The sequence below is a fragment of the Helicobacter marmotae genome, assembly GCF_003364255.1.
GTDB classification, from domain to species: Bacteria; Campylobacterota; Campylobacteria; order Campylobacterales; family Helicobacteraceae; genus Helicobacter_C; species Helicobacter_C marmotae.
Genome location: NZ_NXLR01000001.1, coordinates 1 through 57671, shown reverse-complemented (window position 1 = coordinate 57671; position 57671 = coordinate 1). Strand labels below are relative to the sequence as shown.

Below are 57671 nucleotides of genomic sequence, written 5' to 3'. Positions count from 1 at the left end.
GAATTTAGATCCTTTTACAAAATCGCACGAAACTATCAAACTCGCACATTAAATATCGATAGCACGAGTTGTTTTTGGTTTGGCATTCAAAAAAGAGGCAAAATATGCAAGAAATCATAAATGAGTTTTTTGATAGCCATAATTATGATGTTAGAATAAGTCAAAATGCAAGATGGATAGACCAAAAATGCACTTGTGATGTCTTATCCATTATTGCTGATTGTATTTTGGAGCATACAAATTATGATGTAAATGTGGAATTTTCAATTAAGGATATTTGGGAAAGCAAATATGCTAAGCAAAATGTTGTATCTATCTTTTCTAAACCTCACACAGATTCTCAATTGGCAAAAAATGAGTATGATAAATTTTTTTCTCAGCCCATCAATCTTTTTGCATATAGTAGGATTTTAGAATTTTTAGGGAAAAGGCGTACAAATAATATTTTTAAAATCAACAATTTAGAAATTTTAGAATTTATTGCCACAAGAGATACAAATGCCTTAAAATTTTTGATTTTATATATTAAAAAAGTTTTGCAGGATAGTGATTTACTTTATTTGTTTGATGATTTTTTGCAGTGTCAAGATAAGGACACTTTCAAAAATCTCAAAGATGCTTTTATTGAATTTACAATTTCAAATACTCCAATTAATCAAAGTATAGAATGTGGTAGAATCTTTACAAAAATCCTTAACCCACTTGCTTTTAATTCACATAAAAAAGGGACGATAAGAGGGTGTTTGTCAAAAACAAGTATTACGCTTGATGAGCTTAAATATAATAGAATAAATTGGCGTGATAAATTAAGTGGAAAGGATAAGCACAATCAAGGACTATCAGAGGTTAAGCAGGCAAACGAAGTAGTTTTAGCTACGCAGATTCATCACATATTTCCAGCAGCAGACTTTCCGAGCATTAGTGATTATATAGAAAATCTTATTGCATTAACTCCAAATCAACATTTTTCTTATGCTCACCCAGACAATCAGACATCTTATATAAATAAAGATTTTCAGTATGTTTGCTTACTTGCTAAGGCAAGTACAATAATGAATGATTTAACGCAAACTTATGATTTTAATGCCTTTAAGTTTGTTTTAAACACGGGATTAAACACAGATGAATTTCAAATGATTTGCGATTTTTCTTCTTTAATCACAAAACTTGATTGTTTCTACTCTGATTTTAGTGGGCATTTCTAAACTGCTATGAGGCTAGAAGTGCAACAATAAAGGTGTATCAGTACGCTTGCATATATAAGCACATTTCTTTTATATAAAAAGAATCTAAAAGAACTTCTAGTAATTTGGATGGAGATTCTTCGGGGAGGCAAGCTCCCCTCTAGATATGACAATAGGGGTAAAATTTCTAGTCATTCTAAATAAGCAAAGTCCTTAAAAGCGCATAAAAGCTATATGGCTTCTATATGCTTTAATATCTTAAAAATCAAGTGAGATTTGTGCCCAATATCTCCTGCCTTCTTGTATGACAGGACCATACCAATTGACATTTCCACTCGAATTATTATAAGAGTAGCTTCTAAAGTCTGCAAAGTTTGTATCAAGTAAGTTATATACCCCTCCATGTAAGCGGATATTTTGCGTGAGTTTGTAAGAAAGCCCAAGATTCAAAAGCAGAGATGGTTTATAGTAAATCCCCCCAAACAAATTATATAGAGCTTGGGCTTGTGCGGTATTGCCTATTGCACTTGTATTGACTATACCTTGCTTGTATTGGGCTTGTAAATATGTGCCAAAGTCTTTGTAGTTATAGCCAAGCTTGCCTATGACTTGATGTTTTGCTGTGGTGGATAGCGGATTGCCCTTATTGGTGCCAGAAGTGATTTCAGAGTTTATAAAAGTATAGCTTGTATCAAAGCTAAAACCCCATATATCCCTTAGTCCAAAGGTTGCTTCTATACCTTGAGAAAAGGCACTATCGGCATTATAGGCAAGCCTGCAGCTATTATTACTCCCTCCATATGTCGCACAAGTAGCACTATAATTGGCTTGAGTTGAGGTTTTGGTAACACTCATAGATTCTATTTTATCTTTAAATTGTGAGTGAAAAAGCATAAGTGAAGAGGTAATATGCTCTTTTTCTAAGATAGCTCCAAATTCATAGCTTATAGAGCTTTCAGCCTTAAGGTCTGGATTACCCAAAAATGCGAGTGTCCCTTGACTTCCATAGCCATAAACCGCATCGATAAGCTGATTGGCATATGGGGCTTTGTAGCCTGTAGCTACTCCGCCCTTAAGCGCAAAGCCATCGATTATTTCATATACAAGATACGCCCTTGGGCTAAGATTTGAGCCGAATTTATCATTATAGTTATATCTTGTGCCAAGTGTGAAAGTTAAGTTATCTATGATATTCCACTCATCTTCGGCAAAGAGCGCAAAAGTATTGCGATTATGATTTGCTGGAGTGGCTGCTAAGTCGTGGTAATTCTCATAGCGATATTCTAAGCCAAGATTGAGATTGTTGTGTTCGCCTAAATACACAAGCAAACGAGAATCTACAATCACATCATTTGAGGTAATGTCGCGATTTTTGCCTAAATTTGGAGAGCTTGTATTGCCCGCGACGAGCCTACCTGTATTTTCTGTTTTAATATATTGCACAGAGCTTTTCCAAGTTCCAAAGCTATAATCCCCTCTATGAGAGAGCGCACCCATAAGCTTGTTTATGCCAACCCAAGGCGTATAGCCTCCTCTGCCTTGTTGATTTACATAGAGTGTGCCAATTTGTCCTATTTGATTATCATAAGTGGATTGTGTGTAATCAATATCCGCATAAAGCAAATGTTTTTCATTGGGCAAAAAGCTTAGTCTTCCTCCAAGATTATAGGCGACATATTGAGAGCCAAAAAAGCTATTGACAGCCTCTCCTTTATCATTTCTAGGTTGGGCACTTGCCTCGCGCGTGATTTGTCGCCCTCTTATGAGTAGTCCTATATTATCTTTTAATGGTCCGCTTATATAGAGTGAGTTTTGATAACTATTTCCAAAAGTGGAAGATTCCGGAGAGATAAATTGGGATTGCATACTCCCGGTCCATTCTCTTGTTATGGGCTTTGTGATGATATTTACCACTCCCCCTAAAGCGTCGCTTCCATAGAGTGTGCTCATAGGACCTCGTATGACTTCTATACGTTCAATGGCACTTAGTGGTGGTAAGAATGAATTATATACGCCCACGCCGAGATTTGCTGTAGCGACATCACCGCTGGGGTTTTGCCTCAAGCCATCTATGAGGAATAATGTATAGCCTGCAGGCATACCGCGTATAGATATGGCACTTTGTCCTAGTTTATTACTTGTACCCTCTAAACTCACGCCCGGAACTTCTTTGAGGGCTTCACCTAAGTCACGATAGGGCTTAGATTCTAATTCTTCTTTGGTTATAATGCTTACAGACGCAGGAGCATCAACTACATTTTTTTCACTTCCTGAGGCGGCACTCACAACTGATTTTTGTAGTTTCACCTCACGTGAGCCAAGTTGTGGAGAGTTGGTATTTAAAGATTGTGAATCTCGGGTATCAAGTGGAGTTTGAGCAAGGAGATGAGAGCTAAAAATAGCAACTATCCCCCCCCCCGTTAAAAAATTGGTCATTATTTTCATAACGCGATCCTTTAAAGTGTGAAATATTTGTGAAGTGTGAATTTTAATGGAGCGAAACTTAAAACAAAATTTATTATAAGAATAGTTACTAAATAATAAAATATTTTATCTCTTAATATAGACAAGGTATGAGGGGCTTTAGGTTTGTGAGCTGCATATAAAACAAGATTAAATATTAAGGGCAAAGAAAAGGCAAAGCTATGATTGGGAGTGGGTTTATGATGTTTAGCTTAAAGGCTTCAAGCAAAAGTAGGGTTGCAAGTGTGGATAATATGCGTAAGCACAAAAGAGGAGTTTAGATTCACATACTGCGGATTTTAGCTATCTCATCGCGGAGTCTTGCTGCTTCTTCAAACTCTAACGCCTTAGCTGCTTGGTGCATTTTTTGATTTAATTCTTTAATAATAGCCTCTCTCTCGCTTTTTGGTATCTTCTTTTTACCTTTTTCATAGAGTTTGCTTAAAGCACTTGATTCTATCTTTAGCTCTTCTTCTAGGTTTCTTTGCACTGATGTAGGCGTGATATTATGGAGGGCATTAAAGGCTTCTTGCTTAGCTCTACGATAGTCTGTAATCTCAAAGGCTTTTTGCATAGATTGAGTGATACGTTCTGCATAGAGTATCACTTTACCCTCTACATTACGTGCAGCGCGTCCCATAGTTTGGATTAGACTTGTCTCAGAGCGCAAAAACCCTTCTTTATCCGCATCCATAATGGCTATAAGGCTCACCTCTGGCAAATCAAGCCCTTCGCGTAAGAGATTAATCCCAATGAGCACATCAAATTCACCTAAACGAAGAGAGCGGATTAAGTGATTGCGCTCAATGGCATCAATCTCGCTGTGCATATAGCGCACCTTTAGCCCAAGCTCAGCATAATATTTACTGAGCTCTTCTGCCATTTTTTTGGTGAGTGTTGTAATAAGCACGCGCTGGTTTTTTGCCACTCTTTGCTTAATTTCATCATACAAATCTAGCACTTGGTTTGTAGAGAGGCGCACTTCATAAAGCGGGTCAAGTAGTCCTGTAGGGCGGATAATTTGCTCTGCTAGATTCTCTTTACTTAATTCAAGCTCCTTGTTGGCAGGGGTAGCAGAGACAAAGAGATAATGCGGGGCTTTATGGATAAACTCATCAAATCTCAAAGGGCGGTTATCTAGCGCACTAGGCAGGCGAAAGCCATATTCTACAAGCACTTCCTTACGACTTCTATCCCCCGCATACATACCGCCAAATTGCGGGAGGCTCACATGGGATTCATCAATGATAATCAAATAGGGCTTTTTCTTTTGCTCAAAGTAATCTAAAAGTGAGTAGGGCGTTTCCCCCGGGGCTTTACCCGTGAGATGTCTTGCATAGTTTTCAATCCCCTTACAAATACCAGATTCTCTTATCATCTCCAAATCAAACTCTGTGCGTCCTTTAAGTCGTTGGTATTCTACTTGTTTATCCGCCCTCTGAAACTCCTCTAAACGCATTTGCAATTCAGATTCTATATTATAAAGGGCTTCTTGTAATCTCTGCGCGCTTACGATGAATTGGTTTGCAGAGTAGAGTACATATGAGGGAAGATAGGTGAGATTCACTCTATTAAGTGCGTCAAACACGCCAATTTGCTCAATCTCATCGCCAAAAAACTCAATACGGATAAACTCACTCTCATTATACGCGGGGAAAATATCCACCACTTCTCCATTCACGCGGAAGTTCCCCCGCTCAAATATGCTGTCATTGCGTGTATAGCCCATATCTACGAGTTTTAAAAGTAATGCCTTTTGATTATAAGTCATACCAATTTCTAGCTTTTCTATCATGGTGAGATATTCTGCAGGGTTTCCTAAGCCATAATTTGCCGATACACTTGCTACGACTATGACATCATCATAGGCTAAAAGTGAAGTCGTGGCAGAGAGACGCAAGCGCTCTAAATCTTCATTAATGCTTGAATCTTTTTCGATAAATAAATCTCTACGCGGGATATAGGCTTCAGGTTGGTAATAATCAAAATGTGAGATGAAATATTCCACATGATTATGAGGGAAAAACCCGCGAAACTCACTATAAAGCTGGGCAGCAAGGGTTTTGTTATGCGTCATAATCAACGTGGGGATATTGAGTTTGGCGATAATATTTGCCATAGTGTAGGTTTTACCACTACCTGTAACGCCTACAAGCGTGCTGTATTGAGCGCCACTAAGGATAAAGTTGGTGATTTTCTCAATAGCTTGAGGTTGGTCGCCTGCTGGAGGATACTTTGCATTTAAGATGAAATCGGGCATTTTAGCGTGCTCCTTGTGGCGATGTTTGTGTTATTTGTGTTAAAATTATACTTTATTTTCACCAAAGGATTGCAAGATGAATAATGTAATGGAGCGGCTTTCTCAAAAAATCGAAGAAATGCTTACAAAAATCTCATATCAAAAAGATGAAATAGAATCCTTGCGAAGTGAAATTGCCACTCTTAAGGCACAAAATGAAGCAAAAGATGTGCAAATCTCTAATCTTTATGAAGAAATTGCCTCAAAAGATAAAGGTTTTGAAAGCTTATTTGCCAGAATTGATGAAGGGCTAAATAATGACAGATGAGAGGCTAGAGATTGCCCTAAATGGAAAACGTTATGTGATTTCTTGCAAAACTTTGCATAATGATGTGAAATCTGAGCTTCAAGCAGTTTTTACCCAAGAGCTTGAGCCATTAGCTTTGCTTAAACTCTATATCGCAAAAGCACAAGAATACGCCCTGATTTGTCAATCACTCGAGCATTTGTATAAAAGCCTTGAGGGACTTGATAGTGCTTTAGGGGATAGCAATGTGCAAATTTCCCCACTTTAGGTTGTGATTGTATTACTATCTCATTGCCCCACTTGCATTAAAAACCCCGCCCCTAGTCTATATGTGCGAGCAAGTATGTGCTATATGGGATATTTGTGATATTACTCTTAAAAATAAGGCGTGTAAGGGCGTTGTTTTAAGCGCTTTGCAAAAGCCTCATTTTGAATGCAAGATGGCATATAAGAGTAGCGATTATTTCCTGCCCTATCAGCAAACCCTTGCTTCATTTATCACACATTATTATTGTGTGAGTTTTGGCGAGAGCTATGGGCTTTTTACCCCCCAGAGTGCAAATATTCCTCCATTAGAGCCTATTTGTGTAGATTTGCCGCTTGCATTGAGTAAGCCCCAAGCAGAGGCATTTGATTTTTGCACTCATCACAACAACGCCCTGCTTTTTGGCGATACAGGCAGCGGTAAGACAGAAATTTATATTCATCTTATTGCTAAAGCCCTCTCTTGCCATCAAAGTGCGCTGTTCCTTATGCCCGAGATAGCCCTCACCCCACAGATAGAATCTCGCCTTAGGGCGGTGTTTGGAGATATGGTAGGTATTTGGCATTCTAAAATCAGCCCCAAGCAAAAACAGCAGCTTTTAAGCAAAATACAAGCAGGAGAGATTCGTATTTTAGCGGGGGCGCGAAGTGCCTTGTTTTTGCCTTTATTCAATCTTGGATTGGTGATTATTGATGAAGAGCATGATGATGCCTATAAATCTCAGCAAGCCCCTCGCTATAATGCCCGCGATCTTGCGCTATATTTAGGGAAGAAAACGCATATCAAGGTGATTTTAGGCTCAGCTACCCCTAGTCTTACCACTTATTATCACGCCAAAGCACAAAATAGCCTCTATCGCCTTAAAGGAGGGTATTTTAGCACTAAAAAGCATATTGAGATTTTGCCTCTACAATCCCAGCAAGATAGCCTAGAAAATGAGCTAAATCACACATTGATGACAAAAATTGCCAACACACTCTCAAACAAGCAGCAAGCTATCGTGTTTCTCCCTACGCGCGCGCATTATAAAATGCTTGTATGCAGTGCGTGCGGGAGTGGCTGTGAGTGCGATTTTTGCTCGGTGAATATGTCTTTACATTTTGATAGAAATGCGCTTGTGTGCCATTATTGCAACTTTTGCAAGCCTATACCCAAGCTCTGCCCCCAATGTCAAAAAGACACTTTGCGCTCTTATCGTATGGGGACAGCACAAGTGGGGGAGATTCTATCAAGCGCCTTTAGCGAAGCCAAAATCGCGCTTTTTGATAGAGATCATATCACTACTTACAAGAAGCTTACAGGCACATTAAAGGCATTTAATGATGGCGATATTGATGTGCTTGTGGGCACGCAGATGTTAAGTAAGGGGCATGATTATCACGGGGTGAATCTTGCCATTATTTTAGGGATTGATTATATTTTAAAAAGTAGCGACTTTCGTGCTAATGAGAGGGCTATAAGCTTATTGCACCAGATTGCGGGGAGGAGTGGGCGTAAATATAATGGTGAAGTGTATATAGAGAGTGCCAATGGCGCATTTTTGGAACGTTTTTTGCAGGATTATGAAGATTTTTTAATCTATGAATTAGCCAATAGACCGAGAATCTACCCTCCATATCAGCGATTAGCTATGCTTACATTTAGCCATAAAAAGGAGCATATAGCTATGGATTATTTGCTGCAAACGCGCGATTTTTTAGCACAACTTCCGCATAAAGATGTGGAGATTATAGGGGAGAGCAGGGCGTTAATTGGACGTCTTTATGATAAATATCGCTTTATGATTTTATTACGCTCACCCTCTGTGAATGCGCTTTTATCTATGCTACAAGCTTTGAGGGCAAATGAGGCATTGCAAGGGAAATATGAAATTGATATAGACCCGCTTAATATTATATAGCTAGGCTATAATATACACAAGGAGAAAGAATGAAAATTGCCATATCTTGCTTATCGCCACTCGTGCAAAGCTCTCTTATGTATTATCTTAAAGATTATTTGGTAGAAGAGGAGGATTGTGAGTTTCTTATCACAGATGATGAGAATAGAGTGAGCCCAAAGCCCTTATGTCTTGTGGTTGAGGGGGAGCATTCACATATTCATAAGCCCTTTAGTGCGCAGAGTTTGCACGCAGACATAGAGGCTTTTTATAAAAATCTCCCCGAAATTCCCTTATCTTTACCACAAGAGAGTGTGCGAAACTTTGAGCCTCCTATGAGTCCTCCTATTTATCCTAAGAATAAATCTGTATTGATAGAATCTCAAATAAGAGCCCTCTGTGATAGCTATGCTAAAGAGCTTGCTGATAAGCTTATAGCTTTATTGAAGAATCCATAATGCCAAACTTTGCTATACAAAGTGGTGTGCTTAAGGGGCTAAAGCTTGTATTTAATCCTGCAGAAGGCACAAGACCCACAAAATCTATAGTAAGAGAATCATTTTTTAATACCATAGGAGGGGAGATTGTGGGGAGTGTGTTTATTGAAGCATTTGCTGGGTGCGGTTCAATGGGCTTAGAGGCACTCTCTCGCGGGGCAAGCGAAGCGGTATTTTATGAGATAGATAAGGGCGCATATAGCATTTTAGAGAAGAATCTCTCCCTTGCAAAAAGGCGCATTCCCACATTGGATATTTCTCACTTTCATACTGATTTTTTTGCGCAGGATTTAAAGCCTTATATGTCTCTGTCCATCCAAGTGATTTTGTACCTTGACCCGCCTTTTTGCATAAGGGAGGGCAAGGCAGATATTTATCAAAAGCTTCTTGCAAAGATACATAATCTTGGGCGATGTGCTATAGGTTTAATTGTTTTTGAACATTGGAGTGAGTATAATATGCCCCACATTATTGGAGTTTATGAAAGGCTCAAAGTGCGTCAGTTTGGCAAAAGTGCGCTGACTTATTTTAGACTAAAGGATTGAAAATGGCAGAAGAGGAAAAAGCAGCCCAAGAAAAGGGCGGAGAGAAAAAAAATAAAGCAATTTTATTTGTTGTTATTGGCATTTTAGTGGTGCTTTTGCTCTTAATAGGTATTGTGGTGATTATGATGCTAAGCGGTGGGCATAGTGAAAATGAGGATAAGCATGAAGCTCCTCAAGTCCAAACACAAGCTACGCAAACCCAGCAAGCCGCTAAAATCATCGTGGGTAATACCATTTCTGTACGTAGCACGGATAAGTTTGCCCCCGGGTTGATATACCCGCTAGAGGGTCCCATTGCTTTTACTGTGAATCTGATGACTCAAACAGGGAAGAGGTATTTAAAGACAAGTATGCAATTTGAGCTTGATAAAGATGAATCAAAGGCAAATGCGACAAAAGCAGAACTTGATAAAAAAATGCCTATGCTTAAGGATACAATCATTGAGATACTTTCTTCGAAATCTCTTGAAGATGTGGCGACCACTAAGGGCAAAAATCGCGTAAAAGATGAGATTGTTAAACGTATCAATGAGTTTTTGATTGATGGGCAAGTGAGTGATGTGTTTTTTGTTGAATTTGTAGTGAGTTAGATTGATAGGTATTGATATTATTAGCATTAAGCGCATACAAGCTTTTGTGGAGAAGTTTGGCTTATTGGGTTTGAGACGTTTCTTGCGTGATGATGAGATTGCATTATGTTTGAAGCAGCCTTGCAATCTTAGCGATAAGTCCTTTAATATAGCATATCTTAATATAGCGCGCATAGCGGGCTTTTGGGCGGCAAAGGAGGCATGCGCTAAAGCCTTAGGAGTAGGCATAGGAGGGGAACTAGGGTTTTTAGATATACATATTAGTAAAGATGTAAGAAATGCCCCCCATATTACACTTACAGATGAGAAAATGGCTTATTTTGGCTTGTCTGCCATTGGGCTTAGTATTAGCCATGATAGTGGCTTTGCGGTAGCAGCAGTGCTTTGCAGGGCTTTTTAGTTTTTTAAGAATTTGGGGAATCTATGAAGTGCAAGATATTTCTAAAAGAATCACTCAAAAGTGCGACTAGTGATTCTTTTAGAAAGTCTCTAGCAGCTAAGGGAGATTCTTTGGCTTTTGCAAAGCCTAAGACATGACAAACTTACCACGCGAGCGAGAAACCCAAACCACTTAAAGGGCAAAAAGTTAGTATAGAGCGCCCCCCGCTAGGCACACTTTAAAAAAGGGCGTTTCATAATCAAACCCTTAGAAAACGACTTGATAGATAAGTGTAAGCGCAAGCTTTAGTCAATCTTTGAGGGCGGTTTGTGTGAATTGATTTCACACAAACTAAGACATCAAATCAATACAGGCAGCAAGCAGTATTATTTATTGCTTATGGTAAAGATCGCGCACTCCAGCCCATACACAAAGCGAAGTGATACCAAACATAAGCATCATAAATGCGAGTATAAAGCCAATGCTCAAGCCGCCAATCTCAGGATAGACTACAAAAATCACAGCAAGAATGATGCTTAAGATTGAGCTAATGCATACTAGTGCCCAGCTTTGCTTGCTTTGCTTTAACTCAAGGGCATAGCAAAAGCCTAAAATACCTTTAAACATAGCCATAAAAGCAGCAAAGAAAACTACACTTATACTTGTGAGAAGAATGCCTTGCATAAAGAAAATCACGGCAAATAGCACACTCAAAAGCGCATCGATAAGAAGCATATTGGTGTATTTTCCTTCTTTTTTGCGCAATACAAAATAATATATCACATTCGCCACCGCCCCAACAAGCAAAAACCATGGCAAAAAGAGCACCAAAGAAGCAAAAACCCCTACAGGATTGAGTAGTCCTAAAATCCCTGTGATAATCATTAATAGCGCAAAAGCAATCCACACAATATTTGAGAGAATTTTCATATATATTCCTTTTAAAGAAAGTGCAAATGTGAAAATTGTAAAGAAAAATGGTTAATTTGCACATTTTTATGGCTTGATAGAGGATAGAATGCTAAAAGTTCCTTTTGTTATTTAGCTTTTTTATTTTTAAATACGCATTGAAAACAAAATTCCCACCTTTCATTTCCATTTTTGCCTTTTTCCCTAAAGCTCATATCCTTATATCTCGCACCAAAGCTTGAAAAACCTTGCGCTAACTTACTCTTAAATGTGCTCATTGCATATACTACAAAATCTCCAACTTTTGTATTTGGGTCAAATTCTAAATTTTTGATGATAAAAACCCACTCCCATTCAATCCCCTAACTATTATGGGTGAATATTTTATAACGGCTGGATTCTTGCTAAAAAGTCTTTCTATATATGATTTGAGTCTTGCACGTCTTGCTCTAAGCTAAATGCTACCTTTACATACTCTTTATCCTCATTTTCGCCCTTGTGAGCAATTCTTAGATGCTTCCAACTCTTTATTATTATTTATGTATTCATTCATTAATAGCCTCATTCAAGGAAATTTGAATGATATTGTTTTATTGCTTCATCAAGCGGGGATGGCGTGGGTCATTTGTTGGCTTTAGATTCTTAAAAGTCTCTTGTTTGGGCTTGCAAGCTTAAAGAATCTTTGCCTGAGTCACTTAGTCGCCAACAGAGATTTTTGGTCGCTAGCCTCCCGCAAGACATCACAAGAGGGGTAGAGTCGATAGTGGTTCCCGCAGAGCTGCGCAAGTAAAGCATATGAGCCTCATTATTTTATAAAACTTTGCACATTCAAGCCCCTCCCCTTATAGAAAAAGAAAGAAGAGAATCACAAACAACCCACAAACAATTCTTCGGGCTTTGCCCGCTAGAATATAAAATCACCCGCCTAATGGTCTTGCTTTTATTAACGCAGGTGTAAAGAAAAATAACTCGCTTGTATCAATAAAAAAGTCAAAATCAAGCGAGCAAGGCACTATGCCAAAACGTTTTTCAATAGGCACATTGGGGTTTTCAAAAGTGCTAAGGCATTCAGTGGAGTCAAGCACAAGCGAGCGAATCTGCACCGCCCCGCTCTCTGTAGGTATGATAGAAAACACCGTTTCTAATCTCTCGCTTGCTATATCATCCTTACAAGATTTAATCTTCAAAAATCCGCTCTCATCAATGGCTAAACAGCCATCCTTTTTTGTAGGGCTCACAAACTGCACATAGCCAAAATCCCAACTCTTGCGCAATTTATCTCGCTTGATACGCAAGTCATCACTTAAGAAAAATTCCTTTAAAATCCAATTTTGCTCCATAAAATTACCACTTCTTAGCACATTAATAGCAATCCCATTACGCACACTGCGAATCTGAAAAAGATTTGTAATATCTTCAAAATCATCTTTTCTAGGGGCGCTAAGACTTTGCTTTTTAGCAGCAAAAAGCGGCGTAGATGCGCAAAGACACAACATACACACAAGAGATATAGAGTGAATAATATGTTTTTTCATACTTACTCCTTTGCCTAAAATCGTCTAAAATTAACGGGGAAATGGTCTGAAACAAGCTGTGTTCTAAAATTTGCAAGCATTAAAATCGCTGCTAAAGCCGTTGTAGGGAGTGCCCCGCTAGAATTCCCCACTAAAGCATAATCAAGCGTGCCGCCACTTCTTTGTGTGGGGGCATTTGGCGCGACAAATGTAGTGCGTACGCGAGTTTCCAAACGCAAGTCAAGACGTAAAGAATCAGGAGAGCGATTAAAGTCTCCAGCAATAACCCAGTTAATTTCTGGACGAGAAGTGAAATGTGAAAACACGGCATTGACAATAGCAGGTGCGTCTGTGCCGCCATTAGCTAGAGCGTGGATTGAGAAAAACACATCATTGCCAATGCGTATGCCAACAATAGGGCGAGAAACCACCGTTGGTGGGGGTAAAATAATAATCTCATCTGCCCTCATACGTGAGACAATGGCAAGATTCACACGATTAGCCCCTGCATCAACAGGCGCATAATATACAAATACATTATCAGGGCGGGATCTTGTGCCTAAATCCCACATATATTCCTCCACAGCAATTTCAGTACTTAAGCGCACAATTCTCCCTGTGGGATTAGCACTACTAGGGAGCGAACCTGCCTCTTGAATGGCAAGTATATCAACGGCATTATCGCCTGTTACAAGCTGACGCACGCTGACACTCCACTTGCTTTCTGTATTTGCTGATGAGCCCTGCAAATTCCAAGTGGCAATCTTAAAATCATCAATATTGCCAAAAAGACAAGAGACACAAAAGCAACATAAACATAACAATTTCTTCATATATACTCCTTGTGGTTATGGTTTTTTATAAAGTGGGCGCACTAAAAATGGCGGAGCGACTACATACCATTGCTGGTCTAAATTTGCCCCAGCAGCACAGGAGCTAAGAAATATGCTACTCACCTTATGGAAATCACCAAAAACATTGCCTATAGGGGTTTGAAGACATTTATTCATACCCACATTTTTAAGCATAAATGCCTCATTTGTCATAGGAATAAGCTTGAAACGTTGGTATTTATTTTTCTCATTACATGCAGAGTGGATAACGCCATTTTTATAGGCATTTACGCAAGTGCCTGTTTTGCCATTTTCAATAAGCACTTCATCATTAGGGAAGAAGTGGAAACGCCATACTCGAGCCCCACCAAAACCTGCGCTATCAATGAGTGTATAGCCCCAGAGCCAATTTCCTTGAGCTAATGCCCACACGGTGAGTGCCGCCCCACCAGGGGATAAAAGGGAGACCCAATCGCTTATAGGCACATTTGGTGCTTGGGCTAAAAGGAGCTTATCTTGTGTTTTAAGCTTTGCTATATCGAGCTCTAAGGTCTCTCTATCAAGCTTTGGACGTGCCCGAGTAGTGAAATTTTTGTTTTCTTCATTAGGGAAGTAGATTTTCCCCACAAGCAGTTTAGGGAAAGGCTGCTTAGCAGGAATAGTTGGCTTTGAGCCAATTTTAAGCGGGTCTGCGTCATTAGGCTTACCTATCATACCCGCAAGGGGATTAACATCTTTAGAACCACAGGCACTAAAGAATGCTACACATATCAAGCAGAAAATACATTGTAAAGCTTTACTCACCTCTTTCATCATACAACCTTTGCAATAAAATAATTCCTTGCCCAAAATATAGCATTTTAAATGTGCTTAGAGAGTAAATGAGATGCGTATTTATTATGCAATCTTATATATGAATGCTTGAAGCTTCATTGGCAAAAGCCTGTGCGTATTTACCACCCTTAGCTAAAAGCTCTTTATGTGTGCCAGATTCCGCAATAATGCTACCTTTGGGGGTTTTTTCCAAATAAATAATGCAATCACAATGCGTAATAGAGCGCAATTTATGGGCGATGATAATAATTGTTTTATCTTTACTCAAGGCATTTATAGCCTTTTGCAAGGCGTATTCATTTTTCACATCAAGGCTTGAAGTCATCTCATCAAGTAAGACAATAGGAGCGTCTTTTAGCAAACATCGAGCAATACTTAATCTCTGCTTTTGCCCTCCGCTTAGACTTTTACCCCCTTCGCTCATATTGGTATTTATCCCATTTGGCATCTCTTGCACAAATTCAAGTGCATTTGCCTTTTTTAACACTTCTTCAATGGCTTCTTTACTAGCATTTTCTTTAGCAAATTTTAAATTACTCTCAACACTCCCGCCAAAGAGATATACATCTTGGAATACCATAGAAAATTTAGCTATGAAACTCTCATAATCTAATGTGCTTATATCTTTAGATTCACCTTTTTTGCCTATATAAATCTTCCCGCTGCTTGGCTCATAAAAACGTGCTATGAGTTTTACTAAAGTGCTTTTCCCACTTCCGCTATCCCCTACAATAGCAACAGAGCTTTTTTCCTTAATGTGTAAAGAAATATCATGCAGCACCATTTGCTTAGCCTTATAGCCAAAGCTCACATGCTCTAGCCTTATATCATTACTTGTTGGTATATCTTTATCTTGCCCGCTAATCACAGGGGCTTGAAGCAAGGAGAGAATATTTTGCCCAGATTTTGCAAAATATTGTAATTCAATGAAATTCACACAAAAAGTCATTAATGGCACAAATGCCTTTGAGCCAAGCAGTAAAAATGCAATATACTCTATCACACTTAGCTCCCCATCTAACAAAAACCCTCTGCCTACCATAACCATAATACCAATGCCCGCACCCATACATGAGAGAATGCTTAAGGCAAAGGGCATAAGCGATACTTCAATACGTATGCTCTCTCTCCTTAATGTATCAAAGACAGATTCCAAACGTGCAAATTTAGCCCCGCCCATAAGGTTTGCCCTAATCGTGCTAATGCCATCAATATATTCATTAATGACATTACTTGCACAAACCACAGAGCGCATATGAGAGGTGCTTAGACCATCTGCGATATAGCGTACAAGGAGTAAAATCGCCAAAGCTAAAGGCACACAGGCAAAAAATGCTAATGCCATTTGCCAATGCCACACACAAAGCCCCACAAACACGATACACACGACAACAAGGCTTGCACAGGTTTGGGGCAGCATATGGGAATTCACTCCCTCTAGTCTTGCAAAGTCATTCATAATGCTATGGCTTAAACTCGCAGCATTGCGTGATTGTAAGAATCCTAATGGAAGCTTCCTTAGATGTTCTGCTAACTCTAATCTCCCTTGTGCGGAAAATTTATAGGTGCTTTCATAGTTTGCTTTATATGCGGGGATTTGAGCGAAAAAATATATCACCATATACACAAGCCCGAGTGCGCAAATACCAAGTAATTCTCCCAAGCTCGCCTCATATCCTCCAAAAAATGGCTGCAAAATCACATCTACAAATAAAAGCACGATAAAAATCCCACAAAATGCCACTAAGTCACTCAAAGCACTCCAAAATACAGAAGTATAAAATCTCTTAAAATTATTGAGCGTTAAATCTCTAATATGTAATAAATCCATTTCCTCTCCTTGTGCTATTTATTCTCAATACTCCAGCTTTGCGCGCGCGTATGCAGCTCCCATAAATGCTTATATTCACTACAAGATTCTAAAAGCTCCCTATGTGTGCCAAAAGCAAGTAATCTCCCCTTATCCATAAGTGCGACTTTATGGGCATATTTCACACTCCCTAGCTTATGGGCTACCATAATAATGCTTTTCTTACTTGAGGTGATAAGTGCTTTAAGTGCCTTATTTATGGCATTTTCATTATATGTATCAAGGCTTGAAGTAATCTCATCAAGCAATAAAATGGGGGAATCTTTTAAAAGTGCGCGGGCAATGTTAATGCGTTGGGCTTCCCCGCCGCTTAATTTCACACCATCGCTCCCTAATCTCTCGCCAATGGGGCAATCTAGGCTATATTTTTGCACAATCTCATCTGCTTGAGCAAGCCTTGCAGCTTGCAGAATCTGCTCATCACTCGCTTCCTTGCAGCCTGCTTTGATATTCTCCCTTAAAGTATCCATAAATAAAAAGCTATCTTGGAATACTAAACTCAAACACCCAAGCAAGCCCTCTTCACTCATATTTCTAATATCCACGCCTCCTATGAGTATGCGACCGCTCTTTACATCATAAAATCTAGCAAGTAAGGTAAGTAAAGTGCTTTTCCCACTCCCGCTTTCTCCTACAATGACTAAATGCTCACCCTCTTTGAGGCTAAAACTTACATCACTCAAAACCTCCCTGCCATTCTCATATTCAAAGCTCACATGCTCAAATGTAATATCAAAATGCTTAGGGGCTATGGGATTAGCGGCGATTTTTAAAGGCTTTTGGGCAAAGATTGTATCAATGCGAGCTACGCCCTCATTAATTTGCATAACCTCGCTACTTAGATTCATAATCTTTAATAATGGTGCGATTAAGCCATTACTCATCATCACAAAAAACACAATAGTAAGCACGAGCATAATATCTAAGGGCTCTTCTGCGACCAAAAACGCACTTAATGGTAGAATGAAAAAGATAAAACAATTAATTAAGAGATTAAATACAGCAAAAGTAGGCATACATTTATATGCAAAGCTTAGCGTGTAATCTCTATAGGCATAAATGCTTGAAGCCAAATTCGCAAAGCTAAAGGCACTTTTATTAAAAAGCTTAAATAAGCTCATACCATCCACAAATTCAATGCTGCGGGCATTCATCTGCTCTTGATGAGAGAAAAAGCGTTTAATCTCTTCTTTCATCGAGCCTTTTGTGTAGATACTAAATTGCACAAAAAGGGCGAAAATATACACCCCTATGCAAATACACCCAAAACGCCAATCTGCCCATATAAACACGGCAAAAATAGCAATAGCCCCGATAAGTGTCATTAAAAATTCTGGAATCTTATGGGCGATAAAATTCTCTATTTTTTCGACATTTTCTTGCACATTTTTATGTATTTCTCCTTTTGTAGTGGCAGTAAAATACCCCAGTGGCAAGGAACTTAAATGCCCTAAAAGGGCTAAGCGAATGTTATAGAGGATTCTATAAGCGGCAAAATGGCTTAAAGTAAAGCTCACTCCAACAAACACCATAGAAGCTACAACAGCTAAAATAGCGCTTAAGCCACACAAAAGCACATAATCCCTATCCACCGCACTCAAATCATGTGCATTTATCACAAATTCACATACAATTAAATAGCTTGCAAAATAAGGCACAAACTGCAAGATAGCACTTAAACCTGAAAAGATACCTGCAAGAATAAGCATTGTAGCCTTTTGCTTGCTTAGCTCCAAAAGACGCGCGATACCTCTCTTGTGTGAAGTCATATTTTCTCCTTACAATGATTTATAAAATTGCATTGTAAGTATTATTCTTATATTAGGATAGTCTAAAGTGCCAAAATACTCTATTATGATAAAAGTTGCTAGGATTTTTATAGGATGGTAACTTTAGCTTGCATAAATTGAGAATCTGCCTTTTAAAATCCAATAACTCTGCTCGAATCATCAGCGACTCTCCAAGTTTGTCAGCTTTTGTGGGAAGGCGTAAGCGAAGGCGAAGAATTGCTTTTTGGATTACTAGTAAATGTTGTTAGCTTGTCATTCTGAGGCTTTGCAAAAGCCGAAGAATCTCTGTTGGCAACTAGTGATTCCTTTAGAGATTCTTCGCCTAAAGGCTCAGAATGACAAACTTACCACCTTACCACACAGGCGAGAAACCAAAACCACCCAAAAGGGTAGAAAGTCAAAACTAGTGCCCCCCGCAGGGCTTTAGGCGGTTTGCAAAATTTATTTTTGCAAACCAAGACATCAAATTAATAGGAGTGCCCCCCTCCCGCAAGGCGCTTTGGCATTTCATAATCAAGCCCTTAGAAAACGACTTGATAGATAAGCCCAAAGGCTTAGCTATAAGTCAAACTTCAGGCGGTTTGTGTGAATTCATTTCACACAAACCAAGACATCAAATCAATGGTTTAAGGACTCTAAGAAATGCTTTTATTCCTTAAGACAATAAAAATACTTGCTACACAAATGATAGCCCCCAAGCAAAATACGACACTATATCCATTTGCTAGGGCTTTATCTACGCCACTATGGGTAAAAATACTGCTTAAAATACCGCCAAAGGAGAGCTCGCTATAAGCGGAGTTAGCCCCCATTTGCTCTGTATTGAGATTTTCTAAAGTTTGAGCCCCCGCAAATGCGCCAATAATTTGGCTAGCTATAATGCCAGCAGCGACAAAGCCTAGATTCTCACTGATCCTTAGAAGGCTAAAATCCACCCCGCATTGGCTGCTCTTTTCACACCAGTGCATACCTAAAGAATACATAAACACAAATTGTGCCCCAAAGCACAAGCCATTAAGAAAAAGGGTAATAAAAATAATAAAGTGATTTTGCCATATTTGCATATTGCACACCATTAGAAGCATAAGGCAAGATTCAAAGATAAGTGTAAGAAGAAGCGCCTTTTTAAAGCCTAAAGCCCGAATAAGCCCGAGCACAAGAGGCGAGGCTACAAGGCAGGCTACGCAGTTTAGCACTCCGCTAAGGAGCCCGACTACTTGCAAGGGAAGCCCAATATATACTAAAAGGGCAGAACTCATAGAGGCACATAGCATTAAGGGCAGCACAAAGCAAATGAGAATGCCCATATATTTCCATAAGGTTTTATTTTTTATTGCTTTCAGTACAGAATCTTTGCTAGCAAGATTAATTCTAGGGTTGCCATTACAATTAAAGGCAAGTAGCGCACAGATAAGCACAATGCCCCCAAGGCAGAGATGAGTGATAAACCAGCCATAATATTCATATATAAAAAGCGCTCCAATAATCCCCAAACACCCGCCTATGCCCGAAGAGACAAGCATAATGGTATTTATGGTGTGCTTTTGTGCAAGGCTGGTTTCCTCCACGGCTACGCCATTAAGGCAGATAAGCACACTCGCACTTAAAAAACTCATAAAGAAAAACACTATTAAAGTGAGATAGAGATTATCATTAGGGTCTAAAAAGGCTATCACCACAAATAAAGCTGCTATGGCAAAAGAGCAAAATCGATAGACTTTTTTGAAGTTGTTTTGATGTTTTTTGCGATAGGATTCCATAAAGCCAGAGTAGAAAAACCCCAAAACAAAAGGGATAAATGCCATATATAAAAGCCCTATTTCTTGTGGGGGGATATGATTTGCCGCTAGAATCGCCGGCAAGGCTCCATATATGAGAAAAGTAAAAATACTAATAATGCAATAAAGGCTAAAACTTAGCTTGTAAATGTCTTTAATAGGCATGTATGCTCCTTGTGTTTATGTATCTTATGTGTATTGATAGTTATCTTTGAATGTGAATGTAGCTCTGAATGTAGAGGGTTTAGGGTGAAGTATTTTAATCTTTCTTTGCGGGTAGCTAAGTTTGTAAGCTTTAGGCAAGCCGAAGAATTACTTTTGGCTTTCTGTGAATCATTTCTACTTGGATTTCTAGTAAATGTCGTTAGTTTGTCATTCTGAGCTTGAGAATCAAGCGAAGAATCTCTGTTAGAATTGCTAGAAACTCTGCCACTATTGTCATGTCTAGCGGGAGTGTAACGACCGAAGAATCTCTCTTGGCGACTAGTGATTCCTTTAGAGATTCTTCGGTCGCACTTCGTGCTCCCTCAGAATGACAAACTAATTTCCTTTGCAGGTGTTTATTATGTGTGGGTTTCCCTTGCGGGTAGCCAAGTTTGTCATTCTGAGGCTTTGCAAAAGCCGAAGCTCTGTCCGAATCACTAGTCGTGCCTTTTGGTGTTTTTAAAAGCAATTCTTCGCCCTTTATTGGGGGCTTGGAATGACAAACTAACGGAGTCGCTGGTGATTCTCTTTTTTCTTTTTCTATAAGGGGGAGGGGCTTGAATGTGCAAAGTTTTATAAAATAATGGGGGGCAAGAGCTTCGCTCGTGCGCGAAGTCCAACCCCACAATAATACTCTTGCCCCCTTATATATCCTCCACAAGGGCGTCGCCTTAAGAGGTAGCACTTCGTGCGATTTAATTTTATCCTGTGATGAGAATATATCTCACTGCTGGGAGACGTTGGGGACTTTTTGTCATTCTGAACCCCTGCAAGGGGTGAAGAATCTCTGTGGGCAACCAGTGATTCCTTGAGAGATTCTTCGGTCGGGCTTGTGCCCTCCCTCAGAATGACAAAGTGGCTGCCTTTCTAGTGGATTCTTCGGTCGCTCTCACGCTTTCGCTTTAGATATGACAAACTAACTTCATTTTATAGAATCCCAATAGCCCTAGCTTTACTTCTTTAGAATTCCCAAACCGCGAAGTATTTGCCAAACTTTGCCTCCTGTGCCCAAAGCCTTAAAAAAGTGTGCTTAGCTGCGTTTTTACACATTTTTGCCCTCTTTGGGACTTGCTTACGCTGCATATGGGTGGGCTAGGTGTATGTAAGTGCGATATTCCCCGATTTTTGCCAAATCGCTTAAATGAAGTGTCAAAAATTCTTAAGGCTCCTTGATAAGGGAGATTCTTACTTCACTTTAAGGTTTTAAAAGAACAAAATTACATTGCCACATCAAAACAACATCAACATAATATAAGAATGGTTATTATATGTGTTTTGTGGATAGAAATCTTGTTTAAAATGCCAAAATAATGCAATATGCTAAATTTTCTTTACTCTTTAATGTTACCTTTTTGCTACTTTGATAAAAGTATATTGTTACTTTTTGTTATTTATTTTTACTAGAGTAAAATTTATGATACTTTATTATATCATTCATTTGATGAGATGATACATTTTGATACATAAGGAGAAAGGAAATGAAACTCTCTGAAAAGCAGGGGAAATCTGTTATCGGCTTTAGGCAATTTGTTTCTTTAAGAAACAAAATTTCACTTATTTTATCATTAGTGATTTTTTGTCTCTATTATGCGTTTGTGTTGGGTGTGGGGCTATTCCCCGATGTGTTGGGCTATCGTTTGGGACCAAGCTCTATTACATTGGGCATACTTTTAGGCATTTCACTCATTGTGTTGTGCATTGTGGCTACAGGGATTTATACATTTTTGGCAAATACTTATTTTGATAAAGAGCAAGATGAGATTTTACGCCAATTAGAGGAGCAAAACCTCATAGAATCTTTGCAAAATGGCGAGGTGTATTATAAAGATTACCCAAATGTGCAATCAGGAGATAAATAATGAAAGATATAAAAGTAATATGGTGTTTGTTTTTTGCGTTTTTAAGCCCAATGTATGGGGCTTCTATTGATTTAGGCGGGGCGATGGCTGAAGTGAATCCTATGGCTATTGGTATGTTTTTAGCCTTTGTGTTTGCTACTTTGTTTATTACATATCTCTCAAATAAAAAGAGCAAATCAGCGAGTGGATTCTATACAGCAGGTGGGAATATCACAGGGGCACAAAATGGCATTGCCATTGCCGGAGATTATATGAGTGCAGCAAGCTTTTTAGGCATTACCGCGCTTGTTTTCACTAATGGCTTTGATGGGCTTATTTATTCGATTGGATTCTTAGCGGGCTGGCCTATTATTTTGTTTCTCATTGCAGAGAAGTTTCGTAACTTAGGCAAATTTACCTTTGCTGATATTACTGCCTATCGCCTTCAGGCAAAGCCCATACGCGTGATTTCTGCTATATCTGGCTTGAGTGTTATAGTGTTTTACCTTATTGCGCAAATGGTCGGGGCTGGGCAGCTTATTCAAGTGCTTTTTGGCTTGCCTTATGCTGTAGCGGTCGTGCTTGTGGGTGTGCTGATGATATGCTATGTGGTCTTTGGAGGTATGCATGCTACTACTTGGGTGCAGATTATTAAGGCTATTTTGCTTTTGGCTGGGGCTAGCTTTATGGCAATTATGATTTTATATCTTACAAAATTTGATTTGCAATACTACTTTTCTCAAGCGATAAATCATCATCCTAAAGGTGAGGCTATTATGTCTCCGGGAGGCTTTCTCTCTGATAGCATTTCCGCACTCTCTTTAGGGCTAGCTTTGATGTTTGGCACAGCGGGACTTCCTCATATTTTAATGCGCTTTTTTACCGTTAAAGATGCTAAAGAGGCAAGAAAATCGGTGTTTTATGCTACAGGTTTGATAGGGTATTTTTATATCCTTACCTTTATTATAGGCTTTGGGGCAATTGCGTTATTGCTTGGAAATGAGCAGTTTGTCGATGCAAATGGAGCATATAAGGGCATAACAAATATGGTCGCTATTAATCTTGCTGAAGTAATAGGCGGCGATATATTTTTAGGCTTTATTTCTGCTGTTGCCTTTGCTACGATTTTAGCTGTGGTATCAGGCTTGGCGATTGCTGGGGCTGGAGCTATAAGCCATGATTTGTTTGTGAATGTCTGCAAAAATGGCGTATGTGATGCAAAACTTGAGATGAGGGTAACTAAAATCGCTACTATTGGCATTGGGCTATGTGCGATTATTTTGGGCATTATATTTGAGAAGCAAAATGTCGCTTTCACGGTTGGACTTGCTTTTGCCATTGCTGCAAGTGTGAATTTCCCTATTTTGTTTTTGTGTATTTATTGGAAAAACCTCACTACAAAAGGTGCATTTTGGGGTGGGCTAATAGGGCTTATTGTTGTGCTTACATTGGTGATTTTAAGCCCGAGCATTTGGGTGAAGAGCTTTGGCTTTGAAGCAGCGATTTTCCCTTATGACCACCCTGCGATTTTCACTATGCCCCTAAGCTTTGTGTGCATATATATTATCTCAAAGCTTGATACCTCTAAGCGTGCAGAGATTGATAAAGCGGGCTTTAAGGCACAAGATTTTCGCGCAGAGAGTGGCATTGGCGCAAGTGAGGCAGTTGCCCATTAAGAGAATTTGCAACTTAAGGGGCAAATATTTAAGCCTAAAGGCTATAATGCACCCATTTTAGAAATGGGGGAATGTATGTTTCAAAAATATCTTATACCTTTGTGCATTATAGCTATCATTTATCTTGTTTCCACAAGCGATGCCCTGACTAATGTCAGTGCGGGGCTAGCGATTTTGCTTTTTGGTATGCTAAGCTTGGGAAGCGGATTTCGTGCTTTCAATGGAGGATTTTTAGAGAATCTTCTCACTACTTCTACCAATACCGCACTGAAGAGTGTAACTTTTGGGGCGGTAGCCACAGCCATTATGCAAAGCTCTTCGTTAGTCTCTGTGCTTTCTATTTCTTTTGTTTCTGCCTCTTTGTTGAGCTTAGCCCAAGGTATTGGCGTGATGTTTGGGGCAAATTTGGGTAATAGTGCAGGTTCATGGCTTATTGCTGGAGTAAGCGGTATGAAAATCTCCGCCCTTGCCTTGCCACTGATTGTGGGTGGGGTGCTTTTTAATTTCCAAAGCACAAAAACCGCTAAGGGCGTGGGGCAGATTCTCATCGGTATAGGCTTTTTCTTTTTAGGTGTGGGGTATATTAAGGATGGCTTTGAGGAATATAAAGAGATTGTAGATTTTTCGCAATATTCTATGGAGGGCATTCAAGGGGTGTTGCTTTTTGTGGGGCTTGGTGCGCTAATGACAGCTATTGTGCAGAGCTCTCATGCTACTCTTACGATTGTTATCTCCGCCCTTGCTACAGGGAGTATGACTTATGAGAATGCGCTAGCAGCCACGCTTGGTACAAGTGTAGGCGGTGTGGTAACAGCTATAGTCGCCTCTTTAAGCACAAACATAGATGGCAAACGTTTAGCCATAGCAAATTGTATTTTTAACTTCCTTATCGTGGCTATTGTGATTGTTACTTTTGATTATTTTGTATGGGTAAATACCGCACTTGCCTCACTGATAGGCTTAAGTGAAGAGAGTGTGCTAAGAATAGCGGTCTTTCATACACTTTTTAATTTGGTGGGAGTGGTGATTTTACTTCCATTTATTCCTAAAATTGCCTTGCTTTTAGAAAAAATAATGAAAGAGAAAGATTCACAAGTTGATAGACCACTTTATATTAATGATGCCATTGTGCAATACCAAGATACCGCACTTTTGGCTTTAGAGCATGAGGTAAGACATCTTTATGATAATGCTTTTGAGCTTATCACGCATACACTTGGCTTTTCTCGCGTTGATATTAAAGGCGGGAGGGACATTCACGAGGTTTTGAAAGAAAATATATGGGCAAAGGAAGATGTAGATGTAGAGGTGTTTTATATGAAAAAAATCAAAGTGCTTTTTAATGCCATACTTGATTTTGCTACTCGAGCACAAACTTATACAAACACGCAAGCTTATGTGAGTAAATTTGCACTCCTTACTTCATCATCTCGCCATATTGTAAAGGCTATTAAAAATATGCAGCTTTTGCAGCCTAATTTGAAGAAAAATAGCCTTTCAAAAAACCAGATTCTAGCGAGTGAATATAATGAGCTAAGGGTTCAGCTTGCCCTACTTTTACGCAATGTGCATGGAATTATTACAGACCAAGATATGCACCCAGAGGAGGCGATAATAAAGCTTAAGACACAAAAAAAGGCTTTTAAGCAAATGGATAAAAGTTCTATTCTCTATATAGAATCGCTACTCAACAAAAAAGAGCTAAGTGTGCAAAATAGCACTTCCTTGCTTAATGCAGTGGGCTTTAGCCATAATATTGCTAAAGAGCTTATAAACGCGATGATACAAATACAAGAGACATATATAGAAGAGAGCCAAGGGGGCAGTGAAACTGCAAATGGAGTAAATACCATTGAAGAGTAAAAAACATTTTTTTATTAGCTTTATTCTTATAGGGGCATTTGCGCTTTTATCGGTATTTGTGTATCGATTCTATAAGGCAAAGCCCTTAGCTCCCCTTACTTTAGAAAGCTTAGAGCAAAAATACGCCCATATATCCCCCAAGCTTTGGGGCGAGAACTTAGATGGCGTTACCACTCTTTTGCCAAGCAAAGATAAAAAGATTGTTTATCTTACCTTTGATGCTTGTGGTGGGGACTATGATAGGGCGTTGGTGGATTATTTGATAGACAATCATATCCCTGCGACTTTATTTATTAATGAGCGTTGGATTAAAGCGCATTTGCAAGATTTTCTCCTTCTAGCGCAAAATCCGCTCTTTTCGATACAAAATCACGGCAGCAGACATCTCCCTTTAAGCGTAAATGGTAAGAGTATTTATCATATTGCAGGTACAAATTCCATTAAAGAAGTGTATGATGAAGTTATGGAAAATGATAAGACTATTACTTCACTTACCGGTAAAAAGCCTCATTATTTCCGCTCTGGAACGGCATATTATGATGAGGTGGCAGTGAGTATTTTAAAAGATTTAGGCTATGAGATTGGGGGATTTGATGTGTTAGGTGATGGCGGAGCGAGCTTTTCTAAAAAGCAGATATTAAGCCAGCTTTCAAAAGTGCGCAATGGATCTATTCTTATCTATCATTTCAATAAACCAAAAAGTGATACGTATGCGGGGATTGTGGAGGTTGTCCCTAAGCTTGCCCAAATGGGCTTTAGCTTTGGGAAATTGGAGTAGGTGTTAATTACCCTTAACAATGGTAGTTGTAGTCGCAAAAAGACCAAGAATACTCCAATCGTTATAATCAACACTTCTAATTTGAGAGATATTGCCTGCTTTTGCCGCTGTATCCACAGAGCAATCACCATAAGCGACAATCCCTAAAATGTTTGTACAAGTTGCCCTACCTTCTTTTGTCGCTCCTGCTGTAGAAGTTGCAGTGATAGGAGGCGTAGTATTTGTATAGACAAATCCTCCGGTTGCACCAGTAATTGCACAGCCACCAAAGAGTGCGATAGCACCACTTAAACTTAAAGCACAAAGTAGAGTTTTCATACTCCCTCCTTTAGATTTGAGAATTACCATATAGAATCTATGGCAGGGCTTTATTATGATTAAAAAAGTTAAATAATACAAGTATTATGTGATGGCGAGCCATAAAGGCACGCTAAAAAAGCTAAATAAGATTCCAAAAGCAATGGCGCTTACAGCCAGCCTACCATTCAGCCCTGCTTTAATGACAATCGCCCCAGCGCTCACTACAGGAGGCATAGCTACTTCGATTAAAGCCATACGCCACAAGTCGCTAAAGCCGCCAAAACTGAAGAAAACGATAGTAAAGAGCAAGAGCGGGGCGATAATCATTTTGCCCAAAAGCAAAATAGAAGTGAGCTTCCATTCTTCCTTAATACCTTTTAGGCTCATTTGTACCCCAATGGCAAAGAGTGCTACAGGTGTGGCAGTCTGGGCTAGGCTTTTAAGCGGGGTAAAGAGCTCATCGGGGATATTGATAGGCAAAGTTTTAAGGGCTAACCCACACAGCAGGGCTAAGAAAAGCGGGCTTTGAAAAAGCCGCAAGCCAATGGCTTTAGCACTAAAGCTCCCCTTACCACCCAGACTAAGAATCAGCGGGGCGAGAAAAGCAATGGGAATACCTGTAACAATCTGGTCATAAATGATTACTTTATTAGCATAATCTTCCCCAAGTGCGCCATGCACAATGGGTAATCCTAAAAAAAGCGTATTGCCAAAAGCCCCCATAAAGCTTAGAGTAAGCATAGAATTACGCTCTAACTTTAGCAATTTAGCAATGATAAAAAGTGCCACTCCCCCGCCTAGAGAGCAAAGTAAGCTAATAAGGCATACATATAAAAATGTCATATCAATATGAGCATGGTATGTACCATTAAAGATTTGTGCAGGGAGAGCAAAGTTGAGCAGAAAGCCAAGCAAAATGCCACTTTGTTTATTCCCTACAAGACGCAAGAGTTTTGCCATATAGCCAATAAATATAAACACGCATACACTATAGATAGCAAGGAGCATGAGGTAAATCCAATGTCAAATATTTGTTTGGTTTTATGCTGATTTTATCATAGTTTAAACAAGATTCCCTATACTTGCGAGTTATTTTACGCTTAAAGGATAGGTATGTTTTATAATCAAGATATAGCAAAATTATTGCTTCGTTTGTGCGTAGGTGGGCTTATGCTTTTTCATGGAATCTACAAAATTATGCACGGCATAGGTGGAGTTGAGGGTATGATAGAATCTCGTGGTTTGCCCGGAGTATTGGCTTATGGTGTATATATCACTGAAGTGCTTGCACCCTTGATGATTTTAGTTGGTTATCAAGTGCGTATAGCAGCCATCATAGAGGCTCTAGGTATGCTTGTAGCTATTTATGCAGCTGTGGGATTTGATATTTTTGCGCTGAATGCTCATGGTGCTTGGGTGATAGAGCCTCAATTACTCTTTTTGCTTCCTTGTATTACGCTTGCGCTTATTGGTGGGGGGAGATATGGCGTGAGCTTTAGGAGCTAGCATTATTGCAGCTCTCTTGCTATCTCATTAATCAGCTAAAGAAGGTAAAGATATGATAACAAAAGAAGAGATTACCGCCGCTTTACGCGATGTGATTTATCCAAATTTTTCAAAAAATATCGTAGATTTTGGTTTCCTTAAAGAAGTGAGTGTGAGTGAGAATGAAGTCTTTATACGCGTGGATATACCTTCAAGCCTAGAAGAAGTCAGTAATGAGCTAAGGGTAAATATCTCTACTAAGCTTGCCAATCTTTTAGGCAATCTAAGCCTTAAAGTAGAGATTAACCCGCCAAAGACACCCCCGCAGAGAGAAACCCACAAAGAACCTCAAAGTAAAAATATTGCCCCCCATATTAGACATTTTGTTATGGTAAGCTCTGGTAAGGGAGGCGTGGGTAAATCCACTACAAGTGTGAATCTTGCCATAGCCTTAGCCCAGCAAGGTAAAAGAGTAGGTTTGCTTGATGCAGATATTTATGGTCCTAATATCCCTCGTATGCTTGGGCTTAATGCTTTGAAGGCAGAAGTGAATGAGGCGCAAAAGAAGCTTATACCGCTTAAGGCATTTGGTATAGAAATGATGAGTATGGGCGTGCTCTATGATGAGGGGCAGAGCCTTATTTGGCGCGGTCCTATGATTATGCGTGCCATTGAGCAAATGCTTACAGATGTGCTTTGGAGTGAGCTTGATGTGTTGGTTATTGATATGCCTCCGGGCACAGGAGATGCCCAGCTTACTCTAGCTCAAAGTGTGCCGGTGAGTGCAGGCGTGATAGTGAGCACACCTCAAAAAGTCAGCCTTGATGATAGCGCAAGGAGTTTGGATATGTTTGAGAAGCTTAAAATCCCCATTGCCGGGATTATTGAAAATATGAGTGGGTTTATTTGCCCAAATTGTGGTGTGGAGTATGATATTTTTGGCAAAGGCACAACTGAGGAGCTTGCACAAGCCTATAATACAAGTATTCTTGCTCAAGTCCCCCTTGAGCCTAAAGTGCGTGAAGGCGGAGATAATGGCAAGCCTATTACATTTTTTGAGCCTACTTCTAAATCCGCTCATAGCTATATGCAGGCAGCATTAGCCCTAGCAGATTTTTTACAAAAGGTACAAAGCAATAATCTTGCTGATAATAAAGACATTCAGCCCACACAAATGAAACATTAAGAGAACTCACACACAACAAATTTAATCGCCTACATTTAATCTCCCACAATGGGGAAGTGAGTTTGTCGCCTTTTGCGGGAGTGGTAATGAGCGAAGAATTCACACTCTAAACCCCAAGTGCTAGCCAAGTTTGTTATGTCTAGAGCTTATAAAACAGGCGAAGAGTCTCTAGTAAAATTACCACAAAGTGCGACTAGCGATTCTATTAAAGAGTCTTTAGCGGATAAGAGCAATTCTTCGCTTTCTTGCGAAAGCAAAGACATGACAAACTAACTTCCCTTGTGAGGTAATTTTGTCTTGCGGATTGGACTCATTGTCATTCTGAGGGAGGGCAACGCCCGACCGAAGAATCTCTCTTAGCGACTAGTGATTCTTTAAGAGATTCTTCGCCTCCACTTCGTGCTCCCTCGTGATGCCAAACTTGGCTACCCGCAAGGGAAATTATTTTGGCATCACGAACCCCTGCAAGGGGTGAAGAATCTCTGTGGGCGACTAGTGACTCGGACAGAGATTCTTCGCTTCGCTATAGACATGACAAAGTAACTGCCTTTCTAGTGACTCGTTTAAGGAGTCTTTAGCAGATAAGGGAGATTCTTCGGTCATTACCATTCCCTCAGAATGACAAACTAACGGATTCGCTAGTGATTCTAAAAGGAGTTTCTAAGGATGGTTTAGAATTTTCTTGCATCAAGGGCGCGATTAAGCGTTTTATTAAGCTCTCGCTTTAAGTCTGGATTGAGCACGCCTAGCTCTTCTTCAGTGCGAATGATAAGTTCAGTTGAGGTATTTTTATGCACAGCTACGGCAAACAAAAAGCTTTTTTTACGATAATCGCTTAGCTCAAGCTCGTTATAGTGCGTGAAAAACTTCTCCACCGCTTCGCGCAAATGTGTTAAATCACTTTTTGGATTATCTAATGTCCTCATAATCTCCTCAATAGTAATTTTTGTTGGTATTTCTTGTATTTGATATTCTTTCTTTTTAGGCGTTGGACCAAATAACCATAAAAGAACAATAAGCACAAACAGCGCTACACAAAATATACTTACAAGCATAAAAACACTATCAGGAGATAAAGCCATCGCAATCCCTTGTGAAATCAATGTGAATTCAATAAAGCAAAATGCGGATTTTAGCATAATATTATGCTATTGTGGCTAAAATTCAAACTATGATGTTCATTATTAATAGAATCAAGGTAAGTTTAGGATATGAAAGGAGTAGCACATGGTGGATTATCTTAATCTTGCTAAAACCTACCAAACACCTCTTTATGTGTATGATTTAGCTCATATCACGGATAAATTCTGTGCTATTAAAGACGCTTTTAGGGCGCGTAAATCGCTTATTTGCTACGCTTTGAAAGCAAATTCAAATCTCTCTATTATTCATCATTTAGCCACACTTGGGAGCGGGGCGGATTGTGTGTCTATTGGCGAGGTGAAGCGCGCACTAAAGGCAGGCATACCAAAGTATAAAATTATCTTTAGCGGGGTGGGCAAAAGCGATAGCGAGATTGCACAAGCCATAGAGAGCGATATTTTATTTTTGAATGTTGAGAGTGAAGCAGAGCTCAAACGTATAGAGCATTTAGCCCAAAGTGCTAAAAAGCCCGCACGTATTTCAGTACGTGTGAATCCTAATATCGACCCCAAAACTCACCCCTATATCTCCACAGGCTTGCATGAAAATAAATTTGGCGTAGATATAGAGCAAGCAAAATCAATGTACATTTTTGCTAAAAACTCCCCCCATTTAGAGGCTGTGGGTATTCATTTCCATATAGGTTCTCAACTCACAGAGCTAGAGCCACTCAAGCAAGCAGCCCAAAAGATTGCCGAGCTTGCCCATAGTCTCCTTGCCCTAAAGATTGACTTGAAGTTTTTTGATGTGGGTGGGGGCATTGGTATAAGATATAGTGATGAATCGCTCATTGACCCATATCAGTATGCCCAAGCCATTTTAGGGGCATTATATGGGCTTGATTTGACGATTATTTGCGAGCCCGGTAGATTTTTAGTAGGGGAGAGTGGCGTTTTACTCACAAGTGTGCTTTATGAAAAGCATAATGGCAAAAAACGTTTTGTGATTGTCGATGCAGCGATGAATGACCTTATGCGCCCAGCCCTTTATAATGCTACCCATAAGATCGAGTGCGTGTATAGAGCAAGCCAAGATACAAAAGAGAGCTTATGTGATGTTGTAGGACCTATTTGTGAAAGCAGCGACTTTTTGGCAAAAGATATTAGCTTACCACCGCTTTGTGCGGGAGATGTATTGATGATAAAAAATGCAGGGGCATATGGTATGAGCATGGCAAGTAATTATAACACCCGCCTTAAACCCGCTGAAGTAGCTCATATAGGGGGAGATGTGCGATTAATCAAACATAGAGAATCTATTGAAGATTTGATAAAAGATGAGGCTTTGCTGCTCCAAGAGCATAGGAGTAAAGGAGCACAATGAAAGAAGAAGAAAGTATCTTACACTCTTTGAGAGAGCAAATTGATCGTGTTGATGATATGATTTTTGAGGCTTTAGAGAAACGTATGGCTCTTATTATGCAAGTAGGTGAGCATAAGCATAAATATGGCAGTGCGATTTATCGCCCACAGCGTGAGAGGGAAATTATAGAGCGGTTAGCTAAAAAGCAAAGTAAATATATGCCTATACGTGGTATTGAGGCGATATATCAGGAGATTTTTGCCCTCTCAAGGAATCTTGAGCTCCCTCAAAAGGTCGCATTTTTAGGTCCTATTGGGAGCTATACACATCAGGCAGCAGAGCAGAAATTTGGGGCATTGAGTGAATATATCCCGCTTAATACCATACAGGCGGTTTTTGAAGCCTTATGTGCTAAACGTGTCAAATATGGCGTTGTGCCCCTTGAGAATAACACCAATGGCATGGTGGGAGAGAGCGTTGATTTACTCGCACGCTTTGATTTTAAAATTATTGCAGATATGATTTTGCCTATTCATCATAGCTTATTGAGTAATTGCGAGCATTTGGGCGATATTAAGCAAATTTTTTCTAAAGATATAGCCTTTGGGCAATGTCAAAACTTTTTGAATGCGCATAATCTTCATCACATCGAGCAAATACCTACAGATTCTACAGCAAGGGCAGTCCAACTTGCAGCAAGTAATCCCAATAGTGCTGCCATTGGCTCAAAGATTGCGGGTAAAATCTATAATCTCCCTCTTATGTTTGAGCATATTGAAGATTCTACAAAGAATAAAACGCGCTTTATTATTGTGAGTGATTTTGAGCTTCCTCCTAGCGGGAGAGACAAAACCTCACTTTTTGTGAATCTCAAAGATAGCGACCAAGTGGGCAGTTTGTTTGGTTTATTGGGGGATTTTGAGAGAGAGGGCATTAATCTCACGCGTATAGATTCTCGCCCTGTGAGAAATGATGATAACTTTGGCATAGGGTTTTTTATCGATTGTGAGGGGCATTATAAAGACCCTCCCTTGACAAGACTTTTAGCAAAAAGAGGTGATGAAATCAAATGGCTTGGGAGCTATATTTACACAGATATAAGAGAGTGAGGCATGATAGAGTTTAAGGCATTAGGATTAGAAGACAGGGCACTTTTGCTGCCTTTTACAAATGCAAAAAATCGCCACATTGCAGATACAAACTTTACCAATATGTTTATGTGGCGGCATGCCAGAGAGATAAGCTATGCCATTGTGCAAAATCAGTGCATTATACAAACGCAATATCCTAATATGAATCCTTTTGTATTCTACCCCTTAGGTGATGGCAATAAAAAGCCCATTATAGAGCTATTGTTGAAGCATTATGCACATTTAGGATTGCCCCTAGAGTTTGCCTCTATGCAAAAGCATGAGTGCGAGGAGCTAGAGGGGGAATTTGGAGATATGTTTGAGATAGAACCAAGACGTGATAGGTTTGATTATATCTATCATACACATGCACTCATTGAGCTTGCAGGGCGCAAATACCATAAGAAGAAAAACCACCTTAATCGCTTTTATTTGCAATATCCACAAACACAATTCGAGCCCCTTAGCAGTGCGAATGTAGAAGAGCTCAGAGCACAAAATAACGCATGGTATGCACATGCAAATGCCGATGATAAAGGCTTATATTTTGAGAATCTTGGCATAAATGACGCGCTTAGGTATTTTGATACTTTAGGTTTGCAGGGTGGGTTGTTACGTATTGATGGGGAGATAGTCGCCTTTAGCTTTGGGGAGGAGATTGGGGCAAAGTCTTGCGCGCTTATACATATTGAAAAGGCAAACATTGCCTTTAATGGCGCATATCAGGCTATTAATCAAGCCTTGCTTAAACACCTCTTCCCCCAAACTTTATATGTCAATCGCGAGGAAGACTTAGGCATTGAGGGTTTGCGTAAGGCAAAGCTTTCCTATCAGCCTGCCTTTTTACTTGAGAAGTATTATGCAAGGCAGAAAGAGTGAGAAAAGTAGGCAAGCTACTTATTGATGTCCTTGTGCTTTGCCTTATAGGTGGAGTGTTTTTTATCTTACAACATAATGGCTTGGTGTGGTTGAATATGCCTAGCCTCAAGGCTTATCCCGTGAAAGGCGTAGATGTCTCTGCTCATCAAGGGCAGATTGATTGGGAGATATTAGCCAAAGAGCATATTTCTTTTGCATTTATTAAAGCCACAGAGGGCAGTAGCTGGGTAGATAAGCAGTTTGCCTCAAATTTTAAAAATGCTCAAAAAGCAGGGCTCTATGTGGGGGCGTATCACTTTTTTAGCTTTGATTCCCCCGGGCTCACACAAGCAGCAAACTTCATCGCTCAAGTCCCGCCACTTATGTCAGAGAAACTACTCCCTCCTGTGGTTGATGTGGAGTTTTATGGCTCAAAGGCAAGCAACCCCCCGCCCAAAGAAGATGTGTATAGGGAGATAGAAGTATTGCTTGTAAGATTAGAGGAGCATTATGGGATGAAGCCCATTATCTATACGACACCGAGCTTTTATGATATGTATTTGCGTAATCAATTTGAATCTTACCCCCTTTGGATTCGCTCTGTGTTTTTTGCGCCGCATTCTTTTATCGCTAAAGTCTTTAATGTCCATTTTGCAAAAGATCGTTGGAGCTTTTGGCAATACAACCCAAAGGCGGTGCTTAAGGGGTATTCTGGTGGAGAGAGGTATATTGACTTAAATGCTTTCAATGGGGATTTAGAGCACTTTCAATCTTGGCTTAAGGAGAATAAAAATAATGCAAGAAATCACCATATACAAAGATGAATGCTTCCACTCAAGCAAGGATAATGTGCCTATTTATTATGATGTATATATGCCTCAAAATTTAGATGATGTATGTATTGTCCAAATCGCTCATGGTATGGTCGAGCATAAGGGGCGATATGAATGGGTGGGAAGGAGTTTAGCTAAGGCTGGGTTTCTTGTAGTGATAAATGACCACAGAGGGCATGGGAAGAGCATTGATAGAGCGCATGAGTGGGGAGAAATGGGAGGAGATACTAAGATAAGCGGCTTTGAATATGCTGTGGCTGATATGTATAGCCTTACTTGCACTCTTAAAGAGCGCTACAAGCCTACTTTTTATGTGCTTTTGGGGCATTCTATGGGCTCTTTACTCTCTCGGGCGTATATCAAGCAATATCCTTATGAGCTAAATGCCCTTATTCTCTCTGGCTCTCCTGCGTACAATAGGCTGGTGATTGTAGGGGAGCTTTTGGCTAAGGGGCTTTATGTATGTGGCTTGAAACAATGGGGGAAGCATTTTATCAATCGCCTTTCTTTTGGCAGCTTTAATAATGCCTTTTTAGAGTATAAAGATGAGGATTGCTCTAAAGGTGGCTTTGCGTGGCTTTGTAGCGATAAGCAAGTAGTAGCAGCATACAAGGCAGATAAGGCTTGCTCCTTTGTTTTTAGTTTAAAGAGTTTTATAGGGCTGTTTAGGGGTATGCGCTTTGTTAATGATACAAAAGGGCTTAGAGGCATGCACTTGCCTCTTTTGATAATTAGCGGGAGCGATGATAGCTGTGGAGACTTTGGCAAGGGTGTGAGTAAAATTGCCAAGTCTTATGAAAATTGTGGCTTTAAGGTGAGTTTGAAGCTCTATGCAGGTTTAAGGCATGAGATATTAAATGAGCCAAATAAAGCAGAAGTGCTAAATGATATGGTGCGCTTTATTCAAGCAAGCAGGGTAAAAGGTGTTTAGCTTGAAGTGATGATTTTGTTAATGTTAGGCTTGGGCTAAAGAATTGCTTTTAAAAACACCAACGACTCCGTTATTTTGTCTCCTCTTGCGGGAGCGTAGGAGGCGAAGAATCTCTGTGGGCGACTAGTGATTCCTTTAGAGATTCTTCGCCTAAAGGCTCAGAATGACAAAATAACTACCTTTTTTAGAATTCCCAAACCACCCAAAAGGGTAGAAAAGTAAAAGTTAGTGCCCCCCGTACAGGCGCTTTTAGGCGACAACTTAAAGCCCTTAAAAAACGACTTGATAAATGCACAAAGTGCGCTTACTAGTCAAGCTTTGAGGGTGTGTGCAAGAATTTAGTTTATGTGAAGCAAGACATACCTTAAAAAAGACTTGATAGATAAGCGTAGCTTAGCTATAAGTCAATCTTTAGGCGGTTTGTGTGAATTGATTTCACACAAACCAAGATATTAAACTAATGACACCAAAGACTCTCTAAAAGAATCACTAGTTGCCCACAGAGATTCTTCGGTCATTACCACTCCCGCTAGACATGACAATGAGTCCAACCCGCAAGATAAAATTACCTTGCAAGGGAAGTTAGTTTGTCATTCTGAGGGCTTTATGCCCGAAGAATCTCTCTTATCTACTAAAGACTCTTTAATAGATTCACTAATATTATTTTAAGCAAACGGCATATACCATTTTCGCATACATTCCTTTCAGGTTGAAAGATACAAGCCTTCTTATGAAGCATACGCTTAAATTGAAAGCCATTTTATGAAATCTTGTCTTTTTATCGGTGATTTGCCCTTAGATTCCCTTTTTTTCTTACGTCTTGAAAATGCCTTTTTGCTCTCTGAAAATGGCGCATATATAGAAGTGATAAGCAATAGAGATGATTTGGAGTATGATTTAAGCGTGTGGGCAAAGTTTAAGGGTGAGGGCTTTTTAGGTAAGCAAAGTCTAAGTAAGCATAGCAAGGGTAATTTTGTCTATACATTCATAAAGCACTCCCACACGCGTTTTGCTCGATTTAGCCATCCTCATATCGCCCCAGATGCTCAAGGGCTTGCCCCGTATGGCGTGCGTATAGAATCAGGCTCTCCGCATTATCACTTTAGATATGAACATGATAATGAAATCTTTAGCCCGCATTTAGATGAAATCTATGAAGATGCCAAAAAGCACACTTGGAATGCCTCTAAAGACATCAAATGGCAGGAGATTCCGCCATTTAGCCCAAAATTGCAGTTTGCTATAGCGCAAATTATGACATATTTGGTTGAAAATGAATTTTCTGCCCTTTATATCCCTAGCCAATTTTTAGCCCAGATTTCCCCTTATTTTACCTCTGTGCCGCTTTTGCTTGCTTCTATCATTGGTGATGAAGCCCGCCATATTGAGAGTTTCATTAAACGTGCCAATGCCACTTCTCTTGGCGTGCAGTACTCCACACTTGCCACGCAGCAGAGCCTCTATAGCCTTTATAAGCAAAAAGATTATTTCAAATCTAGCTTTTTGTTGCATGTTATGGGTGAGGGGACTTTTATTGATTTACTTGCTTTTTTAGAAGAGAGCTTTCGGGCTTTGGGTGATGAGGCAAGCGCGCATTTATTGTATCTTGCTCGTCGTGATGAGGCAAGGCATGTGCGCTATGGTATGAGCAACATTACGCACTCCCTTGCCCAAAATCCCGCCAAAATCAATATGCTAAAAGAAGTAGTTTTTGAACGTAAAAACTACCTATCAGCACAGAGTTCAGAATCTACTCTCCTTTTAGAATCTATGGCACTTTTGCGTGGGGGCGGGGAAGAGCGCATATCACAAGGTTTTGAGGAGGTACTGGCATTAAAGCAAAAAATGGAAAAAAATCGCACAAAAAGGCTAGTAGAGTGCGGTATTGATGAGGAGCTAGCCTTAGATTTAAGCAAGGCTCACACACCTAATTTTATGTAAGGAGTAACAATGTTAGAACATTTTGAAGAAATTGAACAAACTGCAGAGGCTTTTGGCAAGTCTTATCTTGCCCCTATTACTGAATCTGTTGATACAGAGGGGAGATTCCCAAAAGAGGCGTATAATGAGCTAAAAAAGCAAGGCTATATGGGCTTACTTGTGCCTAAAAAATATGGCGGGAGTGGCGGTGGCTGCTATCAGCATATCCAAGTGTGCTATCACTTAGCAAGATTTGATGCTACAACCGCGCTTTGCTATATGATGCACAACACCGCTACCGCAGCACTTAGCATATATGCTACACCATCACAAAAAGATGAATTCCTCCCAAAAATCGCACAAGGGCAAGCGAGTTTTGCCCTTGCATATAGTGAAAGTGGCTCAGGGACGCATTTTGGGCTACCAGATATAGTTGAGCAAGAAGCGGGCGAGTATAGAATCTTAAAGGGGAGAAAGAGCTTTGTAACTTCTGCGCAATATGCGGATTATTATCTCACTTATACAAATTCTTGCAAAATCAAGGGGGCAAAGAATAATTGGATTGTCCCTAGAGAGAGCGAGGGGATTGTGCATGAAGAAAATGTGTGGAATGGGCTTGGTATGCGCGGGAATAATTCTAAACCTGTGCAATTTAATGATGTAAAGCTCCCCATTACGCATTTGCTTGGCAAAGACGGGCAAGGTGAGGCACAAGCAGGAGTAGTGGCTATGTATTTTGTCGCTGGCTTAGGGGCGGTATATAGCGGTGTGGGGAGGGCTGCGTATGATTGTGTGTTCTCTCACATTAAAGAGAGGCAATATACTGATAGTTCTAGGCTAAGTGATAAGGAATTAGTGAGAATCCACATAGCCAATTTATATACCAAAGCGCAAAGTCAAATTGCTTTAGTCAAGCAAGCCGCAAAAAGCTTTGATAATGGCGATAAAGACGCTACATGGCAGATTTTTGCAAGTAGGATTAATGCGAGTAATCTTGTTATGGAGATTACAGAGCTTGCTATGCGACTTGGCGGAGGGAGGGCGTATTCTAAGCTTTTGCCCTTAGAGCGGTATTTACGCGATGGGCTTGCTGCGCAAGTTATGGCACCAAGTTTGGATATTTTAAAGATATGGCTAAGTGATGCTCTTTTAAAGGATTGAATATGAGAAAGATATTAGTAGGGGCTGTGGCGTATGCTCCGCAGATTGTGCCTATTTGGGATACTATTAGAGAATATGCCAATGCCTACTATAAGGATAGCGATTTAAGCCTTGATTATGTGCTTTTTAGCAATTATGAAACACAAGTGCAGTATTTACTAGAGGGTAAAATTGACATCGCTTGGAATACCAATGTCGCCTATATCCGCTCCATGCACGCTTGCTTAGAGCGAGACTTTAAGGTAGAGGCGATACTTATGCGCGATACCGATTTAGACTTTAAAAGCGTATTTGTAACAAAAAATGAGCGAATAAAAAACATAGCAGATTTAGTGGGCAAAAGCTTTGGTTTGGGGAGTTTAGATTCTGCTCAGGCAGCGATTATGCCCTTATACTCTCTCAAACCCTATAAGATTAAAGAATTTTCTTCAAATACTCTAGGCTTGCAATCTTTGGCAGCAGATAGCATTAATATTTTTCGCTTCAATAGCGATGTAGGCAAGCATGGCGATACAGGCAGAAGTGAATTTGATGTATTAGATAGGATTAGTAGCGGAGAGCTAGCAGCGGGGGCTATTGGCTCTACTACTTGGGCTAGGATTATGCAAGAGGGGAGTTATGGGGGGCTAAGAAGCTTTTATATGAGCGAGGGATATTCTCATTGCAATTTTAGTGTTTTATCACGTTTTGATAGCGGCTTGAAAAGGGCATTTATAGAGATGATGTGCTCACAAAATGCCCTTACAAATGACCCAAAAATCGCACAAATGATGAGCCTAGAGGGGCTTAATGAATGGATAGTGTGCGATGAGGTGGCTTTAGGGGGGTATGAGGGGATATATAAGGCTTTACTAGAGCAAAATCTGCTTACTTAAGAGCCTTAAAACATCACCGCCCTTCATTATGGAGATTAGCTAAATTTTAGGGGGTATCGCAGGTTATATACCTAGCTCACCCCTAAAATTTAGCTAAAGCACCAGAAGCAAGCGCACTTTTTTAAGGCTTAGCAGAGGGAAGGGCTAACTTTGAGAAAAAGGCAATTAGTTTGTCAGCTCTTGCGTGAGCTAAGAATCTCTACTTAATTCACTAGAAATTCTCTTAGTTTGTCATGTCTAGAGCCTCCTTTAGGAGGCGAAGAATCTCTCTTATATACTAACGACTATCCCTTAGAATCACCAAAAAGCACGACTAGTGATTCTTGCAGAGATGTTTCGGGCATAAAGCCCTCAACATGACAAACTTTGCTACCCGCAAGACAAACCCACACATAACAAATTTAATTTTCAAAAAAGGAAGTTAGTTTGTCATTCTAAACCCTTTGGGGTAAAGAATTGCTTTTTGAGCCTTAGTGATTTGGGTAGAGATTCTTCGGTCGCTCTCACGCCCGCCCTCAGAATGACAAACTTACCACGCGGGCGAGAAACTCAAACCACTCAAAGGGCAAAAAGTTAGTATAGAGCGCCCCCCGCAGGGCTTTAGGCGGTTTGCAAAATTTATTTTTGCAAACCAAGACATTGAATCAATAACCCAATCTTAATAGATACTCTTAAAATTAAAATTTATACTAATATTTTGCCCTTTATTGTGCATTGATAAAAGAAGTAAAAAGAATCCATACACACATAAAGAGCAAGGCTACTACTATCAAAGCAAAGAAATTTGTATCACGCAGAAATCGCACGATAATATTTTATTATTAAAAATAATTCTTATATTTTTTATATTACTTTAATTTAAGATTCTATACACTCACAACTCACTTTACTTTACAAGGAGAATGAATGAAAAAATATCTTTTATTTTTCAGTGCATTAACGAGCATAGTTTCATACACTTATGCCGATGAAGAAAGCCAATCTATAAACTTGGGGAAATCTGTTGTATATGGCTATATGATGAAGTCTCATTTAGATGAGTTAAATCGTAATGTCTATGAGATAGATAGGGATTCTATTCAAGAGAGAGGGTATCGCTCTAGCGAGGATATATTCCGCTATACGCCTTTTGTGGGCTTAGCTAATGTGGGCTTAGGGAGCAATTTAGACTTAAGAGGGCAGGGGAATCGCGCAAACACTTCTGTGCAAGTGCTCGTAAATGGCATATATGCCAATATGTTAGATAGCTCTCATGGTGTAAGCCCTATTAATACCCTCTCTCCTTATAGTATAGAAGCTATAGAGATTTTACCCGGCGGTGGGGCTGTGATGTATGGGAATGGCACAAGAGGCGGCGTGGTGAATATTATTACCCAAAGACGATATGCCCAACCCTTTTTCTCCGCAGGGATTACCTACTCAAATGTTATTGCTTCTACGGGAAATAATGTCAATGCAGATGCAAAATTTGGCACAAAAATAGGAGATAGCACTTATATTTCTTTGGGCGCGGCATATCTTCTAAGAGGTGGTCCAAGAGAGGGAGATAAAATAAATGGAGGACAAGCCAATATGAGCTTCATTAAAGATTTTGCGGGGGGGGGGCTCTTCTCTTAGCTTTGATATAGACTATTTCTATGGTGATATTAGAACTTCTCCAAATAACTCCTTTAATGATATTCCAAATCCCACACGAAGTGATAGAAAAACTCCAGGCAATGGGGATTTACATAACAAACAACAACGACTTGATGTATCTTTAGGCTATGAAGCCAATGTGAGTGAAAATAGCAAGTTTGACCTCAAAGCTTTTTATCATTTAAATAAAATCAAATATGTAGATAGCGTAACGGGAATCAATAATTATCTCTATGGTGGTAGATTTTTGTTCCCCTTAGCTGAAGCTGACCAAAGTGGCTCGCTTTTTGATGACCAAAAAATAGGCTTGATTGCTAAATATGACTTAAAGCACAGCAATGGGCGCTTTATCTTAGGCTATGAGAGTGTGTATCAATATGGCAAGCGCATTATGGACCAACTGATTTTTGCAGACGCAAGTAGTGTGCCTACTAATGTCAATGCCTTTAATTTCTACATTCATCCTATGTTGATTTCCTTAAAGAGTGGCAAATGGAGCAATGCGCTTTTTGCTATAGAAAAGTATAATTTCACAGAGAGTTTTTCACTCACAGGCGGTGCGCGCTATGAAAATGCGTGGTATAAAGCAGATGTGAGTAATAGCCAAAATGTCCTTATTTGTGCTGCCAATATTACTTCACAAGTAAATTGTCTTACAAATCCTACCCAAAACATTCCCATAGACGCTGCAAGAAACTACAATACCACAAGCAATAACTTTGCCCTAGAGCTTACCCCAAGCTATCAATACTCAAATGATGGCAATATGTATGCTAAATATGAAAGAGGCTTTTTCTCCCCCTCGCCTAATAATCTTTTAACAAGACAAAGCAGCCAATATCTTTTAACAAATCTCAAGCAAGAGACTTATGATACCTTTGAATTAGGTTTGAAAGACTTTTGGGGAGAGAGTGTGAGCTTCTCTGCAGCACTTTTTTATACTTTGACACATAATGAGTTTTATACCATTGGTAATGCCCATTCTGCTAGTGGCGTAACTTATGGGAATTATGATAGGACTCAAAGGCTAGGCGTGGAGCTATTCTCAGAGCAGTATCTTTTTAATAATATATTGCGATTAAGTGAGAGCTTTACTTATATAGACGCAAGTGTATTGCGTAATAATGGCTCTAAAAGTGATTTAAAAATCCCTTATGTGAGTAATTATAAAGGCACTATAGGCGTTGAGCTTGCTTTAGGCAGGAGCTTTAGTATATGGACGCAAAATACCTTTATGGGCAAGCAAAAAGATGTAGAGACATTTACTACCACAGGTATGGGGCAAAGTGCCACCAGCACAAGCAATGGGCAAAAGACCATCCCTGCTTATAGCTTAACAGATATTGGATTGAATGCAAAATTTGGCGACCTCTCTTTGAGCGCTGGGGTGAGAAATGTCTTTGATACATTCTATTATAGCTACTACAATGCTGATTCAAGTGATGTGATAGCTGGATATGGATTTTTAATCGGGCAGGGGAGAAGTGCATTTGTTGAAGGTAGATGGACATTTTAAGTCTTAATTGAAGTCTTCATTTGTATTAAATGGAGGCTTTCCCTCCCTGCCTTTGTCTCTCAAGATTCCAAAGAGACAACGTGGGGTAATGACTACCCAATCCCCAGCAAAGCTTCAAGGAAAATCGTCCCATAAGCCCCCTTAGGCAAGCTAAAGCGGAGCTCAAAATGCGCCTTTTGGGCGATATACTCTCCCTCTATATCCTCTGCCCACACCCACGCATATCGCCTTGAGCCCACACTTCTAGCCAAAACATCTAAATAGGGCTTCTCGCACACAAGGCTAAGGGCACTACTTGGGGTTAGCTTTTTGCCACTAAGTGCGCCCATAGGAGCTATATCTCTTTGCATAAATCGCTCACACGCACTTTTTGTATCATCATTGATAAAAAGCTTGCCAAAGGGATAATGCCCCATAACATCTCCCTCTAAAAGCACAAAATGCTGCTTTTGGGCTTGCAAGGCTTGAACTCTCTTGGTATCACAATGGCTAGAGAGGGCTTTTAGGGCTTCAAGCTCTGCATTTTTGAGTGCTTTTAGGGCTTCACTCGGAGGGAGAAAATGCACCATTTGTGAGAGTTGCACGCGGCATGCAAGCCACATATTAAATAAATAGCTTTGATATGCAGAAATGAGAAATTGATCTAATTTTTTATTCCTTGATTTGTTTGCCATCTTGGCTAGGGTTTTGCCCTCTTCAAAATTTCTACCATCTCTGCCAAAACGTTGCTTGCCAAAATAATTAGGGAATCCACTTTGGGTAAGGACGCTTAAAGTACAATGGAGCTTTTGTGCATGAAGGGGGGTGCATTTTTTTAATCGCACAAAAAAGCGATTACCCTTAAGATGCCCGATTCTAAGCTTGTTGTGATGTTTAGCAATGTTTAGAATCTTCACTTGCCGCTCTTGCAAAATACTAGCGGCATTTTCAAGCTTAGGCAGGAGGGAGCGATGAATGCTGATATATTGATATGTGGTTGCGGCTTTGTCCTTTAGCCCAGCATAGCCTATCTCATAAGCCTTGCAGCCTAGTATTGAAGCAAGGAGTGAGAGAAGCTCAAAGGTACTTAAGCCCTTTTTGCGTATATATATAAGGCAGTGCTCCCCCTCCCCACTTGGGGCATATAATGGAATCTCCTCTATGACAAAATCACGCGGGCTTGGATTAAAGTAGCAATCAATGGGGCTATGGCTAAAGGGGTAGATTCTATTCATTTAATAATAATGCGTTTGAGGTTTGGCGAGAGGTGGGTGAGCACCTCATAGCTAATGGTATGAAAAGCCCTAGCAATTACATTTGCATCATCAAATACGCAGATTTGAGGCTCACTACACAAGCACGAAAAGCAGTCCATAGATGAGCGCGGGAGGATTTGATAGCCTTTGGCGGTATAGACTTTATGATCTTCACTCACGCGGAAAAACCCATCTCCATAGCCAATATCATACGTGCTAATTTGACTTGAATCTTGCAGAGTTGTGCAGCCGCTATAGCCTATGCGAGCGCCTTTTTTGAGATAACGCGTAGAAACTCTATCGGCATAGAGTGCGGCGACCTTTTGGAGTTGTGCGCTTATGGGATTAGCAAAGGCGACATCAAGGTAGCCATAGAGGGCAATACCTATGCGCACTAAGTCATCGCTTATACCTCCCTCTCCTGCTAATGCTATAGCCCCTGATGAGCTAAGGGAATGAAATCTAGGCAATTTAAAGCCATATTTGAGACTTAAAGCTTTTATGTGAGTTTTGATAGATGCAAAGGTATTTTGCGTCTCATAAAATGTCTTATCTTTTTCATCTCCATAGCCATTATGGCAAAACACCCCCACAAGTTCTAAGCCTTGCTTTAAAATGGCTAAGATGAAGTCTTCAAGCTCTTTAGATTCCACGCCATTGCGGTTCATACCTGCATTGACTTTTAGCTCTACTTTTGTGCCTTTTTTAAGCGCGTAGATATGCTCTTTTTGATTCACCACAAAGGCAATATGAGGGCTGAATTTCCCCTCTGGCATACCATAGAGGGCGGTAATATGCGCAAAATCTTCACTCACGCGCAAGGCTTCGCTATAGTTTTTAACAAACACACTTTGAATCCCACATTCTCTAGCAAATGCACTTATCTGCTCTAAGCCATGCCCATATGCATTATCTTTTAGCACAGCGGCTATTTCTACATTTGAGCCAACATATGAAGATATGAGATTGAAATTATGTTTATATGCTTTGTGGGAGAGGGTAATATGTGCCATCAGGGAGTGCGCACTTTAAAAGTGCGCGTTTAAAGTTATTTTGGAAGTTTGGAGATATATTCGGCTAATGCTTCAATATCCGCATCACTTACATTTGCCATTTGACCATACATAATAGCCTTTGCGCCGCCATTGTCTTCTGTCTTAGCTTTATAACCTTTGAGTTTTCTAAGTAAATCTTCCTTCGCCATACCTGCGATTGTTACACCGCCTTTACTTCCGGGGGCTACCTTTTTAGCATCAGGTCCATGGCAGGCTATACATTTTTTAAATACTGCGGGTTGTTCTGCAGAATATGCAAGAGTAGCCAAACCTAAAAGTGTCAAAATAAGCAACTTTTTCATGTGAGTCCTTTCTTATTGATTGTTAGATGCAATCAACGCGTGGATTCTATAAACTAAAATCTAATATTTACCTTAAATTCCCTTAAGTCCTTACTCGTGCGCTTATGGCACGGGAGAGGGAGAGCTGGTCAATAGAATCTAAGCCTATACCTGTTGGTACTCCTTGGGCAATTTTGCTAAATACTACATTCGCTTCTATCTTATCTTCAATATAAAGCATCATCGTTTCGTTAGCAAGGCTAGGAGAGAGGGCGAAAATCACTTCCTTAATATGCTCTGCGTGGATTCTTTGATTTAATAGCTCAAAGTCTATCTCTTCACGCTCTCCATTAAGCACAAAATACCGCCCCCCAAACTCCCCAATTTCTTCAATAGTCAGCACATCTTGGGCTTTTGCCACTATGCAAAGCACGCCTATATCTCTTTGAGCATTGGAGCAAATATCACATATCTCGCCCTCGCTTAAGCCAAAGCATTTTTGACATCTTTGCACCAAAAGGGCGGCATTTTCAATCGCATGGGCGATATTGAGGGCGAGGAATCGATTTTCCACACATAGAGTATATGCCATTTTTTGCGCACTTTTTTTACCAATACTAGGGAGCTTTTCTAAACTTGAAACAAGCTCGAAAAATGTTTTAAGAGAGCTTTTATAGCTATTCATACCTAAAGCCTTGCGAGTTGAAGTGTAAGTCGTAATCTTAACAAACTTTTTAACTTCTCCTTATAAATTTTAGATACAATCCCACCATAAAATTTTAAGATTCACGCATAACATTTAGGAGTAATTTTGGAGACATTTGATTATTATGAGATTTTAGAAATCACCCGCACAAGCGATAAAGAGAGCATTAAAAAGGCTTATCGCAAAATGGCGCTAAAATACCACCCTGATAGGAATCCCAATGATAAAAATGCTGAAGAGCAATTTAAGCGTATTAATGAAGCTTATGAGGTGTTAAGCGATGATTCTAAGCGACAAATTTATGACAAATATGGCAAAGAGGGGTTGCAAAATTCAGGTTTTAGCGGCTTTAGCGGGCGGGACTTTAGCGATATATTTGGTGATTTAGGTTCAATTTTTGAATCTGCCTTTGGAGGGAGCTTTGGCTTTGGCGGACAGAAACGTAGTAATGGCAAATATAATCTTGATGAAATCATAGGCTTAGAGCTTAGCTTTAAAGAAGCTGTCTTTGGCTGTAAAAAACAAATAGAAATTAACTTCAAAAGTGCCTGCCCGTCGTGCAAGGGAAGTGGAGCAAAAGATGGCAAGATAGTCAATTGCAAAGATTGTAATGGAAAGGGACAAGTCTATATGAGGCAAGGGTTTATGACTTTTGCACAGACTTGCCCGACATGTAGGGGAGAGGGGAGCATTGTAGAGGAGAAATGCCCTAAATGCAAAGGCTCGGGCTATGAAGCTAAAAAAGAGAGCTTTGAAGTCAATATACCAGAAGGGATTGATGATGGGAATAGAATCCGCATTAGCGGACGCGGGAATGCGGATAAAGATGGTAAAAGGGGAGATTTATACATCTCTGTGAGTGTGAGTGAAGATGAAAACTTCGTGCGCGATGGGACAAATGTATATATAGAAGTGCCTGTGTTTTTTACTTCCATTGTGCTAGGAGCGAGTATTAAAATCCCCTCTTTGCGCGGCGAGCTAGAGCTCAAAATCCCACCAAATACGCGTGATAAAGAGCAGTTTGTCTTTGAGGGTGAGGGGATTAAAGATGTCAATAGCACTTATAGAGGGAAGTTTGTCGCACAAATTAAAATTACCTATCCGCCTAAACTCAATAATGAGCAAAGAGCACTTTTAGAGGAGTTGCAAAAAAGCTTTGGTGAGCAAAGCGAGCCTTATAAAAATGTCTTTGAAGAATGTTTTACTAAGATTAAGCAGTGGATTGGGCAGCATAAGAGTAAGCATTGAGGTGTTTTTAAGTCATTACCCCGCATTGTTTCTTTGTCTCCGCTTGTCTTTGCCGTGCTTTTAAGAGATTCTGCGGGCTTAGTTTCGGTCATTTATGTTTAATAAACTCCCTCACTTCGCCCTTGAAAACTCTTAAAATCATCGGCAAATACTTCGCGGCGTGTTGTTTCTTTTAATTTCGCGTTGTCTTTTTGGAGCCTTAAAACATCACCGCCCTTATTTTGATAGATTTACACATTTTTAGGGGAATATCGTAGGCGATTAGCCTTACTCACCCCTAAAAATGTGTAAAAACTCTCAAACTAAGCACACTTTTTTAAGGCTTTGAGATGGACGGAGCTAACTTTGAGAAGAGGCAATTAGTTTGTCATGTCTAGAGCCTCCTTTAGGAGGCGAAGAATCTCTCTTATATACTAACGACTATCCCTTAGAATCACCAAAAAGCACGATTAGTGATTCTTGCAGAGATGTTTCGGGCATAAAGCCCTCAACATGACAAACTTTGCTACCCGCAAGACAAACCCACACATAACAAATTTAATTTTCAACAAAGGAAGTTAGTTTGTCATTCTGAGGAAGCGTAGCGACCGAAGAATTCACAAACGAGCCACTAGAAAGCCAACAGAGATTCTTCGGTTGGGCTACGCCCGCCCTCAGAATGACAAACTTGGCTACCGCTTGAGTTGCACAACCCTCACAAAGGGCAAAAAGTTAGCATAGAGTGCCCCCCGATAGGCACTTTAGGCGCGAAGCGGGATTTACTCCCGCGAGCAAGACATCAAAATAATATGACTAAGCCTAAGAGAGGGCAAAAATAGGCTTTAATATCTATATGCAATTTGTGCGCCGAGATTCCAAGGATTTTGTGCGAGGTAGTAGTAAGCTCCTCCAAATGCCCGCCCATAGCCTACATAGCGAGTATCAAAAGTATTTTGTGAGAATATCTTAAAGCTAAGTTTGTCATATTCATAGCGGAGGTTTAAGTCTATTATCGCATAGCCATTTTGCACAAGATTGCTATTGTGGTCTAAGTCATCTAAATACTGCCTGCTTAAGTAACGTCCATTTAAGCCCGCATAGATTCTGTGTTTATTTGCGTGGTAAAAGTTGTAGTCTATGTTTGCTGTGAGTGTAAGGAGTGGAGAGAATTTTAATGTAAAGTTACTCACATCATAGCTTTGTTGGATAATAGCTCCGTTATTAAGTATGCTTATTACACCGCGATTATCTCCGCCATTTAGGTATTTTGCTACGCCAATAGTCCCTCCAATATTTGCTAAAAGCCTAGAGCCAAAATAGCCAAAGTCAAACTCTAGCCCGGTAGAATAGGCATCTCCTATATTTTTTAAACTTTGGTAAATGCCGCTGCCTATGTAGCTCTGCCTATCCTTAATATACATAAAGTAGTAGGCTACATTTGCCCTAAGATTGGTAAATGTTAAATGGCTTCCTAGCTCTAGACTATAGATTTGCTCGGGATTATAGGGAGTGGTATCTTGCACACTATAGGGGAATTTCACAAAGCCCCCTTGCTTGGTGCTTTGCAATGCGGCGATATAGAATTTAGCATGTTTATTGAGATGGTAGCCTAAAGAAATGCGTGGATTTATGCTATGCCATGATTTGTTTCCATCTATAAGTCCTAAATCCACAGGAGGGACTTGGCTATACATACTTGCATGGTAGAACTGATACCTTGCGCCCAAACCCAAATCAAAGCTTTCTCCCAAAGGAATAGCACCATCGCCAAAGAGTGCTATGGTATTGACACTCTCTTTTGCCCTCCATGAAGAGCGGAATCCAAAGTCTGTATAGCCACAGCCCGGATAGGCTTGGAAGTTATTTCCAGTGTTATCTGTGGGGAAAAGGCAAGACCCCTCCTTGTAGCCGCGCATACCATTATCAGTTGAGAGGTATTTGTAGTAGATTCCAAATACAGAATGCGCGCCATTGTCATATTGGCTATCAAGGCGAATTTCTTCGATAAATTGTAAATTATCATAGAAGTAGCCATTGTCCCTCCCAGCATGAAGCTCCACGACAGGATAGCTATTGCCCAATGTGTCATTAGCTAAAAATGCAGAGATAGAGCTAAGGAGTGAATCCCCAAAGGAGTAATCAAGCTTTAAACTTGCGCTATGGGCTTGGTTTTTATCAAATGGATGAAGCAAATAAGCATAGCTCTCATCTCCTAAGTTAGCAAAGGTGGCATTTTGTGCATTGCTAGGGTATTTGAGGTCTTTTAGCTGGTTTTTAGTGTAGTAATGTGGGCTTTTTTTATTGGCTTGGTAGTAGCTATAGCTTAAAGTTGCTAAAAAGCTAGAACTTGGCGCATAATAAAGGCTTAGCCCCGCTAGGAAAGTATTGCCGGTATTTAGCATTCCGCTTCCATTGGGGTTAGGGAGGTAGCCATTATCGTGGATATATGCCACATTTGCCTTAGCCCAAAGCGTATTTTTTACTATTTCTCCTCCGGTGTAGGCATTGAAGTTTTCATACAGCCTTGAGCCTGTGAGTGAGGCATAGGCATAATCGCCTTTCATTGGGTTTTTCGTGCGGATAGAGACTACCCCTGCTTGGGCGTTTTCTCCATAAAGTGTGCCTTGAGGTCCCCTTAAAAGCTCTATTTGCTCCACATCACTTAAGGCTTGAGAGATAAAATTAGGGCTTTGGGGAATGCCATCTATATAGAGGCTTACTACACTGGTGTAAAAATCTGGGCTTGATAGCCCTCTAAGCACTGCAGAGGGGAATTGAGAGCCCCCCATAGCATAGATATGAAGCCCTGCAAAGACATTGCTTAGCTCATCTGTGGATTTCACTTGCGCATTTTGCAATGTTTTCTCACTGGCAATTTGCACAGAAGAGTTTATGGAGCTAAGCTCGGCTTCGTATTTATTTGCCGTGGTGGTTAGGGTATCAAGTTTGTAGTGTTTGTTTTCTTGCGTGCTCGCTTCATTTGTGCTGTTATAGTTGCTTTGGCTCGGCTGTGTATTATTAGCTAGTAAAAGTTTAGAATCTTGGCTAGAATCTTCAAAGAAAGTCCTTTGATTGCCTTGCTGTGGGCTTTGAGGGCTCACCCCCCCCCCCCCCAATCGCCTCCCATATCAATTGGGGGCGTGGCTTGTGCAGAAGCACACAAGGAGAAGAGAAGGGGAAGTGTAGGTGCAATTTTGTATGTTATTTTCATGTGTATGTCCTTGTATGAAAAGTATAAAATAGATTATGATATTAACTCTTATTTATAAAAGATATTGTTTCAAAATGCCAAAATACTGCATTATGCTAAATTTTATGCTGTTCTTTATGGTTTTAAGGAATTTAAATACATTTAATAAGAGTGATTATTAATAATATATTGCTATAAACGTGGAGATTCTTTGAGTTTAAAGGCTAGGAATAATAAAACGGGGAATTGAAAATGATAAGTCAAGTTATTAGCTTTGAGTTGGAAGGCAAAGTGAAAGCGGGGAATTTTTTGTAAGAATTGCTCCCTGATTTAGCAGAAATTTTCTTATTTTGTCGGCTCTAGCGGGAAGGTAAGGCTAGAAGCGAAGAATCTCTATTTGAATTACTAGTGGCTCGTTTAGAGATTCTTCACCCCTTGCAGGGGTTCGTGATGGCAATGAGTCGAGTATTTTTAAATTCTTTGCCTCCATAAGGTAAGGACACAATGAGGCAGATTGATAAAACCATAGAAAAGGAGCGGGTGATATGAAAAAGCCACTACATCATCATTATGAGGTATTTAAAGCCAATGGAGCGGATATTAAAGCCATACAAAAGCCTCAAGGTATGCGCTATATTGAGGCTAAAAGTGAGCATTTTGTAGTCAAAACACATAATATTGAGTTGCTTGAAGGCGTGTGTTTAGACTTTGGGAGCTATCAGGGAGATTTTTCTCAAATGTATTATGTGAAGAAAAGTCCAAGCGTGCATTTTGGGCTATTGCAAAGCGGGGCATATCATGGAGTGGTAGATGAGACAAAGCTTTCTCTAAAAGGGGGCAATCTCTACTCCCTAGCCCCTGATAGATTTAGCGCAAGCCCCAATGCTTCTAGCGTAGATTGCACCTGTGTGCAAATAAGTTTAGATATATCTCAATGCAAGGGCGAGATTTCACGCATATTTCGGCATTTTGATGTGGAAGGCTTATATGAGTGCTTAAGGACAAATACTTTAGTGATGAACGCCGATGCCCCCACCCGTGCGCTTTTTGATAGCCTAAGTGTAATTCACAATACAGATTTGCTGCGATTAAAAGTCTTAGAATGCTTAATTTATATCAATAAATGCGTGCTTAAAATGCCCTATATGTTAGAATCTCATAAAAGTATGTATATTGAGGGTGTGAAGCAGTATTTACACGAGCATTTTAATAATGATGAGCTGAGTTTAAGGGCAATTGCGGAGAAATTTGAGGTGAGTGTAAGTAAATTGAGTGCGGATTTTAAGTGCTATGTGGGGACTTCACTTTATCAATATCTTAAAACCTATCGTATGCAGAGGGGCTTAATGCTTTTGCATAATACCAATAAAAGCATTACTCAAATCGCCCATGAGTTAGGCTATAACAATGTCTCTGCATTTTGCAAGAATTTTAAGAGCGCTTATGGTAAAAGTGCGCTAGCTCTAAAAAGCCATTCTTGGGGCTAAACTCTAGGGCAAAGTCAATAAAACTCATAGCCTCCCACTCTAGGCTTTTCTCTCTTATGCTCCCTCTACCATCAAAGTCAAAGGTAATGACATATATATGTTTATAGGGCGCTTTGAGCTTGGCTAATTTCGGGGGGATATTTTCTTCATTGGCAAAAGGGAGGAATATAAACACACCAAGGGTGCAAATAAACTCTCCCATATCGCCATAGTGTATATCTGTGCTTACTCCATAGCGCTCACAAAATGCCAAAAGCTCTAAAAAGAGCATATTCTCTAGCATAGCTTGGAGATTTTTACTATTACTTACACAAAGCGGCAAGGTGAAATCATAGAAATAAAGCTTTTTATGAGAAGCCCTCAAATGAGGCAAGAGATAAATAATCCCGCATTCTTGCCATATGTGCAAAAGCGGGTAGATTCTATCTTTTGAGACTTTATGAGATTTTTTTAAAAGTGTGTAGATATGATGAGGGCTTAGCTTTTGGGCTTGGAGGGGGAGTAAGGCAGCAAAAAGCATAAAGTCATTTTTGAGTGCAAGTTTGAGAATCTCCTGCTTGCGGGGGATTTTAAGATATGTGGGGAGGGTAATCATTTGAGCGAGATTACCATCTTTTAAAAAGCTTTTGAAGAGATGGTCAATTGATTGATTTTTATTATCAAAGCTTACATATTCTTCAAAGCTAAGTGCGCGTATATGTTTAGTTTGGAAGCCTTCTGGGCAGTCTGTGGGGGATTGGGCTAGAAGCAGTATATTTTCAATGCTAGGTAAGCGTAGGTGCGGTGTATAGTTATCTATAATCAAGCAGTCAAATGTGTTAAGAACGGAGTGGTTTGTAATAAAATTATGGGCAGATTCTATATCAGTGCGGCAATCAGCACAATTAATATAAAGTGTGTTTTTATATGCTCTGCTATAGAGGAGGGCTAATGCGCTTTTACCCACGCTTGGGGCACCATAAAGAAAGCTTTGAGGCTTTATGCCATATCGGCGGGGTAAGATATGGGGGCTTTCTTCAAGGTAGGTTTTGGATATTTCTTGCATTTTAAATGATTACATTGCCTCTTGGGTAAGAGTTTCATTATTTAATGTTGCAAAAGTCCTTAATGGCTTCAATCTTATCTGTCCTCTCCCAGCTAAAGTCTGCCAACTCTCGCCCAAAATGCCCATAGGCGGCACTTTGGCGGTAGATTGGGCGAAGTAAGTCTAAAGATTCTATAATGCCCTTTGGCGTGAGCGCAAAGATATGTTTTACACATTCTGTGAGTTTTGCATCACTCACTTTACCCGTGTTATGAGAATCTACCAAGATTGACACAGGCTCTACCACGCCAATAGCATAGGCTAACTGCACGGTTGCCTTATCGCATACACCGCTTGCTACGAGGTTTTTAGCTACATATCTTGCTGCATACGCTGCGCTTCTATCAACCTTACTAGGGTCTTTCCCGCTAAAAGCCCCGCCTCCATGCGGGCAGCTGCCTCCATAGGTATCTACTATAATCTTGCGTCCTGTTAAGCCCGCATCGCCCTGTGGTCCGCCTATGACAAATTTCCCGGTGGGATTGACAAAATAGCGGATATTATCATTCAAAAATGCCTTTGGCAGCACTTTTTGCACGATTTCTTCAATCACGGCATCTTTTAAATGGCTTTGTTGTGTCTCTGGGCTGTGTTGGGTAGAGATAACAATCGTATCAATGCCTACAGGCTTGCCATCTTCATACCGCACGGTTACTTGAGACTTCCCATCGGGGCGCAAAAAGGGCAAAGTACCATCTTTTCGCTTTTGAGCTAAGCCTTCAGTTAGGCGATGAGCTAACCAAATAGGCAAAGGCATAAGTGTAGGCGTCTCACGACACGCATAGCCAAACATAAGCCCCTGATCCCCTGCGCCAATCTCGCCATCTTCCCTATCTACACCTTGATTAATATCCGGGCTTTGCTCACCAATGCCATTAAGCACAGCAGCAGAGCGGTAATCAAAGCCATAGAGCGCATCTGTGTAGCCAATCTCTTGCACGACTTTACGCGCGATTTCTTGCATAGGGGCATATACATTGGTTTTAAGCTCCCCTGCAATCACGCAAAAGCCATTACTCACAAGCGTTTCACATGCTACGCGTGCCTTTTTATCCCGCTCGATAATATAATCAAGCACAGCATCGCTGATTTGGTCTGCCATTTTATCAGGGTGCCCTTCGGTAACAGATTCTGAAGTAAAGAGAAATGATTTTTTCATAAACTCACCTTGTAATTTAAATTTTGTGCAAGATTCTAGCAAAAAAAACTAATATTACAATATGTATTTGATATTTTTAAGCATATAAAATTTATGTTGTTTGTTTTGCTTAATTAGGAGTAAGAGAGTGGAACATAAAAGATAAGGAAGTGAGTTTGTCGCCTCTTATGGGAATATGAAGTGGAGTCACTGGTGATTCTAAAAGCAATTTTTTGCCTTAGCTTATGCCATCTAGCTAGCCGCGATAATGTTTGCTGTATCAATTATGCCTTGTAGGCTTTAAATCTTCTTGGATAATCATGTTGTATTTGATATTTTGTTACGCAACTTCATTACAATTAGCCCTATGATAATTATTTGTTATCAATATTTTTTATTAAAAAGGAGTTTTGCATGTTAGTTACAAAACCAGCACCAGATTTTACAGCTGAAGCAGTGAAAGCAGATGGGACTTTTGATGATAGTTTTAGCCTTTATAACAATATTGGCAAAAATGGGGCGGTAGTATTTTTCTGGCCTAAGGATTTTACTTTTGTATGCCCAAGCGAAATTATTGCTTTTGACAAAAGAGTGAAAGATTTTGAAGCACGTGGCGTGAAAGTGATTGGTGTATCTATTGACTCTAAGGAAGTGCATTTTGCATGGAGAAATGTGCCTGTTAAAGAAGGTGGCATTGGCGCGGTGAGCTTCCCTATGGTATCTGACTTGACTAAGCAAATTTCTCGCGATTATGATGTGCTTTTTAATGGGGCAGTAGCACTTCGCGGAAGCTTTTTGATTGATAAAAACAAAGTGGTGCGCCATGCGGTGATTAATGACCTTCCTCTTGGGAGAAATGTAGATGAGATGATTCGTATGGTTGATGCTATGCTATTTGTAGAAGAGCATGGTGAAGTATGCCCAGCAGGCTGGAATAAAGGCGATGAAGGTATGAAAGCTGATGCCAAAGGCGTAGCAGAATATCTTGCTAAAAATGCTGATAAACTTTAGTTTTAGCTTTACTTCTACCCCTCCTTATTTTGCAAGGAGGGGTTTCTTCTTACCTCTTTATATGCTTACTTTATTTTGTTAATTATTATTTCTAGTGAAGTCTATTAGAGATGTTTTGCACTTCATAGATTCCATTGATTATACTTGGATTGCTCTTGTGGGAGGGCAAAGCCCGACTGAAGAATCTCCCTTATCCACTAGAGACTCTCTATAAGAATTGCTAGAAAGCCAACAGCAATTCTTCACCTCTTATCAGGGGTTTATGATGACAACCTAAGAGAATTTTTAGTGAATTTGAGGGTTGAGCAAGAGCCGAATTCTGCGATATTCCCCTCAAAATCACTAAATCTGTGCAATGAGGTAACAAAACTGAATGCTTTTTAAAAGGCAAGTCCTAAAAAGATATAAAAGCTTGGGCGTGAAAAGATTCAGCAAGAGTGGTGTAGAATGCCTCATTTATTTAAGGAGATAATGGTGCCTTATGAAGAGATAAAAATCATAATGATATGTTTTGTGATAAGCCTTATACTCTGTGTGGGGATTATTCTCATAAGCAGAAAATACAAAATCTTTATCGATAGTGCATTTGCCCAAAAGCCCCAAAGATTCCATACTCAGGCTACTCCTAGAGCGGGAGGGATAGGCATTTTTAGCACATTTTGCATTATGGTAGCACTCCTTTATGGCAAGCAATTGAGCACAGATACCCTCTATAGCACGCAAATGCTTTGTATTGTGCTTGCTGGGGGGGTAATTTTTGCAAGCGGGATTATAGAAGATTTTCGTGGGAATCTCTCTCCAAAAGCACGTTTGCTCATACAATGCACAGCGATATTTTGCGTTTGTGCATGGCTTGGGGTATATCTTAAAGATCTCTCTTTGGGCTTTAGTCTGCCCTATGTAATCGGTCTATTTTTCACCACATTTGCACTTGTAGGTGTGAGTAATGCAATAAACATTATAGATGGATTCAATGGTCTAGCAAGTGGTGTGTGCTTGCTTATATTGTGTGGATTAGCTTATGTAGCTTATCAAGTGGGAGATATGGAGATATTTTATATTGCTTTAGCGCTCATTGGGGCTATAGGAGGGTTTTTTATCTGTAATTTTCCCTTTGGTTATATTTTTTTAGGAGATGGAGGGGCATATTTTTTAGGCTTTATCATAGGGATATTGCTTGTTTTACTCACTCAAAGACATACAGATTCTATCAGTGCATTTTTTGGCTTAAGCATAATGATATATCCTGTATGGGAAGTGCTTTTTTCCATATGGCGCCGTAAGAAAAATGGAGCAAATGCGACAAGCCCCGATGATTTGCATTTGCACACTTTGCTTTTTAGGGTTTTTAAAAGCAATGCCCTTACTTCTGGCGTTATCCTTTGTGCTTATATACCCATTATTGTTATAAGTATTTGTTTCTACGCCCATACTTCTATACTTTTAATTTTCATTGTAGCTTTCACACTTTTATATTTCGCTCTCTACTCCTTTCTTTCTGTTCATCTATCATTCGCTTAAGAATATAAGCTATAGTCTTACGATTGCATTTCATACGCTTAGCCATATTGTGCAAACTCATACCGCTTGCGCGCAGGTTAATTATCTCGTCCAATCGATTGTATAAAAGCATATTCTCCACTTTATCCAAAGAGCCCTTCTTACGCCCAAGCTTCACTCCCTGTGCTTTCCTCAAAGCTAATGCCTCTTTGGTGCGTTGGCTTATAAGCTGGCGTTCAATCTCTGCACTTAGTCCAAAGGCAAAGGCAAGCACTTTGGAGCTGATATTATCCCCCAGCTCGTAGTTTTCTTTGATTGAAAAAATCCTTACGCCCCGCTCCATACACAAATTAAGCACTCCCATAATCTGCAATATGCTCCTGCCTAAGCGTGAAATCTCTGCTACCACTATCGTATCGCCCGCCTTAACTTTGTTCATTATATCGCCTAGCTTGCGTGCTTTCCAATTAACCTTACCACTGCAGGTTTCCTCGTGCAACTCATCTATCTTAATATGGCGTTCCTTGCAATACTTCTCTATCTCGTAATGCTGATTGTCGTTAGTCTGCTTCCCTGTGGAAACTCTTAGATATGCGTAGGTCATAATGCTCCTTTTTGCGGGGCATTAAAATCTAAAGCGAATTAATTTTGTATAAAATAGTCCATAGCAGAGGGCAAAGAAAGCACATAGGATAATTAAGAGGGGAGTATTATCATAAAACATCACACTACAAGCGATAAATGGTATATTAAAGAGGATAAGCAAAAGAGAAGTAGAGGCATTAGAATATCTAAGTCGCTTAAAAATAAGCATATGAAAATGCACTTTATCTGGCTGCGTGGCAGACATTTTGCGTTTAATGCGTTTGCGCCATATGGAAAAAAGCACTTCCCATACAGGATATATCATTATGCTTAAGCCAAAAAATGCACTGATAGAATCTGTATGTCTTTGAGTGAGTAAAACAAGCAATATCCCTATGATAAAGCCTAAAAAATATGCCCCTCCATCTCCTAAAAAAATATAACCAAAGGGAAAATTACAGATAAAAAACCCTCCTATAGCCCCAATGAGCGCTAAAGCAATATAAAATATCTCCATATCTCCCACTTGATAAGCTACATAAGCTAATCCACACAATATAAGCAAGCACACACCACTTGCTAGACCATTGAATCCATCTATAATGTTTATTGCATTACTCACACCTACAAGTGCAAATGTGGTGAAAAATAGACCGATT

54 protein-coding genes (1 of these 54 running past the window's edge) are annotated in these 57671 nt (G+C 39.9%); 32 read left to right on the top strand and 22 right to left on the bottom strand.

Annotation, left to right across the window (positions count from 1 at the left end):
- Both CQA63_RS00250 and CQA63_RS00245 read left to right on the top strand, forming a co-directional pair.
- Window positions 1-120, top strand: partial view of a DNA cytosine methyltransferase gene (locus tag CQA63_RS00250; protein WP_104699407.1) — the final stretch only. 2346 nt of this gene lie to the left of the window's left edge; the window shows 120 of its 2466 coding nt (coding positions 2347-2466); its start codon lies off the left edge, out of view; it ends in the stop codon at window positions 118-120.
- A complete protein-coding gene (locus tag CQA63_RS00245; RefSeq protein WP_104699406.1) occupies window positions 105-1205 on the top strand; it encodes a restriction endonuclease in 1101 nt (366 codons plus the stop codon). The genes CQA63_RS00250 and CQA63_RS00245 overlap by 16 nt, the downstream gene beginning before the upstream one ends.
- Window positions 1206-1442: 237 nt before the next feature.
- Here CQA63_RS00245 and CQA63_RS00240 read toward each other — a convergent pair whose 3' ends face one another.
- Window positions 1443-3629: a TonB-dependent receptor domain-containing protein gene (locus CQA63_RS00240; protein ID WP_104699405.1), complete on the bottom strand. Its 2187-nt coding sequence runs from the start codon at window positions 3627-3629 to the stop codon at window positions 1443-1445.
- A gap of 301 nt (window positions 3630-3930) precedes the next feature.
- Complete coding sequence (gene uvrB, locus CQA63_RS00235) at window positions 3931-5907, bottom strand: excinuclease ABC subunit UvrB (protein ID WP_104699404.1); 1977 nt, start codon at window positions 5905-5907, stop codon at window positions 3931-3933.
- A gap of 76 nt (window positions 5908-5983) precedes the next feature.
- Between uvrB and CQA63_RS00230 the strand changes: the two genes are divergently transcribed.
- Genes CQA63_RS00230 through acpS form a run of 7 tightly spaced genes read left to right on the top strand, consistent with a single transcriptional unit; the run spans window position 5984 to window position 10369 of the window.
- Entirely contained in the window at window positions 5984-6214 is a 231-nt protein-coding gene (locus CQA63_RS00230) for a hypothetical protein (protein WP_104699403.1), read from the top strand.
- On the top strand, window positions 6204-6461 hold the full coding sequence (locus tag CQA63_RS00225) for a hypothetical protein (RefSeq protein ID WP_104699402.1): 258 nt from the start codon (window positions 6204-6206) through the stop codon (window positions 6459-6461). Before CQA63_RS00230 ends, CQA63_RS00225 begins: the two co-directional genes overlap by 11 nt.
- A gap of 7 nt (window positions 6462-6468) precedes the next feature.
- The gene (locus CQA63_RS00220) at window positions 6469-8358 is read left to right on the top strand and encodes a primosomal protein N' (protein ID WP_104699401.1); all 1890 of its coding nucleotides are present in this window, start codon (window positions 6469-6471) and stop codon (window positions 8356-8358) included.
- Between the two features lie 29 nt (window positions 8359-8387).
- Window positions 8388-8795 carry a hypothetical protein gene (locus CQA63_RS00215; RefSeq protein WP_104699400.1) on the top strand — a complete coding sequence of 136 codons (408 nt, stop codon included), beginning with the start codon at window positions 8388-8390 and terminating at the stop codon, window positions 8793-8795.
- The gene (gene rsmD / locus CQA63_RS00210) at window positions 8795-9379 is read left to right on the top strand and encodes a 16S rRNA (guanine(966)-N(2))-methyltransferase RsmD (RefSeq protein WP_104699399.1); all 585 of its coding nucleotides are present in this window, start codon (window positions 8795-8797) and stop codon (window positions 9377-9379) included. The genes CQA63_RS00215 and rsmD overlap by 1 nt, the downstream gene beginning before the upstream one ends.
- A gap of 2 nt (window positions 9380-9381) precedes the next feature.
- Window positions 9382-9969, top strand: a complete 588-nt coding sequence (gene fliL / locus CQA63_RS00205) for a flagellar basal body-associated protein FliL (RefSeq protein ID WP_104699398.1) — start codon at window positions 9382-9384, stop codon at window positions 9967-9969.
- Window position 9970: 1 nt separating this feature from the next.
- A complete protein-coding gene (gene acpS / locus CQA63_RS00200) occupies window positions 9971-10369 on the top strand; it encodes a holo-ACP synthase (RefSeq protein WP_104699397.1) in 399 nt (132 codons plus the stop codon).
- Window positions 10370-10738: 369 nt separating this feature from the next.
- Here acpS and CQA63_RS00195 read toward each other — a convergent pair whose 3' ends face one another.
- The 6 genes from CQA63_RS00195 to CQA63_RS00170 all read right to left on the bottom strand — a co-directional run bounded on the left by CQA63_RS00195 (window position 10739) and on the right by CQA63_RS00170 (window position 18077).
- Window positions 10739-11278, bottom strand: coding sequence for an HdeD family acid-resistance protein (locus tag CQA63_RS00195; RefSeq protein WP_104699396.1), 540 nt, complete (start codon window positions 11276-11278; stop codon window positions 10739-10741).
- A gap of 896 nt (window positions 11279-12174) precedes the next feature.
- On the bottom strand, window positions 12175-12792 hold the full coding sequence (locus tag CQA63_RS00190; RefSeq protein WP_104699395.1) for an RICIN domain-containing protein: 618 nt from the start codon (window positions 12790-12792) through the stop codon (window positions 12175-12177).
- A gap of 14 nt (window positions 12793-12806) precedes the next feature.
- Window positions 12807-13604, bottom strand: coding sequence for a cytolethal distending toxin subunit B family protein (locus CQA63_RS00185; protein ID WP_104699394.1), 798 nt, complete (start codon window positions 13602-13604; stop codon window positions 12807-12809).
- A 15-nt stretch (window positions 13605-13619) separates the two neighbouring features.
- A complete protein-coding gene (locus CQA63_RS00180) occupies window positions 13620-14420 on the bottom strand; it encodes a toxin (protein ID WP_411710116.1) in 801 nt (266 codons plus the stop codon).
- 91 nt (window positions 14421-14511) lie between these two features.
- On the bottom strand, window positions 14512-16269 hold the full coding sequence (locus CQA63_RS00175) for an ABC transporter ATP-binding protein (protein ID WP_104699392.1): 1758 nt from the start codon (window positions 16267-16269) through the stop codon (window positions 14512-14514).
- A gap of 14 nt (window positions 16270-16283) precedes the next feature.
- Complete coding sequence (locus tag CQA63_RS00170; RefSeq protein WP_104699391.1) at window positions 16284-18077, bottom strand: ABC transporter ATP-binding protein; 1794 nt, start codon at window positions 18075-18077, stop codon at window positions 16284-16286.
- 259 nt (window positions 18078-18336) lie between these two features.
- On the opposite strand from CQA63_RS00170, the gene CQA63_RS09335 reads away from it, so the two are divergent.
- Window positions 18337-18525: a hypothetical protein gene (locus tag CQA63_RS09335; RefSeq protein ID WP_147288696.1), complete on the top strand. Its 189-nt coding sequence runs from the start codon at window positions 18337-18339 to the stop codon at window positions 18523-18525.
- Window positions 18526-18733: 208 nt separating this feature from the next.
- Here the strand turns inward: CQA63_RS09335 and CQA63_RS00165 are convergent, their stop codons facing one another.
- Both CQA63_RS00165 and CQA63_RS00160 read right to left on the bottom strand, forming a co-directional pair.
- Window positions 18734-20041: an MFS transporter gene (locus CQA63_RS00165; RefSeq protein WP_104699390.1), complete on the bottom strand. Its 1308-nt coding sequence runs from the start codon at window positions 20039-20041 to the stop codon at window positions 18734-18736.
- Between the two features lie 199 nt (window positions 20042-20240).
- Window positions 20241-20765, bottom strand: a complete 525-nt coding sequence (locus CQA63_RS00160; RefSeq protein ID WP_147288695.1) for a hypothetical protein — start codon at window positions 20763-20765, stop codon at window positions 20241-20243.
- 793 nt (window positions 20766-21558) lie between these two features.
- Between CQA63_RS00160 and CQA63_RS00155 the strand changes: the two genes are divergently transcribed.
- The 4 genes from CQA63_RS00155 to CQA63_RS00140 all read left to right on the top strand — a co-directional run bounded on the left by CQA63_RS00155 (window position 21559) and on the right by CQA63_RS00140 (window position 26235).
- On the top strand, window positions 21559-21939 hold the full coding sequence (locus CQA63_RS00155) for a DUF485 domain-containing protein (protein WP_104699819.1): 381 nt from the start codon (window positions 21559-21561) through the stop codon (window positions 21937-21939).
- The gene (locus CQA63_RS00150; RefSeq protein WP_411710156.1) at window positions 21939-23594 is read left to right on the top strand and encodes a cation acetate symporter; all 1656 of its coding nucleotides are present in this window, start codon (window positions 21939-21941) and stop codon (window positions 23592-23594) included. The genes CQA63_RS00155 and CQA63_RS00150 overlap by 1 nt, the downstream gene beginning before the upstream one ends.
- A 75-nt stretch (window positions 23595-23669) precedes the next feature.
- Window positions 23670-25457 carry a Na/Pi cotransporter family protein gene (locus CQA63_RS00145; RefSeq protein ID WP_104699828.1) on the top strand — a complete coding sequence of 596 codons (1788 nt, stop codon included), beginning with the start codon at window positions 23670-23672 and terminating at the stop codon, window positions 25455-25457.
- Window positions 25447-26235 (top strand): polysaccharide deacetylase family protein, encoded by a 789-nt coding sequence (locus tag CQA63_RS00140; protein ID WP_233706597.1) that lies wholly within the window; start codon window positions 25447-25449, stop codon window positions 26233-26235. The genes CQA63_RS00145 and CQA63_RS00140 overlap by 11 nt, the downstream gene beginning before the upstream one ends.
- 3 nt (window positions 26236-26238) lie before the next feature.
- On the opposite strand, the gene CQA63_RS00135 is transcribed toward CQA63_RS00140, so the two are convergent.
- Together CQA63_RS00135 and CQA63_RS00130 are read right to left on the bottom strand one after the other, a co-directional pair.
- Entirely contained in the window at window positions 26239-26553 is a 315-nt protein-coding gene (locus CQA63_RS00135; protein WP_104699817.1) for a TRL-like family protein, read from the bottom strand.
- An 84-nt stretch (window positions 26554-26637) separates the two neighbouring features.
- Window positions 26638-27543 carry an AEC family transporter gene (locus CQA63_RS00130; protein WP_104699816.1) on the bottom strand — a complete coding sequence of 302 codons (906 nt, stop codon included), beginning with the start codon at window positions 27541-27543 and terminating at the stop codon, window positions 26638-26640.
- A gap of 105 nt (window positions 27544-27648) precedes the next feature.
- Here CQA63_RS00130 and CQA63_RS00125 point away from each other — a divergent pair, with 105 nt between their 5' ends.
- Together CQA63_RS00125 and CQA63_RS00120 are read left to right on the top strand one after the other, a co-directional pair.
- Window positions 27649-28041 carry a DoxX family protein gene (locus CQA63_RS00125; protein WP_104699815.1) on the top strand — a complete coding sequence of 131 codons (393 nt, stop codon included), beginning with the start codon at window positions 27649-27651 and terminating at the stop codon, window positions 28039-28041.
- A gap of 52 nt (window positions 28042-28093) precedes the next feature.
- Window positions 28094-29206, top strand: a complete 1113-nt coding sequence (locus CQA63_RS00120) for an Mrp/NBP35 family ATP-binding protein (RefSeq protein ID WP_104699814.1) — start codon at window positions 28094-28096, stop codon at window positions 29204-29206.
- Between the two features lie 671 nt (window positions 29207-29877).
- Here the strand turns inward: CQA63_RS00120 and CQA63_RS00115 are convergent.
- On the bottom strand, window positions 29878-30288 hold the full coding sequence (locus CQA63_RS00115; RefSeq protein WP_104699813.1) for a hypothetical protein: 411 nt from the start codon (window positions 30286-30288) through the stop codon (window positions 29878-29880).
- A gap of 145 nt (window positions 30289-30433) precedes the next feature.
- Here CQA63_RS00115 and lysA point away from each other — a divergent pair, with 145 nt between their 5' ends.
- From lysA to CQA63_RS00070, 11 genes are all read left to right on the top strand, one after another.
- Entirely contained in the window at window positions 30434-31672 is a 1239-nt protein-coding gene (lysA, locus tag CQA63_RS00110) for a diaminopimelate decarboxylase (protein ID WP_104699812.1), read from the top strand.
- Window positions 31669-32760, top strand: coding sequence for a bifunctional chorismate mutase/prephenate dehydratase (locus CQA63_RS00105; RefSeq protein WP_104699811.1), 1092 nt, complete (start codon window positions 31669-31671; stop codon window positions 32758-32760). The genes lysA and CQA63_RS00105 overlap by 4 nt, the downstream gene beginning before the upstream one ends.
- A 3-nt stretch (window positions 32761-32763) precedes the next feature.
- Window positions 32764-33660, top strand: coding sequence for a DUF2156 domain-containing protein (locus CQA63_RS00100; RefSeq protein ID WP_104699810.1), 897 nt, complete (start codon window positions 32764-32766; stop codon window positions 33658-33660).
- Window positions 33657-34463 (top strand): glycoside hydrolase family 25 protein, encoded by an 807-nt coding sequence (locus CQA63_RS00095; RefSeq protein ID WP_233706596.1) that lies wholly within the window; start codon window positions 33657-33659, stop codon window positions 34461-34463. The genes CQA63_RS00100 and CQA63_RS00095 overlap by 4 nt, the downstream gene beginning before the upstream one ends.
- The gene (locus CQA63_RS00090; RefSeq protein WP_199770690.1) at window positions 34435-35403 is read left to right on the top strand and encodes an alpha/beta fold hydrolase; all 969 of its coding nucleotides are present in this window, start codon (window positions 34435-34437) and stop codon (window positions 35401-35403) included. Before CQA63_RS00095 ends, CQA63_RS00090 begins: the two co-directional genes overlap by 29 nt.
- 762 nt (window positions 35404-36165) lie before the next feature.
- Window positions 36166-37344, top strand: coding sequence for a ferritin-like domain-containing protein (locus CQA63_RS00085; RefSeq protein WP_104699809.1), 1179 nt, complete (start codon window positions 36166-36168; stop codon window positions 37342-37344).
- Window positions 37345-37353: 9 nt separating this feature from the next.
- The gene (locus CQA63_RS00080) at window positions 37354-38484 is read left to right on the top strand and encodes an acyl-CoA dehydrogenase family protein (protein ID WP_104699808.1); all 1131 of its coding nucleotides are present in this window, start codon (window positions 37354-37356) and stop codon (window positions 38482-38484) included.
- 2 nt (window positions 38485-38486) lie between these two features.
- On the top strand, window positions 38487-39359 hold the full coding sequence (locus CQA63_RS00075) for a phosphate/phosphite/phosphonate ABC transporter substrate-binding protein (RefSeq protein WP_104699807.1): 873 nt from the start codon (window positions 38487-38489) through the stop codon (window positions 39357-39359).
- A 228-nt stretch (window positions 39360-39587) separates the two neighbouring features.
- Entirely contained in the window at window positions 39588-39719 is a 132-nt protein-coding gene (locus CQA63_RS10280) for a hypothetical protein (RefSeq protein ID WP_280524180.1), read from the top strand.
- Between the two features lie 546 nt (window positions 39720-40265).
- Entirely contained in the window at window positions 40266-40976 is a 711-nt protein-coding gene (locus tag CQA63_RS10100) for a TonB-dependent receptor plug domain-containing protein (RefSeq protein WP_233706595.1), read from the top strand.
- Window positions 40951-42513: a TonB-dependent receptor gene (locus tag CQA63_RS00070; RefSeq protein ID WP_233706594.1), complete on the top strand. Its 1563-nt coding sequence runs from the start codon at window positions 40951-40953 to the stop codon at window positions 42511-42513. Before CQA63_RS10100 ends, CQA63_RS00070 begins: the two co-directional genes overlap by 26 nt.
- A gap of 92 nt (window positions 42514-42605) precedes the next feature.
- Here the strand turns inward: CQA63_RS00070 and truD are convergent, their stop codons facing one another.
- The 4 genes from truD to recR form a co-directional block, all read right to left on the bottom strand.
- Window positions 42606-43727, bottom strand: a complete 1122-nt coding sequence (truD, locus tag CQA63_RS00065; RefSeq protein WP_104699806.1) for a tRNA pseudouridine(13) synthase TruD — start codon at window positions 43725-43727, stop codon at window positions 42606-42608.
- Complete coding sequence (locus tag CQA63_RS00060; RefSeq protein ID WP_104699805.1) at window positions 43724-44761, bottom strand: alanine racemase; 1038 nt, start codon at window positions 44759-44761, stop codon at window positions 43724-43726. Before CQA63_RS00060 ends, truD begins: the two co-directional genes overlap by 4 nt.
- 35 nt (window positions 44762-44796) lie before the next feature.
- A complete protein-coding gene (locus CQA63_RS00055; protein ID WP_104699804.1) occupies window positions 44797-45105 on the bottom strand; it encodes a c-type cytochrome in 309 nt (102 codons plus the stop codon).
- An 82-nt stretch (window positions 45106-45187) separates the two neighbouring features.
- Entirely contained in the window at window positions 45188-45769 is a 582-nt protein-coding gene (gene recR / locus CQA63_RS00050; RefSeq protein WP_104699803.1) for a recombination mediator RecR, read from the bottom strand.
- 126 nt (window positions 45770-45895) lie between these two features.
- Here recR and dnaJ point away from each other — a divergent pair, with 126 nt between their 5' ends.
- A complete protein-coding gene (gene dnaJ, locus CQA63_RS00045) occupies window positions 45896-47038 on the top strand; it encodes a molecular chaperone DnaJ (RefSeq protein WP_104699802.1) in 1143 nt (380 codons plus the stop codon).
- A gap of 364 nt (window positions 47039-47402) precedes the next feature.
- Window positions 47403-47534: a hypothetical protein gene (locus CQA63_RS10275; RefSeq protein WP_267891923.1), complete on the top strand. Its 132-nt coding sequence runs from the start codon at window positions 47403-47405 to the stop codon at window positions 47532-47534.
- A gap of 325 nt (window positions 47535-47859) precedes the next feature.
- On the opposite strand, the gene CQA63_RS00040 is transcribed toward CQA63_RS10275, so the two are convergent.
- Window positions 47860-50118, bottom strand: a complete 2259-nt coding sequence (locus CQA63_RS00040; RefSeq protein WP_158655466.1) for a TonB-dependent receptor — start codon at window positions 50116-50118, stop codon at window positions 47860-47862.
- Between the two features lie 634 nt (window positions 50119-50752).
- Here CQA63_RS00040 and CQA63_RS00035 point away from each other — a divergent pair.
- Entirely contained in the window at window positions 50753-51694 is a 942-nt protein-coding gene (locus CQA63_RS00035; protein WP_104699800.1) for a helix-turn-helix domain-containing protein, read from the top strand.
- Here CQA63_RS00035 and CQA63_RS00030 read toward each other — a convergent pair.
- The gene (locus CQA63_RS00030; RefSeq protein WP_104699799.1) at window positions 51639-52739 is read right to left on the bottom strand and encodes an ATP-binding protein; all 1101 of its coding nucleotides are present in this window, start codon (window positions 52737-52739) and stop codon (window positions 51639-51641) included. The two genes, CQA63_RS00035 and CQA63_RS00030, sit on opposite strands and share 56 nt — an antisense overlap.
- Window positions 52740-52776: 37 nt before the next feature.
- The gene (metK, locus tag CQA63_RS00025) at window positions 52777-53937 is read right to left on the bottom strand and encodes a methionine adenosyltransferase (RefSeq protein WP_104699798.1); all 1161 of its coding nucleotides are present in this window, start codon (window positions 53935-53937) and stop codon (window positions 52777-52779) included.
- Between the two features lie 393 nt (window positions 53938-54330).
- On the opposite strand from metK, the gene CQA63_RS00020 reads away from it, so the two are divergent.
- Window positions 54331-54927: a peroxiredoxin gene (locus tag CQA63_RS00020; RefSeq protein WP_104699797.1), complete on the top strand. Its 597-nt coding sequence runs from the start codon at window positions 54331-54333 to the stop codon at window positions 54925-54927.
- 471 nt (window positions 54928-55398) lie between these two features.
- Entirely contained in the window at window positions 55399-56448 is a 1050-nt protein-coding gene (locus CQA63_RS00015) for a glycosyltransferase family 4 protein (RefSeq protein WP_244916248.1), read from the top strand.
- Here the strand turns inward: CQA63_RS00015 and CQA63_RS00010 are convergent.
- Both CQA63_RS00010 and CQA63_RS00005 read right to left on the bottom strand, forming a co-directional pair.
- Entirely contained in the window at window positions 56390-57031 is a 642-nt protein-coding gene (locus tag CQA63_RS00010) for a recombinase family protein (RefSeq protein ID WP_104699796.1), read from the bottom strand. The genes CQA63_RS00015 and CQA63_RS00010 overlap by 59 nt on opposite strands.
- A 21-nt stretch (window positions 57032-57052) precedes the next feature.
- Window positions 57053-57671 (bottom strand): MraY family glycosyltransferase (locus CQA63_RS00005; protein ID WP_147288694.1); only part of this gene is annotated, 619 nt, incomplete at its 5' end.

Excerpts from the sequence above, each read along its gene's own strand:
- rsmD (WP_104699399.1), top strand. The coding sequence starts at position 8,795 with ATGCCAAACTTTGCTATACAAAGTGGTGTGCTTAAGGGGCTAAAGCTT.
- uvrB (WP_104699404.1), bottom strand. The coding sequence starts at position 5,907 with ATGCCCGATTTCATCTTAAATGCAAAGTATCCTCCAGCAGGCGACCAA.
- CQA63_RS00125 (WP_104699815.1), top strand. The coding sequence starts at position 27,649 with ATGTTTTATAATCAAGATATAGCAAAATTATTGCTTCGTTTGTGCGTA.
- CQA63_RS00155 (WP_104699819.1), top strand. The coding sequence starts at position 21,559 with ATGAAACTCTCTGAAAAGCAGGGGAAATCTGTTATCGGCTTTAGGCAA.
- CQA63_RS00180 (WP_411710116.1), bottom strand. The coding sequence starts at position 14,420 with ATGATGAAAGAGGTGAGTAAAGCTTTACAATGTATTTTCTGCTTGATA.
- CQA63_RS00190 (WP_104699395.1), bottom strand. The coding sequence starts at position 12,792 with ATGAAAAAACATATTATTCACTCTATATCTCTTGTGTGTATGTTGTGT.
- CQA63_RS00185 (WP_104699394.1), bottom strand. The coding sequence starts at position 13,604 with ATGAAGAAATTGTTATGTTTATGTTGCTTTTGTGTCTCTTGTCTTTTT.
- CQA63_RS00020 (WP_104699797.1), top strand. The coding sequence starts at position 54,331 with ATGTTAGTTACAAAACCAGCACCAGATTTTACAGCTGAAGCAGTGAAA.
- CQA63_RS00225 (WP_104699402.1), top strand. The coding sequence starts at position 6,204 with ATGACAGATGAGAGGCTAGAGATTGCCCTAAATGGAAAACGTTATGTG.
- fliL (WP_104699398.1), top strand. The coding sequence starts at position 9,382 with ATGGCAGAAGAGGAAAAAGCAGCCCAAGAAAAGGGCGGAGAGAAAAAA.
- CQA63_RS00105 (WP_104699811.1), top strand. The coding sequence starts at position 31,669 with ATGAAAGAAGAAGAAAGTATCTTACACTCTTTGAGAGAGCAAATTGAT.
- CQA63_RS09335 (WP_147288696.1), top strand. The coding sequence starts at position 18,337 with ATGTTGTTAGCTTGTCATTCTGAGGCTTTGCAAAAGCCGAAGAATCTC.
- CQA63_RS00215 (WP_104699400.1), top strand. The coding sequence starts at position 8,388 with ATGAAAATTGCCATATCTTGCTTATCGCCACTCGTGCAAAGCTCTCTT.
- CQA63_RS00075 (WP_104699807.1), top strand. The coding sequence starts at position 38,487 with ATGAGAAAGATATTAGTAGGGGCTGTGGCGTATGCTCCGCAGATTGTG.
- CQA63_RS00130 (WP_104699816.1), bottom strand. The coding sequence starts at position 27,543 with ATGCTCCTTGCTATCTATAGTGTATGCGTGTTTATATTTATTGGCTAT.
- metK (WP_104699798.1), bottom strand. The coding sequence starts at position 53,937 with ATGAAAAAATCATTTCTCTTTACTTCAGAATCTGTTACCGAAGGGCAC.
- lysA (WP_104699812.1), top strand. The coding sequence starts at position 30,434 with ATGGTGGATTATCTTAATCTTGCTAAAACCTACCAAACACCTCTTTAT.
- CQA63_RS00055 (WP_104699804.1), bottom strand. The coding sequence starts at position 45,105 with ATGAAAAAGTTGCTTATTTTGACACTTTTAGGTTTGGCTACTCTTGCA.
- CQA63_RS00245 (WP_104699406.1), top strand. The coding sequence starts at position 105 with ATGCAAGAAATCATAAATGAGTTTTTTGATAGCCATAATTATGATGTT.
- recR (WP_104699803.1), bottom strand. The coding sequence starts at position 45,769 with ATGAATAGCTATAAAAGCTCTCTTAAAACATTTTTCGAGCTTGTTTCA.
- CQA63_RS00240 (WP_104699405.1), bottom strand. The coding sequence starts at position 3,629 with ATGAAAATAATGACCAATTTTTTAACGGGGGGGGGGATAGTTGCTATT.
- CQA63_RS00150 (WP_411710156.1), top strand. The coding sequence starts at position 21,939 with ATGAAAGATATAAAAGTAATATGGTGTTTGTTTTTTGCGTTTTTAAGC.
- CQA63_RS10100 (WP_233706595.1), top strand. The coding sequence starts at position 40,266 with ATGAAAAAATATCTTTTATTTTTCAGTGCATTAACGAGCATAGTTTCA.
- CQA63_RS00170 (WP_104699391.1), bottom strand. The coding sequence starts at position 18,077 with ATGACTTCACACAAGAGAGGTATCGCGCGTCTTTTGGAGCTAAGCAAG.
- CQA63_RS00195 (WP_104699396.1), bottom strand. The coding sequence starts at position 11,278 with ATGAAAATTCTCTCAAATATTGTGTGGATTGCTTTTGCGCTATTAATG.
- CQA63_RS00145 (WP_104699828.1), top strand. The coding sequence starts at position 23,670 with ATGTTTCAAAAATATCTTATACCTTTGTGCATTATAGCTATCATTTAT.
- CQA63_RS00015 (WP_244916248.1), top strand. The coding sequence starts at position 55,399 with ATGGTGCCTTATGAAGAGATAAAAATCATAATGATATGTTTTGTGATA.
- CQA63_RS00060 (WP_104699805.1), bottom strand. The coding sequence starts at position 44,761 with ATGGCACATATTACCCTCTCCCACAAAGCATATAAACATAATTTCAAT.
- CQA63_RS00090 (WP_199770690.1), top strand. The coding sequence starts at position 34,435 with ATGCAAGAAATCACCATATACAAAGATGAATGCTTCCACTCAAGCAAG.
- CQA63_RS00175 (WP_104699392.1), bottom strand. The coding sequence starts at position 16,269 with ATGGATTTATTACATATTAGAGATTTAACGCTCAATAATTTTAAGAGA.
- CQA63_RS00080 (WP_104699808.1), top strand. The coding sequence starts at position 37,354 with ATGTTAGAACATTTTGAAGAAATTGAACAAACTGCAGAGGCTTTTGGC.
- CQA63_RS00085 (WP_104699809.1), top strand. The coding sequence starts at position 36,166 with ATGAAATCTTGTCTTTTTATCGGTGATTTGCCCTTAGATTCCCTTTTT.
- CQA63_RS00115 (WP_104699813.1), bottom strand. The coding sequence starts at position 30,288 with ATGGCTTTATCTCCTGATAGTGTTTTTATGCTTGTAAGTATATTTTGT.
- CQA63_RS00135 (WP_104699817.1), bottom strand. The coding sequence starts at position 26,553 with ATGAAAACTCTACTTTGTGCTTTAAGTTTAAGTGGTGCTATCGCACTC.
- CQA63_RS00165 (WP_104699390.1), bottom strand. The coding sequence starts at position 20,041 with ATGCCTATTAAAGACATTTACAAGCTAAGTTTTAGCCTTTATTGCATT.
- CQA63_RS00010 (WP_104699796.1), bottom strand. The coding sequence starts at position 57,031 with ATGACCTACGCATATCTAAGAGTTTCCACAGGGAAGCAGACTAACGAC.
- truD (WP_104699806.1), bottom strand. The coding sequence starts at position 43,727 with ATGAATAGAATCTACCCCTTTAGCCATAGCCCCATTGATTGCTACTTT.
- CQA63_RS00035 (WP_104699800.1), top strand. The coding sequence starts at position 50,753 with ATGAAAAAGCCACTACATCATCATTATGAGGTATTTAAAGCCAATGGA.
- CQA63_RS00230 (WP_104699403.1), top strand. The coding sequence starts at position 5,984 with ATGAATAATGTAATGGAGCGGCTTTCTCAAAAAATCGAAGAAATGCTT.
- CQA63_RS00120 (WP_104699814.1), top strand. The coding sequence starts at position 28,094 with ATGATAACAAAAGAAGAGATTACCGCCGCTTTACGCGATGTGATTTAT.
- CQA63_RS00100 (WP_104699810.1), top strand. The coding sequence starts at position 32,764 with ATGATAGAGTTTAAGGCATTAGGATTAGAAGACAGGGCACTTTTGCTG.
- CQA63_RS00030 (WP_104699799.1), bottom strand. The coding sequence starts at position 52,739 with ATGCAAGAAATATCCAAAACCTACCTTGAAGAAAGCCCCCATATCTTA.